Consider the following 45,335-nt stretch of genomic DNA (forward strand, 5'->3'; position numbering starts at 1 on the left):
AAGTGATGGGAGAGCATGTTCAAGAGTGGATTCTAAATGTTCAGATAAAGACATAAAAAAATGAGCGTATTTACATACACTCATTTTTACTACATTTTTCTAATATTTGCTTAACTGACTGGCATTACTCAACTGAGGGCTTTTTGTTGTGCGTTTATAAGACTTCATCAATCAGGTTTTCAATCGCATCAGGGCGAGAATTCTGCTGCTGATTTTGCGCTGGTTGTTGCGGCTGTGCCGGTTGCTGTGGCTGAGGCTGCATTGGTGGTGGAGTCGCCTCATCCGGAATCAGGATTTCCTCACCCGGCAAATCATCAAAATCATGCTGCGGTGCAGGCACGACCGGTGCCGGCGCAGGACGATACAGCGGACGGGCCAATGGCGGTGATGAACGATAGCGCTGCTGCAACTCCTGGTCCATGCTGTCATTGCTGGCACTATCGCGGCTTAGCTGGTTGCCTTTACGGTCCAGACTGACCCAGGCTTCCGGTGTACCTTGCAGGGCTTTACCCATAAACTCGGTCCAGATCGGCAGGGCTGCGACACCGCCATATTCACGACGACCCAAAGTCGTTGGCTGGTCAAAACCGACCCAGGAAATGGTCACCAGTTTACCATTAAAGCCAGCGAACCAGGCATCTTTGGCATCGTTGGTGGTTCCGGTTTTTCCACCAATATCATTACGGCCAATACGCAGGGCAGCGCGTCCGGTACCATACTGAATCACATCACGTAGAATATTGGCCATATCATAGGCCGAGCTGGATTTTAAAATACGCTGTGCCTGACGATACTGGCTGCGTTCAATCTTGTTGGCTGGCGCTGCATCTGCGGTCTGAATCGACTGATTGGTGACTTTAATCACTTCATCATCTGGCGTTTTTACTTCAGCTGTTTCAGGATTTTTTTCATCTTCACTGATACAGGCAATGCAGGCATATTCAGGATTGGCCTGATAGATGGTTTTGCCATACGCATCTTCAATACGCTGAATAAAATGCGGTTGTACCCGATAACCGCCATTGGCAAAGGTGGCATAGCCGGTGGCCATTTGCACCGGCAGCACCTGTGGCGTACCTAAGGCGATGGTGTAGTTACGCGGAATCTGGTCTTCCTGCAAGCCAAAATCCATAAATAGTTGGCGGGTACGGTCCAGACCGACGGTTTGAAGTAAGCGGACTGAAACGGTATTTCGAGATAAATACAGCGCACGGCGTAAAGGAATCATGCCCAGATAGCGGCCATCCGAGTTACGCGGCGACCATTTGCCAATGGTAATTGGGCTGTCATTGAGCATGGTATGCGGAGTCATGCCGCGTTCCAGTGCCAGCGCATAGACAAAGGGTTTAATGGTTGAACCCGGTTGACGCCAGCCTTGCAAGGCACGGTTAAAGGTCGATTGATAAAAGTTATAACCGCCGACAATGGCTTCAATCGCGCCATTGTTTGGGTTAATTGCAATCAGCTGCCCCTGAACTTTGGGAACTTGCACCAGTGACCAGGAACTTTTGTTCTGGTTGGGGCGTAAACGGACAATATCGTTAACTTTGACAATTTGAGCTGCCCGGTTTGGTGCTGCGCCAACACTATTGGCATTGCGATAGGGACGCGCCCAGGACATGCCAGACCACGGGACAGTGACGGTAGAACCATCCTGCATCAGGGCTTCAAAAGAATTGTTCAGGACTTTGGTGACTTGTGCGGGATAGGTGTTGGCAAAGGCACGAAAGTCACTCAGTGGCTGGTCATGCGCTTCGGCACCGCGCCAGCCATGACGGCGGTCATATGCTTCTAGACCATTTTGCACCGCCTGCTCGGCATAAGCCTGACGTTTACTGTCAATGGTGGTGTAAACCTTATAACCAGAATCAACCGCCTGCTTGCCGAATTTTTTGACCAGTTCAGCTCGGACCATTTCCCCAACATAGGGGTGAATATTACTGATACTGCGATCCGGCATATCCAGGTTAATTGGCTCGGCAATCCCACCCTGATATTCATTCTGGTTGATATAACCGAGTTGCAGCATCCGGCCCAGAATCCAGTTGCGACGTTCTAAGGCACGTTCCGGATTGACCACTGGATTGTAACGTGATGGCGCTTTTGGCAGACCAGCAATCATCGCCATTTGCGCAATACTCAGTTCTTCCAAGCTTTTGTTATAGTAAATTTTGGCTGCTGCCGCGATCCCGTAAGCATTTTTACCGAGAAAGATTTTATTGACATACAGGGTCAGAATTTCTTCTTTGGACAGGTTCTGTTCAATTTTTCGGGCTAGAAAAATTTCAGTCAGTTTGCGTCTTAAAGTGCGTTCCGGGCTTAAATAATAGTTCTTGGCCACCTGCATGGTAATGGTCGAGCCACCGGTTTGCACATTAGAACCGGTCACCGCTTCACTCACCGCACGGCCTAGGCCTTTAAAGCTGATGCCGCTATGTTCGAAAAAGGCCGAATCTTCAGCCGCTAAAAAGGCATAAATAAACTTTTCGGGAATCTGGTTGTACTCGACAGGTACAGAAAGTTTGCCACCATACTCTGCAATTAACTGATTATCCGTGCTATAAACTTGTAAAGGCTTCAAAAGAGGCGCTTTTTTTAGAGTGGTCATTTCCGGCAAAGATGGGGCAATATAGAGATACATGCCATAAAAACCCATCGGAATGGAAACTAACACAATAATTATGAGCAAAAAAAATGGATGAACACGGCCCGAACAAGATAGCTTTTTCATAACAAGTAAGTTTTAATAAGAGCTAATGGCAAACTAATTGCTGGTCAGTATAGCCTTTACCCATACGGATTGTTAGATGAGTTATTGTATCCGTACAAAAATATAGACCACAAAGCAACTTAGTGAATGGCATTTTTTTTGGGGATAAAAAAATAATAGGAAAAACTTATTGTGCGCAGGTTATATCGTAAACCGAGTAAGGGGTTAATAGGTGTAGATATTAGTTCTACTTCTGTTAAGTTATTGGAGCTCTCTGTAAAGAATGATCGTTACTGGGTGGAAAGTTACGCCTTGGTACCGCTCCCAGAGGGCAGTGTGGTTGAGAAAAATATTCTGAATCCTGAAGCTGTAGGGGATGCGCTCGAGCGTGCCTTTAATTTGGCCAATACACCGACAACAGCTGCCGCTTTAGCGATTCCAACCTCAATGGTAATTAGCAAGACCATTGAGATGGATGCCGATATGACGGATGACGAACGTGAAGTTCAAATCCGGATGGATGCAGAGCAATATATTCCTTTCCCATTAGATGAAGTCAGCCTGGACTTTGAGGTGCTGCCTGATCGTCTGGCCAATCCAAACCGGGTCAATGTTTTGCTGGTGGCGACACGACTGGAAAATATCGAGAGTCGCTGTGAAGCGATTGAACTGGCCGGTTTAACCCCAAAAGTGGCAGATGTCGAAAGCTTTGCCATTGAAAATGCCTTTAAAGTCTTCGCCGATACCTTGCCGATGGGGGTAAATACCATTGGTGTGTTAGACATTGGTCATACTATGACCACGCTGTCGGTACTCAAAGACAATAAAATTATCTATACCCGCGAGCAGGTCTTTGGTGGCAAGCAGCTGACCCAGGAAATCCAGAACCGTTATGGTCTGTCCTTTGAAGAAGCCGGCCGCGCCAAGAAAAGCCGTACCTTGCCAGATGATTATGATGTTGAAGTGTTGGAGCCATTCCTTGAGGCGGTGGTGCAGCAGGCGGCACGTTCGCTGCAGTTCTTCTTCTCCTCATCGCAGTTTAATGAAATTGACCATATTCTGCTGGCCGGTGGGAATGCCAATATTCCAGGCCTGGCCAAGCTACTACAGCAAAAACTGGGTTACCGCGTCACCATTGCCAATCCGTTTTTACAGATGGGTTTCTCCTCCAAAATTGATATTAAAAGAATTGAAAGCGATGCCTCTTCATTGATGGTGGCATGTGGCTTGGCATTGAGGAGTTTTGATTAATGGCAAAAATTAACTTACTCCCTTGGCGTGATGAGCTAAGAGAAAAACGAAAAAAAGAATTTATTGCGGTTTGTATTGGGGCTGCATTAATTGGGGTGCTGGCCGTGACGCTGGCATGGTTCTATTACAATCATAAACTGCAGGATCAGGAACAGGCCAATCAGCTGGTGATCAGTACCAACCAAAATCTGGATGTACAGTTAAAGTCGCTGGAAGGTCTGCAAGAGCAGCGTAATGCCATTGTCGAGCGCATGAAGCTGATTCAGGGGCTGCAAAGTCAGCGTCCGGTCGCGGTACGTTTGGTCGATGAGCTGGTCCGCGTTACCCCAAGTAGCATGTATTTGACCAAAGTGGCCCGTATTGGCAATAAATTTACCTTTGAAGGCAAGGCCGAAAGTCCAAACACGGTAGCAGAGTTCCTGCGTAATCTGGAAGCATCGCCATGGTATCGTAACGCCTTCATGAATTCTTTCTTGGCCGTTGAAGAAAATAAAAACAAGGCACCAAGTTCGGTTGTTCCACGGGTAGAAGAAAGCTATGGCAGCTTCGTGGTAACGGCAGATTTGGATGAAATTGCACTTCCAGGCACAGCACCTGCGTCTGGTACTCAAGCAACAGCGGGGGCAGTACAATGAGTCTCGATCAATATGAAGAAATGAATCAGGATCCTGTTGCTGCGCCAAAGAAAAAAATGACGCTGGATAAATTCCTGCAGCAATGGAATACCTTAGATCCGAATAACTATGGCAGCTGGCCGTTTTCCGTCAAGCTGACCATCTGGATCTTTATCATTATTTTAATTGCCTTCCTGGGCTATTTCCTGGCCATCAAGCCGAAGCTGGATGCAATTTCCAATGCGCGTGCACAAGAGCAGAACCTGCTGAATGAGTTTCGTGAAAAAGATTCCAAACTGCGTAACTTGCAGCAATATCAGGCGCAGTTACAGGAAATGGAAGCCAACTTTAACCAGCAGCTACAACAGTTGCCAAAAGAAACCGAAATTCCAGGTCTGGTTGAAGATGTCAACGTTACGGGTGTGAATTCAGGCTTAAGATTTAAAAATATCCGTCTGGAAAATGAAATCAAGCAAGAGTTCTTTATCGAGCAGCCAATTTCGATTGAAGCCACCGGTGATTATCATGCTTTTGGTTCTTTTGTGAGCGGTACAGCCGCTTTACCGCGAATTGTGACCATGCATGATTTCACTATTACTGCCGGTGAAAACAAGGAAAAGAAAACCGATATTCCACAAATTACCTATGTCGCGAAAGCCAAGACCTATCGCTATGTCGGGAATACCGATGCACAGGCAGGGAATAGCACGACTCCAGCCACAGGAGCAGCACAATGATGAAATTTGAAAAACTTTCGTTGGTTCTGGTGTTGGGCCTACTGGCTGCAGGCTGTGATTCACGTATTGATGCCGTGAATGCACAAATGGCAGAAATCCGTAATCAGCCGCCGTTACCGATTGAACCGGCACCGACTTTTGAGCCGGCACCTGTATTTAACTATGCAGCACATCAGCTGAAAAGCCCGTTTATGCCAAGTTCTCTGGCGGCCGAGCTGAAAATTATGGCGGGTAAACGGGTTTATCCAAACCTGTCGCGCCAGTTGCAGCCTTTAGAAAGCTATGCACTGGAAACCTTAAGTATGAAAGGCAGTATGCGCGGGCAACGCGGCGAGATTCTGGCCCTGATTCAAACTCCAGATGGTGAAATTGAACGGATTCAGCGCGGCAGCTATATGGGCTTGAATCATGGTCGGGTCATCAATATTACGCCGACACAAATTGACTTAATTGAGATTATTCCAGATGGTCGCGAAGGGTATGTTGAACGTCCAAGAAGTCTAGTACTGATTGGGCCGGCGCCATAAATTAAAGGAATAAAAATGAATAATACTGTGAAAGATTTTATTTTTGGGGATGGCATTACAATGAACAATTTGTTCCGTCAGTTTTCAATAGGCGCTGTTGCGATGGCCGTCATGCAAGTGGCCAATGCGCAGGTCAGCATTACCAATATTGTACCAATGCAAATTCCAGGACAAGGTACTGAAATTCGTGTCATGTTCAATGGCTTGCCACCTCAGCCTGCAGCCTATCAGCTTGAGCAGCCATCACGTTTGGTGCTGGATTTTGATAAAGCCCAGCAGAGCTTAAAACAGGCCAGCATTCCGGTTGCGACCCGGGAAGCCAGCTCGGTTGATGTCAGTTCCGATGCCCAGCGTGCACGTTTAACGGTTAATCTGGCTGAAGCGGGTGCTTTTACTACCCGTGTCGAAGGCAATACTTTTATTCTTAAAATTAACAGCACTCAGGCAGCCGCAACACCAGTAGCTGTACAGCAGACGGCTCAAGGCGTATCAAATATTGGCTTTCAGCGTGGTGCAGAAGGGGAAGGTCAGGTGGTAATTGACCTGGCAGGCAGCAATACCCCGGTCGATGTACAACAGCAAGGCAGTAAAATTATTGTCCGTACCTTGGGTAATAAAATTCCTGCACATCTGGCACGCCGTTTAAACGTCAATGATTTTGCTACGCCGGTATCTACCATTGATGCACAAAATGATGGCGGTAATGGGGTAATTACCATTCAGTCTGCGGGAAGCTATGAATACATGGCGTACCAGGCAGAAAATAAACTGACCATCAGTCTGAAACGTCCGGTAGATAAGAACCCGTTCAAACCGCGTGCAGCACAAAGCTATACCGGCAAAAAGATTTCTTTAGATTTCCAGGATATTGAAGTGCGTCGTGTGCTGCAGTTACTGGCTGATTTTACCGGAATTAACATGGTTGCCGCCGATACGGTACAAGGCAATATCACCTTACGTCTCAAAGATGTGCCGTGGGATCAGGCACTAGATATTATTTTAAAAACCAAAAATCTGGATAAACGCCGTAATGGCAATGTGATCTGGATTGCACCCGTCGCAGAACTGATCAAGGCCGAAGAAGAAGAAGCCAAAGCGATTGCACAAAGCGTCAAGCTGGCGCCGTTGCAAACCGAATATATTCAGTTAAATTATGCCAAGGCTGCTGATATTGAGAAACTGATTACTGATGGTAAAAACGCATCCAATTCTCGTGGCGGCACAAATTCGGGTTCAGGGACAGATCCACTTGGTGATAGCGTCGGTAGTCTGCTCAGCCCTCGCGGTACCGTGTCAGTTGATCCACGAACCAACACCCTGATTATTAATGATACTGCACAAAAGATTGACCAGATTCGCGGCATGATTGACTTGCTGGATGTGTCAGTGAAACAGGTGATGATTGAAGCGCGTATTGTGCGTGCCACCACCGACTTTACTAAAGAGATGGGGGTGAAGTGGGGCATCCTGTCACAGGGGATCACGAATAATAACCATCTTTTGGTTGGTGGTAGTGATACCACACTGTGGAATTTACGTGAGCCGGAATTTGACGATGAGCGTGGTGGTTATACCTATGAAATTGAACGTCCACAAAACTTGAATGTCGATTTGGGGGTCACCAGCCCAGGTGCGAGCCGGATTGCTTTTGGTCTCATCAGCCTGTCTGACTTTATGCTGGATTTAGAACTGTCTGCATTACAAGCTGATGGTTATGGTGAAGTGATTTCGACCCCGAAAGTACTGACTGCTGATAAGCAGCAGGCCAAAGTGGCTTCAGGTACGCAGATTCCGTATCAGTCTGCTGAAGGAGGTGGTGTCAATGCGGTGTCCACCACCGAGTTTATTGATGCTACGCTCAGTCTGGACGTAACGCCAAGCATTACCCCGGATGGTAAAGTGCAGATGAACCTGAATATCACCAGTGATAGTCCGGGAGCACCAACGCCGACCGGTCAGCTCACCATTAACAAAAACTCGATCAATACCAATGTACTGGTCGATAATGGTGAAACCGTCGTGCTCGGTGGTATTTTTGAGCAGCAGACAGCCAATCAGCAAACCAAAGTGCCATTCCTGGGGGATATTCCGTATTTAGGCCGTTTATTCCGTAAAGATATTAAATCGGACAATAAACGTGAGTTGCTGATTTTTGTGACACCACGAATTGTTAATGACAGTGTTTCAAGAAATCATTAATATATTTTCAATTTAACAAAATAAATAGGTGACTCCTTGCCAAGCAAAGAGTTTAACGCCCTGCCAAATATCTATTTGGTGGGGCCGATGGGGGCCGGAAAAACCACGGTAGGGCGACATTTGGCAGAGCTGCTCGGACGCGAGTTCCTGGACAGCGATCATGAAATCGAGCGTCGTACCGGGGCCACCATTCCCTGGATTTTTGAAAAAGAAGGGGAAAGCGGTTTCCGTAACCGTGAAACCACTGTCATTGACGAGCTGACCTCTCGCACTCAACTGGTTCTTGCCACCGGCGGCGGTGCAGTCACCCAAGCCCCGAACCGTGAATTCCTCAAACAGCGTGGTATTGTGGTATATCTGTATACCCCGGTGGAAATCCAGCTGCAACGTACCTACCGCGATAAAAACCGTCCTCTCCTTCAAGTTGAAAATCCTGAACAGAAACTGAAAGATTTGCTTGCAGTACGCGATCCATTATATCGTGAGGTGGCGCATCATATTATTGAAACCAATCAGGGTGCAGCCCGTGATCTGGCGCAAAAAATCCTGAATGTGATCGTGGCGAAGAAATCAATTTAATTGAGTACAGTGTTTTAAAACCATGCAAACCTTATATGTTGAACTCGGCGATCGCCGTTACCCGATTTTTATTGGCAGTGATTTAAATCCGCAGACCTTACTGGAACCTTATATTCAAGGCAAGCAGGTCATGATTGTGAGCAACAGTACCGTGGCGCCTTTGTATTTAAAGCACTATCAAACTGCCATAGAAGCACTGGGTAAACAGGTGGCAACATGTATTTTGCCCGATGGTGAAAAATACAAGGATATTCAGCATCTCAATCTGATTTTTGATGCCCTGCTAGAAGCTGGTTTTAACCGCGACTGTACTGTGCTGGCCCTCGGTGGCGGTGTGATTGGCGATATGGCCGGATTTGCCTCAGCCTGTTTCCAGCGTGGTGTGTATTTTATTCAGGTGCCGACCACCTTGCTGTCTCAGGTCGATTCCAGTGTGGGGGGGAAAACCGGGATTAACCATCCGCTAGGTAAAAACATGATCGGCGCCTTCCAGCAACCGCAAGTGGTGCTGGCTGATATGTCGCAGCTCAAAACCTTGCCCGATCGTGAACTGTCTGCCGGTCTGGCTGAAGTGATTAAATATGCCCTGCTGGGTGATATTGAGTTTCTGGACTGGTTAGAACAGCATATGGAGGGGCTGGTAGCACGTGATCCGGTTTTACTGGCAGAAGCGGTGTATCGTTCTTGCGCGCACAAAGCCCGGATTGTCGCCAATGATGAAAAAGAGCAGGGCGAGCGCGCATTGCTGAATTTGGGTCATACCTTTGGTCATGCCATCGAGTCTTATCTGGGTTATGGCGAATGGCTGCATGGTGAAGCGGTTGCGACCGGCATGGTGATGGCGGCCGATTTATCGCATCGGATGGGCTGGATTTCTGCAGACGATGTTGAGCGTACAAAAAGAATCATTTCTCGTGCCCAATTGCCGATAGTATGTCCTAAAATTCCGTTGGATGATTTTCTCAGTTTTATGGCCCATGACAAAAAAGTGCTGAATGGCCAGTTGCGACTGGTGTTAATGCAGCGTCTGGGACAGGCCATCATTACCCGGGAATTTGATCCGGAATTGATGAAACAGTCTATTCTTGCGCATCAGGCAGCATAATTAAGGGATCCCATGGCAGCAGCATCACAAAGCGTCAAACAACGTGTTCAGAACTCCATCTGGTTGGTGTGTGGTGCGCTGTGTCTGCTGCTGGCGATTATCTTCTGGGCCATTACCGATCGTGATGAGCTGGTTGAAGTCGAAAAAGCCCCGGAATCAGAAGTTGAATTACAGATTCAGCCGGCAAAAGTGGCGGCAACCGCACATTTGGGTGTCCTGATCGACGAAGTCAAGCCATTAGAACAAACCAAGCGTTTAACTGCTTCGGGGCTGCATGAGCCTGAATTTCGCGGCACCAAATTTATCTCCGAGCAGCGAAAGCATCAGACCATTGAGCTGTTTCGCGTGAGCGAAGAAGACATTATCAAGGGCTTTCTGAAAAAACAGGCTGATCGCCAGAATTTTCTTTATATTCGCTTGAGTGGTGAAAACCGCGCCGAGCAATATGTGTTGCTGTATGGCAATTATAAAAATACCAGTCAGGCGCAAAGCGCTTTAGAACAGCTAGCGCTGCAATTGCCCGCATCGGTCAAACCGGTGGTGACCAGCTTTAAGGACTATCTGCCGTTTGTGAATGACCTGGGTGCAGAGGAAGTGAGCCTGAACAATAAACTTTATGAAGTGGCTTTAAAGCCGGCCGCGCTGCCGAAAATTGATGAAAGTCTGCTGGCTGCACCAAAACAGAGCGCAACCAGTCCGCAACGCTCCACTACAACCACCACCGTAACCCGCCGTGATCAGGACGGAAACGTGGTGGATGTGCAAAAATCACAAAGTGGTGTTGCTCCACCTGCACCAGCATCGAATAACACCACCACAGAACAAGAAATTAGTGATCCTTTCAATTAAACTGCCGTTCTAAAATAGCGCAGGCTGGTGTATAAAAATGAAGATATGCCCAAAAATAGTGCGTATAAAATAAGCGAAACTTCCTTGAAAGCGCACCGCTCTCACTGAAACTTGCCCAAATTAAGTCATTTAAAAATAGCACAATAAAGTTGGCATCATTTTTGCATTATTAGTGCATCAATTGAGTTAATGTCCCTATTTTGGAGCAAGAAAGATTCAATGATTGTGCGAAATCGTCAAATGTTTATGCTTGATTTAAGTGCGTAAAGGCAGTCACGGTTTTCCTCAGCTTGTCATCTTGATCACTCAAGATCAAATCCAGGAGAAATGAACTTGCTCAACATGGATCTTAAGCTAAGTCAGTCGGACCAGGTCGCAAAAGAAAGTAGATTGTTAATGCCCAGCAAGGGCGCGTTGAAAGAAGGGTACGCTATGCACATGCCATCGCCTAATACTGTAGCTCCCGCTCAAGGTTTATACCAACCGGATGAGTTTAAAGATAACTGTGGTTTCGGTTTAATCGCCCATATGCAGGGTGATGCAAGCCATGATCTCGTCAAGACCGCCATTCATAGTTTGAGTTGTATGACCCACCGTGGTGGTATTGCCGCAGATGGCAAGACGGGCGATGGTTGCGGTCTATTGCTTGCCATGCCAAAGCAGTTCTTCCGTGAAGAAGCCAAACGCTTAAGTGACATTACCTTAAGTGAAGTGTTTGCTGTGGGCACCATTTTCCTGAGCCTCGATCCGGCCTTAGCTGCGCATGCCAAACAGACGTTAACCAAAGAAATTGAAGCAGAAGGCTGTAAAGTCATTGCCTGGCGTGTAGTGCCAACCAATAACGATGCTTTAGGTTCAATTGCCATGCAGTCTTTGCCTGCATTTGAACAGGTCATCGTGAACTGCCCGATTGGCGTGACTGAAGTTGAATTTAACCGTAAATTATTTTTGGCACGTCGCCGTGCCGAGCAGCAACTCAGCAATGATCCGTATTTCTATGTGACCACGTTATGCTCAACTGTGATCAGCTATAAAGGTCTGATGATGCCAGCTGCGATTGCTGACTTCTATACCGACCTGGCTGATGAGCGTTTAGCGTCCCATATTGTGGTGTTCCACCAGCGTTTCTCGACCAATACCTTGCCACGCTGGCCGCTGGCGCAGCCGTTCCGTTATCTGGCGCACAATGGTGAAATCAACACCATTACGGCAAACCGTAACTGGGCGCTGGCGCGTACCCCTAAATTTGAAAACCCGTTGTTGCCGGGCTTAACCGAGCTGAATCCAATTGTGAACCGTACCGGTTCGGATTCATCCAGCTTGGACAATATGCTGGAAATTCTGGTGGGTGGCGGTATGGATTTGTTCCGTGCGCTACGTATGCTGGTACCACCAGCCTGGCAAAACGTGGAAACCCTGGATGCTGACCTGCGTGCCTTCTATGAATTTAACTCGAAACATATGGAAGCCTGGGATGGTCCGGCAGGTCTGGTGATTCAGGATGGCCGTCATGCCATCTGTATGTTAGACCGTAACGGTTTACGTCCGGCACGCTGGGTCATCACCAAAAATGGTTATATCACCCTGGCTTCTGAAATTGGGGTTTGGGGTTATGAGCCGGAAGATGTGGTGTCAAAAGGCCGTGTCGGTCCGGGCCAGATTCTGGTGGTGGATACCATGACTGGCAAAGTGCTGGACACCAGTGATGTAAACCAGCACCTGAAAAAAATGCGTCCTTACCGTGAATGGTTACGTGAAAATTCAATTCGCGTTCAAGGCAGCCCGGAATTAGAAGAATATTTATGTGATCAGGGCTTAAAAGGCGATGGCCTGAAAGCGGCACAGAAAATGTTTATGGTCACTTTTGAAGAGCGTGACCAGTTGCTGCGTCCAATTGCAGAAAGCGGTCAGGAAGCGGTTGGCTCGATGGGCGATGATACCCCAATGGCCGTCTTGTCACGTCAGGTGCGCCATGTATCGGATTATTTCCGTCAGCAGTTTGCGCAGGTCACCAACCCGCCAATCGACCCGTTACGTGAATCAATTGTGATGTCACTGGAAACCTGTCTGGGCCGTGAGCAAAACGTATTTGAACAGGGGCCGGAACATGCTGATCGTCTGATCATTTCCAGCCCGGTGCTGTCAAACTCGAAAATGCACCAGATTCGTACTTTAGGACGTAAAGGCTATGAAATTGCCGATATCAACCTGAACTATGCTGAAACAGAAGGTCTGGAGGCAGCAATCACGCGTATTTGCGAGCAGTCTGCGCAAGCGATTCGTGATGGCAAAACCTTATTGGTACTTTCCGACAAGAAAATCCGTGAAGGCTATCTGCCGGCCAATGCGGTGATGGTGACGGGTGCGGTGCATCACCACCTGATCAATACCGGTTTACGTACCGATGCCAACCTGATTGTGGAAACCGGTTTTGCCCGCGATCCGCATCAATTTGCAGTGTTACTCGGTTTTGGTGCCACCGCCATCTATCCATATCTGGCCTATGATGTGATCAATGATCTGGTGGCTAAAGGTGAACTACTCGGTGATCCGGTCTATGCACAATCGAACTTCCGTAAAGGGATTGAAAAAGGCCTGCTGAAAGTCCTGTCAAAAATGGGTATTTCAACCGTTGCTTCGTATCGTGGCGGTCAGCTGTTTGAAGCAGTTGGTTTATCTGCCGAAGTAGTGAATACCTGCTTTAGCGGTGTGCCAAGCCGTATTCAGGGTGCGACTTTTGTCGATCTGGAAAATGACCAGAAAAAACTGGCCGATACCGCGTGGAAAGCGCGTAAGCCAATTGATCAGGGTGGGTTGCTGAAATTCGTTTTCGGCAAGGAATATCATGCTTTTAACCCGGATGTGATCAATTCCTTACACAAGGCGGTGCGTTCAGGCAATTATGCCGATTTCAAAGAATACGCCGAGATTGTGAATAACCGTCCAATCGCGACCATTCGTGATTTATTCAAACTGAAAACAGACAATTCGATTCCGCTGGAACAGGTGGAATCGGTTGAAGAGATTTTACCGCGCTTCGACTCAGCCGGGATGTCTTTAGGTGCCTTATCACCTGAAGCACACGAAGCAATTGCGATTGCCATGAACACGATTGGTGGTCGTTCGAACTCGGGTGAGGGCGGTGAAGATCCAGCGCGTTACGGCACCATCCGTAACTCGAAAATCAAACAAATTGCATCGGGCCGTTTTGGTGTGACGCCTGCGTATTTAACCTCTGCAGAAGTCCTCCAGATTAAAGTCGCGCAAGGTGCAAAACCAGGTGAAGGTGGCCAGTTGCCGGGCGGTAAAGTAAACGGACTCATTGCGCGTTTACGTTACTCTGTACCGGGCGTAACCTTAATTTCGCCACCACCGCATCACGACATTTACTCGATTGAAGATTTATCACAGTTGATCTTCGATTTAAAACAGGTGAACCCACAGGCGATGGTGTCGGTGAAACTTGTTTCTGAGCCAGGTGTCGGCACGATTGCAGCCGGTGTTGCGAAAGCGTATGCCGATTTCATTACCATTTCTGGTTATGATGGCGGTACAGCGGCTTCGCCACTTTCTTCTATTCATCATGCAGGTTCTCCGTGGGAGCTCGGTCTGTCTGAAGCACATCAGGCACTGCGTGTGAATGACCTGCGTGGTAAAGTTCGCGTACAAACCGATGGTGGTTTAAAAACCGGTCTGGACGTGGTGAAAGCGGCTATCCTCGGTGCTGAAAGCTTCGGTTTTGGTTCTACCCCAATGATTGCTTTAGGTTGTAAATACCTGCGCATCTGTCACCTGAACAACTGTGCGACCGGTGTAGCGACGCAGCAGGATCACTTGCGTCAGGAACACTATATTGGTGAGCCGCAAATGCTGATCAACTTCTTCACCTTTATTGCTGAAGAAACCCGTGAATGGCTGGCGGCGCTGGGTGTATCCAGTCTGAAAGATCTGATTGGTCGTACCGACTTGCTGGAAATCCTGCCGGGTGAAACCGACAAGCATGCACATCTGGATTTAAGTGCCTTGCTGGAATCACATCCTGCGGCGGAAGGGAAGGCGCAGTACTGTGAAGTGCAAGGCAATGAGCCGTTCGATAAAGGCGTATTGGCTGAGCAGATGGTTAGCGAGATGCTGCCAGCCATTGAAGCCGGTACCGGTGGTGAATTTAATTACACCATTGGCAACTGTGACCGTTCAATCGGTGCGCGTATTTCCGGTGAAATTGCCCGCCGTTATGGCAACCTCGGTATGGAAGCCCATCCGGTGAAAATGAACCTGACTGGTACTGCAGGTCAATCGCTGGGTGTCTGGAATGCTGGTGGTTTACACATCAAGCTGGAAGGTGATGCCAACGATTACGTCGGTAAAGGTATGGCCGGTGGTCGTCTGTCGATCTTCCCGCCAAAAGGTTCACCGTTCCAGACCCAGAATACCGCGATTATTGGGAACACCTGTCTGTACGGTGCCACTGGCGGTAAACTGTTTGCAGCCGGAACTGCAGGTGAGCGTTTCGCGGTGCGTAACTCGGGTGCCTTTGCTGTGATTGAAGGCGCAGGCGATCACTGCTGTGAATATATGACCGGTGGTATCGTAACGGTACTGGGTAAAGTCGGACACAACTTTGGTGCCGGGATGACAGGTGGTTTTGCTTATGTACTTGATTTGGACAATGACTTCGTTGACCATTACAACCATGAGCTGATCGAGTTAAACCGTATTTCTACAGAGTCGATGGAAGAACACAAAGAGTTCTTGTCACGTATCTTAGATGAGCATATTCAAGAAACGGGTAGTGCCTGGGCGTACAAGATCCGCCATGAGTTTGATTACTACAGCCGCAAGTTCTGGCTGGTAAAACCAAAAGCAGCCAACTTGCTGACTTTGTTAAAGACAACTCAAGCTGATCCTCAATAATTCCACGACTGCAGAAATGAAGCCAGATGCAAGGCAACTGTGAATCCCTTGCATCTAGCCACGGAGTAAAGACATGGCAGAACGCCTAAGTAATGACTTTCAATTCCTGGATGTTGCACGCCAAGACCCAGAGAAAAAAGAGATTGACGTCCGCAAATCTGAGTTTGTGGAAATTTATAAGCCATTTACCGCAGAAGTGGCGACCAACCAGACCCATCGCTGTTTAGGCTGTGGTAACCCGTACTGTGAATGGAAGTGTCCGGTACATAACTACATTCCAAACTGGTTAAAACTGGTTTCAGAAGGCCGTATTTTCCAGGCGGCAGAACTGTGCCATCAGACCAATACTTTGCCAGAAGTTTGTGGCCGGGTTTGTCCACAAGACCGTCTCTGTGAAGGCGCCTGTACCTTAAATGATGGCTTTGGTGCCGTGACCATCGGTAATGCAGAAAAATACATCAATGATACTGCATTTGCGCTGGGCTGGCGTCCAGACATGTCACATGTCAAATGGACCGATAAAAAAGTCGCGATTATTGGTGCAGGCCCGGCAGGTCTGGGTTGTGCCGATATTCTGGTGCGTAATGGTGTAAAACCGGTGGTGTTTGACAAGCGTCCGGAAATTGGTGGTCTGCTGACTTTTGGTATTCCAGAATTCAAGATGGAAAAAGATGTAATGAAACGCCGCCGTGAAATTTTCACCGGTATGGGCGTAGAATTCCGTTTAAATACCGAAATTGGTACAGATGTCACCATTGACCAGTTACTGGCTGATTACGATGCGGTATTCATGGGCATGGGTACTTATACCTACATGAAAGGTGGTTTTGCCGGTGAAGACTTAGATGGTGTGTATGATGCACTGGATTTCCTGATTGCCAACGTCAACCGTTGTCAGGGTTGGGAAAAAGATCCATCGGAATACATCTCAGTCGAAGGCAAAAAAGTGATTGTCCTGGGTGGTGGTGATACCGCGATGGACTGTAACCGTACCTCGATCCGTCAGGGTGCCGAGTCGGTGACCTGTGCCTATCGTCGTGATGAAGCCAACATGCCGGGTTCACGTCGTGAAGTGACCAATGCGCGTGAAGAAGGGGTTGAATTCCAGTTTAACCGTCAGCCAATTGAAATTGTGGGTGAAAATGGCAAAGTTACTGGAGTAAAAGTGGTGACCACGCAACTGGGTGAACCAGACAGCCGTGGCCGTCGTAGTCCAGAGCCAATTCCGGGTTCAGAAGAAATTCTGCCGGCAGATGCGGTGCTGTTGGCCTTTGGTTTCCGTACCAGCCCAGCCAACTGGTTTGCCGATGTGAACATTAATCTTGATGGTTCAGGTCGTGTCGTGGCTGCAGAACAGCAGGAATTTAAATTCCAGACTTCAAACCCGAAAATTTTTGCCGGTGGTGATATGGTGCGTGGCTCTGATTTAGTCGTGACTGCAATCTGGGAAGGTCGTCAGGCAGCAGAAGGCATTCTGGATTATCTTGATGTCTGATTCACGCTGAATTCATTCAATAAGCCCGCTTTTAGAGCGGGTTTTTTTAATCACTTTGGTTTTAGAATCGGTAGGTGAAGATGAAAAAGAGACAAGGGCTGCTAGCAAATTCGCTGTAAACACACTTTATGCAACAGGTCATTTTGAGGTTTTTTGCAAATTGAATCGGTCTTTTTGCCATAGGGGAAAAGTGATTTTGTTCACATACTGAGCGTCTCCAAAACAAGAAAGGTCAGTAACCATGACGCAAGTGATGGCAGAAAAATCCTATCTTCATCGTCCGAAAGCCATTGGGATCACGGTTCGCCGGCTCAAATTTAATCCTCATGCTATCCGCCGGCATTATTTTGCCAATTCGCCGGTGATGTCGCATCTGCTTACCGCCTTATCTTCCACTTTTCCCATCGGTGAGCAGTTTTTTGTGCATAGCGTGCGTAATGTGCGCGATCAGGTTCAGGATCCGCAGTTACAGGCACAAATTGCTGCGTTTATTGGGCAAGAGGCAATGCATTCCAAGGCGCATCGTGAATTTAACAACGCCTGGCGCCGTGATGATTATCAGCTGGATCGTTTTCAGGCTTGGCTGGCGCGTAAAGATCATCATGTCAAAAGTCTGCCACCCAAAGTACAGTTGGCAATTACCTGTGCCTTTGAACATTTTACTGCGCTACTGGGCGGTTATATCCTGCGTCATCCGGAAGTGTTGAGTACGCTGGATGAGGATGCGGCCAAGCTGTGGATCTGGCATGCGATTGAAGAAATTGAGCATCGGGCGGTGGCGTTTGAGGTATATCAGCATGTGTATGCCGATCATCGTCTGCGCCGTATGATCATGCGCAGTGTGACTGCCGGTTTTGCCAGTCTGACTTTTTATAGCGCCTCACAGCTATTTTTACAGGACAAGAAAAACAGTATGCCGAAAATCGGCGGTAATCTGTTTGGTTTGTATTTGCTGGTGAAAATGCTGCTGCAGTTATTGCCGGAATATCTGTCCTATTACCGGAAAGATTTTCATCCGGCCAAAATCAATTACAGTCGCAGTCTTAGATACTGGAAGCAGCGCATGGCAACGCAGTATCAGGTTGAAGGTTTCCAGCAGGAACAGCCACCACAATTACTCAGTTAATTCAAACAGATGTTGGATAACTAATCGAAACCAGGCCGACTATGTGTCTGGTTTTTTCGTGCGCGTATGTTTTCCAAGTGATAAATAAAATTAACAAAACTGGGCTAAAATACCGTTAGAATCAAATTATTGAACAAATACAAATAAATAATTAGAGGATAAGGCATGAACTTGATGAAAAAAACACTGCTGATGCTGGCGCTCAGCAGCAGCTTGACCCTGAGTGGCTGTGGCTATAACACCTTGCAGGTCAAAGATGAAGCAGTAACGGCGGCCTGGTCGGAAGTCCAAAACCAGTATCAGCGCCGTGCCGATCTGGTGCCGAACCTGGTCAATGTGGTGAAAGGCTACGCTACACATGAAGAGCAGGTACTGACTGAAGTGACTCAGGCACGTGCCAATGTGGCCGGCTTAAAAGTCGATCAGGCGGTGCTTGAAGATCCGGCTCTGTTCCAGCGTTATCAGGAAGCGCAAGCGCAAATGACTGGCGCGTTGTCGCGTTTAATTGCGGTATCAGAAAATTATCCGGATTTAAAAGCCAATCAGCAGTTCCGGGATTTGCAGGTGCAGCTTGAAGGCACCGAAAACCGTATTGCGGTAGCACGTAATCGTTATATCACCACGGTGCAGGACTTTAATGCCTATTCACGCCAGTTCCCGCAGGTTATGACTGCAAAAGTGATTGGTATGGACACCAAGCCAAACTTTAGTGCCGATCAAAACGCGCAAACTGCACCGACCGTGTCGTTTGAATAATCCCACGCCCCAAGGAGCCGCGGATCATGCCTGATTCAATTACTGCTCTCATCCGGTGGATACTGCACGGCCTGCTGTTGTGCTGTGCACTATTGCTCAGTTCACTCAGCTTGGCAGACACGACTGCCACTGGTTCGGCAGATGATCTGGCGGCAGCGCGCATCATTCAGGAACAGCAGCGTGCGGCCAATGCTCGTCATCAGAGTCAGGCAACCGCTGCATCCGAGGCAAGTGTTGAACAACCGGTGATTGCCAATGATATGGCAGAAGGGGAGTCCATCCGTGGCTTACCGACTTTAAATGAACCAGTAATTGATCAGGCCAATTTACTGAGTGCAGCGCAGAAACAGGCGATTAGCCAGCGGATTTTAGCGCTGCATCAGCAGGGTAAAGCACAAATTGGGGTGGTGATTGTCCCGACCACCGGTCAGGAGGATATTTTTGATTTTGCCATGCGCGTTGCAGAACGCTGGCAGTTGGGCTCGGCCAAATATGACAATGGCTTGTTAATGGCAATTGCAGTGAATGATCGCCGTATTCAAATTCTGACCGGTTATGGTCTGGAAGGGGTACTACCGGATATTGTGCTGGGCCGGATTATCAACAACCAGATCACCCCGTATTTTAAACAGGCACAATATGCCAGCGGCATTGAAGCCGGTCTGGCTGAAATTGAACGTATTTTGAATATGGACCCGGAAGTGGCGGCCAATGCGGCTAAAGAGCTGCAGGAACGCCAGCAACAGGCATTACGTGAGCAGCAGGCACGGGAAAAAACTTTTAATACGGTGATTTTTATTTTAATTGCCGGGGTGATTGGCTCTTATATTGTTGGTAAACGTCTCAGCGCTTCAACCGCCGCGGTGGCAGCTACGGTAGCGGGGCTGGTCAATGGCGTGGGCATATTCACCAGCCTGTTGATGGGCCTTGGGATTTTCTTTTTACTCATTACCGCACTGGCCCAAGCGATTTTTCATATTTTCCTGGCCTCGGCCGGTCGTGGCGGTGGAGGCGGCGGCTTTGGTGGTGGCGGTGGATATAGCGGCGGAGGCGGCGGCTTCGGCGGGGGAGGAGCATCAGGATCATGGTAACCACAACAGATACAACCGAAATTATTACCCAGCCGAAAACTCAGGAGCTGAGTCAACCCAGTTTAAAGCGCTGGTTTAAGCACTTTTTCTACATGCCAGCCACCAAGCGCTTTTTTAACCAGCAGGACCAGTATGCAATTGCGCAAGCGGTCACAGAAGCCGAGCATGGCCATATTGGCGAAATTCAGGTCGTCATTGAAGGTTGCCTGCCTTCGCGTTTGGCTTATTATCAGGATACGTGTACCCGCGCACGGCAGCTGTTTGCTGAACTGGGTGTCTGGGATACGGAATATAATAGCGGTGTCCTGCTTTATTTAAACCTGTGTGAGCGGAAAGTCGAGATTGTGATTGACCGTGGTATTAAGCATGCCACTGAGCAGCAGGTCTGGGATGAGATTTGCCAAAAAATGGTCTATGGCTTGGCTCAAAGAGAGTATCAGCAGGCAGTGATTTTGGGTGTGAAAGAAATTGGCATGATTCTGGATGCTTTCTATGACCGGAAAATTCAGGATGAAGCCAATGAGCTGGGGAACAAGCCAATTATTCTAGGTTAATGTTGTAAATATGTGACACTAAGTGTCACTTTTTTACATAAAAATACATTAAAAAAATAAAGTGAAAATTTTTTATCCATAAATGGCTGTTTTTTCTTTAAATATATTTATAATAAAAGTTGGCACATATAGTGCTATATACAAAATAGCTTACAAAGCTTATAAAAAATTAACAAAACATTTGTGGAGAATGTTATGAAAACTGTTCAAAAGGGTTTCACCCTAATCGAATTAATGATCGTTGTAGCGATCATTGGTATTTTGGCTGCTGTTGCATTACCTGCTTATCAAAATTATACAGTAAAAGCAAAAGTATCAGAGGTAGTGTTAGCTGCTTCTTCATGTCGTAGTATAATTACAGATCTAGTACAAAACTCTCCTGTAGTTAATATGGGTACAGTGCTGACTGATGCATGTAGAATAGAAGCTACAAAATATGTAAATGCTACTCCTGCAAATGGATTTTCTGCTGGTGAAAGTGGCGTATCTGCAGATGGTGTAATTACAATTCAAGGTAATGAAACTACCCTTGGTGGTGAAACAGATACCGATGCTAGAACAATTGATTTAACTCCAATGATGTCTGCTGCTGGTACAACTGATGTTTTAGATCCAGCAACTGATGGTGGATCAACAATTGTTGGGTGGATGTGTGGTCCTGGTGCAACAGACCCTATGCCAGCTAAATATTTACCAGGTTCATGTCAAGGTACTTACTAATCTATTGTTAGGTTGGTATGAGAAAAGACTGGGAAACCAGTCTTTTTTTTTAAAATTAGAACTAAAGTGAATGAGATGTGAAAATGAGTATAGAAAAGATTACTTTTACAGGTAAGCATGCAAAAAATGAAAAATTTGGGATTAATGTTGAAGTGGAAGTAACTCAAAGAATAATAGTTCAAATTTCTCAAGAAGCTTTGCAAGATATTCAGCCTGAGAATAGGACTGCGTCAGTTGAGGAGCAATTTAGTTCACATCAAGCAGAATTTGAGCGAATTGCAGAAGAAAAAATTCGTAATCTAACTGATAGTATCATTATTGGTAGTGCGGATGTTTTGAAATAGAGATCTGTATATGAGTCAGAGTTTTTACTATGTCTAAACGCCTTAAATTTTTCCTCAGCCATTTATCTATTTCATTTCTAATTGCTTTACTCGTGATTGGATTAGTCTTTTTTATTTGGTATCCATCGCCTCTCGCCATAGCAGTAGGTGTGACGCATATCTTTTTAATGCTATTGGCAATCGATGTAATTGTCGGACCTGTCTTAGGTTTATTGGTCTATAAAGAAGGTAAGAAATCACTTAAATTTGATATTGCAGTGATTATTGCCTTGCAGGTTTCTGCTTTATGTTATGGTGTTTATAGTATTGAGCAGGGACGTCCTGCATGGTTAGTATTCCATGCAGACCGTTTTGAATTGGTTAGAAAAAATGACATAATTCTCGAAAATATTGACCAAGCACAATCTCAATTTCAACAGGTATCATGGACTGGTCCACAATTTGCTGCAGTAAAATTAGCAGTAAGTCCACAACAACGCCAAAATGATATGTTTATCGAGGTGTTAGGTGGTATTTCACTTGCTCGACAGCCTGCTCGTTATGTAGAATTCTCTCAAGCTAAAAACCAAATTCAACAACGTGCATTACCGCTTATAGAATTGGAACAATACAATTCAAAAACTGAAGTGAAAAAAACTTTAGCCAAATATCCAAAAGCAAATGCGTGGTTACCTTTGAAAGCCAATGCAGTAGATATGGTGGTATTGCTCAACAAAGAAACCGCAGAAGTCATCAAAATCGTCGACCTCAGACCGTGGAAATAATTTCCTGAGTTAAAAATGGGGAATTTAAGTATTCCCCATACAATTATCCCACTTAAAAACGAGCAGAATTCCAATCAAACTTGCTACACAAAGCACTAACATCTTGCCTAAAAAAATATAAGATAGAGCCAGTTTTTTAGTCTGTTTTTCTTATGAAATCTGCATTGCTATTTTTGGCTGCCATCCTCATCTCCCTCGCCTGGCTGCTTCCCATTCATTACCGCCCTTGGGTTACTTATACCGGTGAGCTATATGCCTTTTTTGCACTGTTCGCTTTGGCTGCTATTTTCCTAAAAGAAAAACTGCTTATCCCAAAAATCAGCCTACCTTTACTGGCCTTAGCCGCTGTCCCATTCATCCAATGGGCCTGTGGTTTGCTATTCTTTTTTGATAAAGCCCTATTTAGCACCCTATATATCTTTGGTTTTTGGCTGGCGATTGTACTGGGCTATAACCTGACCCTAGATGCCGCGCAGCGAGAAAAAATATTAACAGGTTTCAGTTTTGTCCTTTTAGGTGTCGGCACCCTAACCGGGTTCATGGCCATTTGCCAATGGCTCACCATCGACCAGTATTTCCCGTTTATGGTGAATATCCGTACCGGCCAGCGCCCTTATGCCAACTTTGCCCAGCCGAACAATATGGCGACCTTTCTGGTCATATCCTTAATGGCCTGTTTATATCTGTATGAAAAACAGAAACTGAAAACAGCGCTCTTGGTTACAGCTGGTTTGGTGATCTTAAGCGGGGTGGTGCTGAGTCAATCGCGTACCTCTTGGGTCGCCTCGCTGTGTATCTTGGCCTATCTCGGCTATCAGCAATACCAAGGCTATATCCGCCTGAAATGGTTCTATAGTGCGCTCTGGTTTGCGACTTTTGTTGGTTTGATCTTTATTGCACCTTCTTTAAGTCAGCTACTCTCTCAAAGCGCAGATATAGCGGTACAGTCTCGTGATGTGGTACAGCGTGCTACGGGTGATATGTCACGTTTGGTGATTTGGGAGCAAATGCTGCATGCAATTGGCCATCAGCCCTGGTTTGGTTATGGCTGGCATCAGACCAGTGTCGCTTACACGACGATTAGTGAATTTTTCCAGGGACCAGTATGGATTCGTAGCGCCCACAATGTGGTGCTCGATCTTCTGCTCTGGAATGGTCTGCTGATTGGCCTGCCATTGTTGGCTTATCTGGCCTATTGGGGCTATCAGCTGCATCGGCAGGTGAATTCGACCATTTCGGTGATTGGTCTGTTGATGCTTGGTGCCTTCCTGATTCATGCCATGCTGGAATTCCCGCAGAACTATGCCTATTTCCTGTTGCCCGCCGGCTTTATCTTGGGGATTGTGCAGTCGCAACGTCCAAATGCTGGCGTGCAGTTATCGCCAATATTCATGCGGGTTAGTTTCGGTTTAGGCTTCATCCTGTTACTGCTGATTTATCGTGATTATGAAGTAATGGTGCCAAAGCTAAATCAATCGGTGCGTTATGAAAAAACACCGGAAAAAATCACCAACCAGGATCAGATTTATCTGCTCGAGGAATTTAACCGTCGTATTGCCTGGATTCGTCTGAATCCATATAGCCAGCAAAGCCCGGAGCAGTTGCAGCAGATTCATGAAATTGTGCTGAATTATCCAACCCAGTATGACCTGCTTAAATATGCCCGTGTGCTGGCATTTAATGGCTATGAAGCCGAAGCCAAACAGCAGCTGGAGCTGTTAAAGACCTTGCGCAAGGTCGAGGTGGATTATGACAGCTTGCTGGATGGGGCAGAAATCAGACCAGAACCATAAATCATCTGCTGATTTTTAAGGCTGCTGTTTGGGATTTGAAACACATTGCTCAATCCATAAAAAAGACCGGAACTCCGGTCTTTTTTATGCAGTTAATCTTTTTAATTGAACTTAGAGCTGGCTCTGAATATAGTTTTCAATACCGACAGATTCAGTTAAATCCAGTTGCGTGGTCGCCCAGTCCAGATATTCTTCTTCTTTTTCCAGAATTTCCTGAACCAGATCACGGGTCACATAATCCATTTCCTGTTCAGCCAAAACGACGGCTTTCTGAATGGCTTCAATATTTTCTTTGACTTTACGGACATCACAGTTCAGCACTTCAACGGTGTGCTGACCAATATACAGTTTGCCCAGATGTTGCAGATTCGGCAGACCTTCTAGAAATAAAATCCGCTCGATAATTTTATCGGCATGTTTCATCTGACGAATTGATTCTTTATATTCCGCCGAACCGAGTTGCTCAATGCCCCAGTCATTAAACATGCGCGAATGTAAAAAATACTGGTTAATAGCGGTTAAATGATGATACAGCACCTGATTCAGCTGATTAATCACCTCACGATTGCCTTTCATTGCACTACTCCATCTCACAATTTCTGCCCTAAACAGTTTTAAGGCAATCTAGAGCTTTATCTTAAACAAGATGATGCAGGATGGCGAGTAATTTATTGAACAGCAAATGAAAATCGTCATCAATGTGATTCGGCAGCAATGCCCGGTCAGGCAATAAAAACCCGCCTGAGTCAGAAGCGGGGGAGGAGAGTCGGCCCACGGACCGAAGGATTTATTCTTATTGGAATTAGGCAGCAACTGCGAGACGGCCGGCAAGTTCGGCCACTTCATCGCTAATAATGGCACGTGCTTCAGGGGCACAGCGGCCACAGCAGGTTCCCAGATCCAGCAGGTCACGAATTTCGCGATAGCTTTCAGCACCGTTCGCTACGGCGTCTTTAATGTCTTGATCTGTAATACCACGGCACAAGCAAACGTACATTGATACAACCATAAAGAATTAAATAAGATAAGTGTTATTATTGATAATTATTATCGTTTGTCAATAAAAATCATTTGAAAATTCATTTGTTGTGATTGGGTTTTTGAATAAAAAAATACCATCTTATCGATGGTATCTTTTTTGTACAGCTAAGTTATTGATTAATAATTACTACGCCATCCATTTCAACCAGTGCACCTTTTGGCAGGCTGGCCACACCTAAAGCGGCACGCGCTGGATACGGCTGGGCAAAATATTCACCCATAATCTGGTTCACCAACTGGAAATTGGATAAATCGGTCAGGTAGATGTTCAGTTTGGCAATATCAGCCAGCGTGCCACCTGCGGCTTCACAGACGGCTTTCAGGTTATCAAAAACACGGCGGATTTGCGCTTCAATGCCTTCAACCAGTTCCATGCTGTAAGGATCAAGGCCAATCTGTCCTGACAGGTACACGGTATTGCCAACTAAAATGGCTTGAGAATATGTACCAATGGCAGCAGGCGCATTTTCAGTATGGATCACTTGGCGGGACATCGATTTCTCCTTTTATAAGTATGGACAGCATAAACGATTAGCCGGGCAGGCTCAGGCCTATCGTATCATGATTAACAGGCTTTGGATGTTTCGGCAATATTGGGCGGCAGTTCCAGACGGATAATCCGCGGGAAGCCAAAATGCATGCGCAGGTCGCGAATAATCTGGGCAATCTGCTTACGGTTGTTCACCACAATATTGACATAGGTTTTGGCATCGTGGCTACGGACCATTTCCACCCCGGTCTTGGCTTTACGGCATTGATAGATCAGGTCAGAAATCTGTTCATCATTCATTTCAATATCAATGCATAAATAGGCGGTGAAGCTGACGTCATCGACGTCATCCGAGTTCCACTGTAGCGGCATGATATTTTCCGGATGCAGATGCTGTTCATGCAGCAGGTTATGGCAACGCGCGCGATGCACAATTAAACCACGGCGGGATAAATGGCCCTGAATCGGATCACCAAGTACCGGATTACAGCAATGCGCATATTTAACATCAATGCCTTCGGTGCCCTGAATCAGACGATCCGAAACTTCCGAGCTGCTGTCCTGTGAATAAAGATGGTTGGCCACCAGTTGTGGTAACAGGTCACCGACTGCAATCTGTTCGAACAGGCGTTCTTTGCTGTCGATATGACGCCATTGCAGCAGGTTAATCCAGTCGTCTTCGCTTAAATCTTTAATCGAACAGTTAAACAGTTTTAAGGCACGGTTAAGGGCCTGCTCACCCACCAGACGCTGCTCATCAATATCTTGGTCTCGCAGAATGTTTTGCAGGGCACGGCGCGCTTTTTGGGTATTAATAAAGCTGAGCCAGTCGGGGTTTGGTGTCGCTAAAACATCGGTAATCACCTCCACCACCTGGCCGCTGGTCAGCGGGGTAGAGAGCGGTTTGATTTCTCCATTAATTTTCGCACCGACCGCATGGTTGCCGAGGAACAGGCTGGCTGAATAGGCAAAATCAACTGCGGTAGCACCTTGCGGTAATTCATGCAGATGACCATGCGGGGTATAAACCCAGATTTTTTCCTGATGCAGATAATCCAGCAGCTCGCTAAAGGTGGTTTTGGCACAGGCGCCATCAATCAGCACGTTCAGGTTTTGCATCGAGGCCTGAATCGCCGAGCGGCAGGCTTGCGGTGCATTCTCACCGAGAACCACGCCAAAACGGGCTGCTTTACGCATCAGCTCGGTTTGAATGGTTAAGGATAAGGTGGTTTCTTCACCTTTCAGGCGCAGCATCAGCGACTGGTTGCCACCCGGTAACGGACGGCGAATATGATCGGCAAAATGCAGCACCTGAAAATGTTCACGTAAAATATCGGCTAAGCGGTCACAGTCGGCGATGCTTTGCAGAATAATTTCAAAGGCGTGGCTGTGAGTCAGCTCTTGCAGGTCGATGTCATTTTTGACGAAATAACGGAGCAGTTCGATATTGTTATTTTTCTTTTTAATCCGGCCGCTAATTTGATGATATTGCAGTAGCTCTGCCAGGTTCTTTTCCCATTTGGCCTGATATTCACAGCGTTTCGGCTTGGTTTCTAGCAGGGCGGCCTGAACATTATTGAACATATCCAGATCAAGATTCTGGTAGCACAGATGTTCCAGGTTGTCGGCCATTTCATTCATACCGACAATACGCGCCATCGGCACAAAAATATCAAAGGTTTCCTGGGCAATGCGGGCGCGTTTATCTGGGCGCAAGGCATCTAGCGTGGTCATATTGTGATAGCGGTCAGCCAGTTTAATAATGATCACACGCGGGTCTTGCAGGGTCGCTTGCAGAATTTTACGGAAGGACGCGGCTTTATTGTATTCTTTATCGCTGGAATGGCTGAGTTTAGTCACGCCATCGACCAGTTCGGCCACGGTCCGGCCAAATTTTTCGGTAATATCTTCTTTGCTAAATTCGGTATCTTCAATCACATCATGCAGCAGCGCCGCCATCAGGGTTTCGGCATCCAGACGCATATGCGCCAGAATGCAGCTGACCGCAATCGGATGCAGAATATAAGGCTCGCCGCTTTTACGGGTTACGCCATCATGCGCCAGATCGGCATAGTCACAGGCCGCAAGCACGCGCTCGCTATCGCTTTCACTCAAGTAAGCGTCGATAATCATATTTAGTTGCTGTTTGGCTTGGCTGACCTCTGCGCCTGGCATATACCACCTTTAACTACAATGCTCGTAACAATCACAAAAACTGATCTTCTAATGAAAAACATATTGCATGACTTGTCAATTTTTTTCACCGAAAATATCGAAATAAAAGCTCGTTGTAATTACGAGTTCCGATGCTTATGTTATAACGGTTATTGCGCAAATATTAAAGTTCAAATAATAAAAAAGCCTAGTAAAAAACTAGGCTTTTTCAGGATGTATTTTCTTATTGGAAAGAAAAACCATCTAAATTCAAGTTATTTGCTGAAAGTGCAAGGTCAAGGCTAGAGGCTTGGTAGTCCTGATCGCGTTGTTTCAAAATGTCTTTAGAAACGTGGCCTTCTGCAATTTCACGTAAAGCAACAACGGTAGGTTTGTCGTTGTCCCACTCAACGGTAGGTTCAATTCCTTGACGTGCCAATTGACGCGCGCGTTTGCTTGCCACTAGTACAAGCTCAAAGCGGTTGTCTACATGGTCTAAACAATCTTCAACGGTGACGCGTGCCATAAGAGTTCTCGTTTGAATGGTAAATTTAAACAGACTGTGCAGTATAAGGTGCTTTGTCTGAAGACTCAAGTTTTAATCAGGGTGCTGTAGGGGTAATCAGCTTCTGGATCAGCTCCTGGTGACGGTTGGCCTGCTGGCTTAACACCAGACGGTTGGCAATAATCACGGCTTCTAGGTCATGCAGCGCTTTATTAAAGTCATCATTGATAATCACATAGTCAAAGTTGACATATTGCTGCATATCTTCCACCGCACAGCTTAAGCGATGTTCAATCACATCGACAGCATCGGTGCCGCGATTGGACAGGCGCTGGCGCAAGTCAAACTGGCTTGGCGGTAAAATAAAAATCTGTTTCGATTCAGGAAAAAGTTTGCGCACCTGCTGCGCACCTTGCCAGTCAATTTCCAGCAGGACATCGTGACCTTTGGCCAGTTGCTCTTTGACCGTGGCTTGGGCTGTTCCATAATAATTGCCAAAGACTTCGGCATATTCAATAAAACCGCCTTGTTGTACCAGGTCGATAAAGTCCTGTTTCTGGGTGAAATGGTAATGAACGCCGTCCAGTTCGCCAGGACGTTGACCACGGGTCGTGTGGGAAACAGAAACGTGCAGATTGTTAACACGTTCAAGCAGGGCTTTAACAAGGGATGTTTTGCCTGTTCCTGAAGCTGCAGAAACGACAAACAAGAGACCCGACATGATATTTTTCCTGATATGATAAAATATCTTCTCTATTTTAGAGCAGAGCTGGCTTAAACAAAATAGTTAAGCATCTATTTGTTTGCATTAATTTCGCATCTGTCTGCAAAAGTTGAAATGAATATCGAGGGTTCTATGGAAATTGTATTGGCTAATCCACGTGGTTTTTGTGCGGGTGTGGACCGTGCAATTGCGATTGTGAACCGTGCCCTTGAATGCTTTAATCCACCAATTTATGTGCGTCATGAAGTGGTGCATAACAAGTTTGTGGTCGATGATTTACGTCAGCGCGGTGCGATTTTTGTAGATGAGCTGGATGAAGTGCCAGACGACAATATTGTGATTTTTAGTGCACATGGCGTGTCGAAAGCAGTCCAGCAGGAAGCTGAGCGCCGTGGCCTGAAAGTGTTTGATGCCACCTGTCCGCTGGTGACCAAGGTGCATATTGAAGTGACCAAATATGCCCGTGAAGGGGTTGAGGCGATTTTAATTGGACATGAAGGCCATCCTGAAGTGGAAGGCACTATGGGGCAATATGACAAGAAAAATGGTGGTGAAATTTATCTGGTGGAAGATGAAGAAGATGTTGCGGCTTTAAGCGTGCGTCATCCTGAAAAAGTCGCCTTTGTCACCCAGACCACGCTATCGATTGATGATACTGCCAAAGTGATTGATGCCTTGCGCCAGAAATTCCCGCAGATTCAGGGGCCGCGTAAAGATGATATCTGTTATGCCACCCAAAACCGTCAAGATGCGGTGCGTGATTTAGCCAGTCAGTGTGATGTAGTGCTGGTGGTTGGCTCGCCAAATTCGTCGAATTCGAACCGTTTACGTGAACTGGCCGAGCGCATGGGCAAACAGGCGTATCTGGTCGATAATGCCGATCAGTTGGATCAGGCCTGGTTTAATCCTGCAACGAAAATTGGTGTGACTGCCGGCGCGTCTGCACCGGAAATTTTAATTAAACAGGTGATTCAGCGCTTGCAGGACTGGGGGGCAACCGCCCCTGCCGAGCTTGCCGGTCGTGAAGAGAACATTACCTTTAGTTTACCGAAAGAGTTACGTATTCCTGTAACTCAGGCTTAAACTGAGAAATAGATAACAATCTAATTTTTCTTTTAAAAATAAGCAGATGATTGTGATATGACAGTCATCTGCTTTTTTGTGCCTTTTATCTGTTCTGTGTAGTTTTTGTAACTTTAATAAGTATGATTTTAACTGGGCCAACATTTTTGCCTAGGGGGAGAGCATGCGAAAAAGTCAGGGATTTACCTTAATTGAATTGATGGTCACGATTGCGGTGCTGGCGATTGTGGCGATGATGGCGGCTCCTTCGTTTGGGGATTTGATTGCAAAACGACATTTAGATACCTCAATTCGTGAGCTGTCTTTGGTGCTAAGTGATGCCCGAGCACAAGCTACGACTTTAAGAAAGAATGTGACAGTAAAATTTGAAAGTGGAACAAACACAGCAGAAGTTCGTTACTGGATACCCAAATATGAAGATGTGGATATGAATTCAAATGCCAGGGATGTTGATTTTTCTGATGTTGTTTATAGTCCAGTCGGGATTCCACAGCAGAGAACTAAAACGATTAATAATCCAGATCATAACCCTGAGGAGGAATCTAAGCCCGATGCTGTTCCTCCAATCAATCCAGAAACATTACAAGTGTTGTTACCGCTCAAATTTGAGTTATGTAATTCAAAAATAAATCAAAGTCGAACGATTACACTTTCAATGAATGGCACTGTAGAAAAAATCGAATCAGGGGTGTGCTCATGAATAACATGAATACGCAAAAAGGGGTTGGTTTAATAGAGGTCTTGGTTGCCTTGCTTTTGTTAGCTATTGGTATTTTAGGCTTTGTTGGTTTGCAGTTGAGAGCTATGGATGCAGCAAATGAGGCAACAGATCGGACCATTGCAATTAATATAGCGCGTGATTTAGCTGAACGTATGAGGGTAAATAGGTTGGCCTTACCTGAGTATAAAGTAGCAATCAATGCCAAAACTGAAAAAAGTGGCTGTGTAGGAAGTGAGCAAGGTTATTTGCCGAATTGTTCTAGTGAAGAAATGGCAGAGGTTGATTCTAGTCAGATTACTGAGAAAGCAGCTGAAGTTGGCCATACTGTAAAAATCAATAATTGTGTTGGTAGTAGTTTGAACTGTATTTATGTCGCTTGGGGCGATACCAATATAGACAGTAACTTAGATGCTTGTATTGATGCTTCGACTGGAGCATATGTAGCGAATTCTAAATGCTTGGTTATGGAGGCTTTTTAAAATGAGTTTGAATAAAAAGCTTTTTTCATTTTCCAAACAAAGCGGCTTCACTCTTTTAGAACTTATGATTGCGCTTAGCCTAGGGCTGATTGTTAGTGCAATTGCGATTCAGTTGGCTTTAACAGGACAAAGAGGTGTATCGACTCAGCAGGCACTCTCCGACCTACAAAATGATGCTCTTTTTGGATTGGAAGCCTTTGTTCGTGAAATACGTTTGGCAAACTTAAATGCAGCTGAACCAATGATCAACGACAAAGTTTTACATGGAGGGATTGTACTAGATGCTAGAAATTACACCCAAAAGTTCAAAAATGATGATAGTGGTAATCCCACTTCAAACTTGGATATTACGTTAAAGAACGCTTTATCTGAAGGCAAGGTAGAAAATAGCTCTAATTTAGTGGGGCAAGCAAGTGACCAATTGGTGATCCAATATAAAAACTCTATGAGCAATCAATTTGATTGTGAGGGTCGCCAAATTGTAAAAGATGCGTATGTGGTACAACGCTATTTTTTAAGAAATGACACGAATAGGGGAGACCCAAATAAACCATTGGCTTTAGCGTGTAAAGCTTTTAGCTATATGGGGGATGAGCCTGCAGAAATTGATTTATCTGGTGATGGCCAAATTATGATTCCTAGAGTCGATCACTTAAGTATTCAATTGGTGGTCGCAAGAGATGGGATGAATAATGAATGCTCAGCAATAGCCACTGCAGATGGACAATTAGATTGTTTTGGTCAAATTTCAATTGAGGACTATCAAAGTCTGACTGCTGCGGAAAAACCGCAAATTGTGGCGGTAAAGGTGGGGTTATTGGTTCGTTCAAATAATACAGTGGGAAATAATGACTTATTCAATGCAGATAAACAGTATCAGGTTTTAGATACCACAGCCAAGCTTAATCCTGATGATAAAAATAAGTTGTATATGCGAAATGTAGTCACACAGACCATTGCAATACGTAATGGTTTCGGTATCGCGAAGTAAGGAGTTGAGAATGAATCTACCAAAAGTAAATCATAGACACTCCCAAAATGGTTCAGTACTCATTGTCGTACTGGTCATGTTGATTGTGATTGCAATTGCGGGTACATGGGCAATTCGCTCCAGTATTACCTCTTTGAATATTTCAACAAATGCGCAGGCTCATTCACTTCTTGTACAAAATAGTGACTCAGTATTTTTTACTCTAGAAAACAAAACCAGTAATGCTTTGCAATTTGCTCAAATGCGTATTGGTGATGGCATGTTGGCTTATGCGTTACGTCCTGAAAATAAAGGTAAAGAATTAGTATTTTGTGTGCGAGGTAATGTGACAGATAACTTTTCTGGGAGTCGTATTGCCAGTTCTGTGTATTGGCAGAATAAGAAAATTGTAAATACAGAATTGGGACAAAATGGTTTTTGTCAAACGACTCGTGGTGATTTTATTAGTGGTCGTCAAGCTGTAATGACTCAGGTCACTGTGCGTGCGGCAGATACGGATCGAGATTGGGAACACATGATGGAAGGCGATGACAAAGAAAGCTCAAAGAGTACGGGAATTCAGCGTGTGGTGATTACTGCAACCTCTTTACTTCCAAATTTAAGTTCAGCCAGTGTTCAACAAGTCAATAATTGTTTGAAAAATCACACCAGTTTTGTTGATCCTTTGGTTGAAAACGATACCGTGACCGATTGTTTGGCAAGAAATAATGTTCCATATAGTACTCAAGATATGGAGTACAGTTTGCGTTCACTGAAAGCCTCTTAGGAGATGAATATGAAAACTTTAAAAAATCATCATGCTAATGTGCTGGATGTGAAAGCACATGCTAAAGAATTTGGGCATAAGTTCAAGTTAAGTACTTTGGCAGGTGCAATGACCTTGCTTATTGCACAAAGCAGTACCAGCTATGCCAGTGATATTGAAATTTATACTAAACCGAACTCGAATGCAGGTTCTGGTGTTGTAGTGATGATGCTGGATACGTCGGGGAGTATGTCTGTAACAGCAGCAGGTGCCTCAGCTTGTGATTTGCCTAAAGGGTTAACAGATTATAGAACTATGTATAGAAATACAGAAAATACATCTGGAGGATATACTCGTGAATACTGTTACTTCAATTCGAATAGCTCTATAGAAGCTTATTATTATAAAAAAACTGGTTCACAATGGTATAAATGTCCTATTGGTACAGTTTCAGTGTCAGATAGTTGTTTTGTTAAAATTGATGGTTTACCAGATATAACTGGTTTTACGAATCGATGGCAAGGAGGGTCTCAGTACTTTTATAAAACCTTAACTCGTAATGATAAGTTTTATGATCGAATGAGCCGCTTAAAAGATGCTTTATATACCTTGGCAACTATGCCTGTTTATGATGAAGACACTGGAAAAGGAATTAAGTCTGATGTAAAAATCGGAATTGGAACTTTCCCTTATGTATCATCAAGTGGTGAAAATAACTTAAGGGGATATATGCGTATTCCCGCAGCAGAATGGGGCGATATCGGTTCAGCACAACGAACTAAAGTTCTTAATCTTATTAAAAAATCTGATTTTAAAGGGACCGGTGGGACACCGACCTCTGCTGCTTATGCCGAAGCAGCAGCCTATTTATTGGGTACTACAACGGGTGGTGGTACTTATAGTGGTATAGGCAAGAGCCATCCAGATACAGTAGTTGGTTCAAAATATAAAACGCCCTTGAGTTCTGCCACGGCTGAGTGTAGTGGTCAAGGGATTTATTTTTTAACGGATGGACAACCTCAAGTACCTTACGATACGAATACTTTAGGACTTATGAGAAACGCATTAAACTCTTCAAGTTTTAGCTTTTCTAATGGATTAACAGGAGGGGAATATGGCGATGCTTATAATATTGGTAGTTCACGGAATCCTTATTGGGTTAAATCAGATTGGCAAGCGATTGGGTCTTTTGCAAAATCTTTAAATAATTTAAGTGTTGTGCGTTCGGGGTCAGGTATTTCTAACTTATCTCAGCCTGTGCTCACCGCTGTTGTAGGGTTCGGTTCAGGTATTACTGGTGATGATGCGAGGAACGCTCAAGCTTGGGGTGGAAGCAGCTATGGTAAAGGGGGGTATATTGCGGCATCTGAATCTCAACAAGTAGTCGATAGCCTAAATGAATTTATTGGTCATGTGGGCGGGAGTATTTCAAGTATCAGCACAGGTTCTTCTACTATTCCTGTTGATGCATTGAATCCAGAATCACTTCAGGCATTTTCATATTTTCCTCAATTTGAACCTAAAGTTGCTGATGAGGATGATCAACAACTTTGGTTTGGAAATTTAAAAAAATATTATGTGGTCAATAATAGTGTTTATGCTTCAGAAAGTGGTGGTCCAGCTTCACTAGTGGTGAAAAAAAGTGTTTTACAGGATTTAAAAGATATTTGGGGGGATAGCACCAGTTACCCTTCAGGAACAGCGACCTTTGCGAAATGGGGAGCATTATCTAAACTTCCGCTGGGTACACAGCAAAATGATGATACATTTACAGGACGTAAACTGTTAACCGATTATGATTTTAATGAGGCTGCTTCTGGTACAGAAAAAGTTTCTCAAAATTTACAGCTAGTAAGAATTACCCATCAATACACCACAGATGAAAAAACCAAAACAGACAACCCAGAACGCATTAAAGGTTTAATGAGCTTGTTAGGTTATAACATCGCTTCAGCAAGTGAAAACTTGGAAGGAGCAACAGCAAACTTAAGACAAATGGGCAGTATTTTACACTCATTGCCTGTGTTACTTACCCAAAGTGGTAAAGCCGTTGCTGTGAAAGATGCAACATCAGGTAATGTCTATGTCGATACTACAGACCGTAAAGACTATGTGCTATTTGGGACAACACAAGGTTTACTGCACGTTGTAGACGCCAAAACCGGGGTAGAAAAATTTAGCTTTTTACCTAAAGAAATGGCTGAAAAACAATATGAATTGTTTAAGTCAGGGGCTGGTGCTTGGGATAATGGTAAAAATGCTCTTTATTATGGGGTAGATGGTGAATGGGCAGCCCATACCGTTTATGTGAGTAAAGATGATGGAACTCTAACCGTTGATGGGGTTGTGCGCGATGTTGCAGGCGGTTTAGAAGGGGAAAAAGAAAATTTACAGGGTAAACAGTGGGTTTATGGTGGTCTGCGGATGGGAGGACGTAGTTATTACGCTTTAGATTTAACCGGTTTAGATGATTCATCCAGCAGCAGTCCTAAAATTAAATTCCATATTGATCCTACATCAAGTTCAGTCAAACGTTTGGGGTATGATGAAGATGGCAACCCGGTTGTGATCACAAAAGAATATGCTGCTTTGGCTAAAATGGGCCAAAGTTGGTCTAAGCCAAAACTTGATTACGTGAACTGGAACGGAGAGCGTAAATTAGTGATGTTTGTGGGTGGTGGCTATGATGCTGGCGGTGATGATGGTGATGGCCTGTATGATGCGAATGGTGTAAGAACAGGTTATGCGGGTTATGAAAAATATAATTATGAGCAAGACAATGAAATCGGTGCGGGTGTGTATATGTTCGATGCCGATAATGGCGAGTTATTGTGGTATGCCAGTAAAACGGAAGCGAGTGGTAGTGTAGAACATACCGAGCACGACGACTTACAATATAGTGTCGTCAGTGAAATTAAAACCGTTGACCGTAACAATGACGGTGTTGTCGATCACCTGTACTTTGGCGATTTGGCTGGACAGGCGTTTCGAGTTGACTTACATCAACCTCAAAGCGATGGTTCTTTTGAGTTTGTACCGCAAATTACCCGTATTTTAAATTTACATAAAACCAATGGTACAAGTCCTCGCTTTTACTACCCGCCGGTCTTTACAGCTCACCATAGTGCAGGGGGAACCGAAGGGGGGAATATTGTCGTAGCATCCTTCCTGTCTGGAAATAAAAGCTCTCCTTTATTAGCCACTAACGATTCACCGACGACTACAGGAACGACTAGTTCTTCAGGATTGGAGTTCGATGGTGTTTATGCTTTGTATGAATATGATATCCATCCGACGGGTACATATTATCCAGCTTCATCACGAGCGGATAAAACTATAGCAGCAGCGGGTGAAGGTATAAGTCTAGATAAGTTAATGCCTTTATCTGTCTTGGTAAATAGTAAAACTGCAACGACGAATCGTGGTGCAGCCATTAGCCCGACCAGTGGTTGGGGAGGGTGGTATTATAAATTTGAGCATAAATTTGAAAGTACTACTGGTGCAGCTAAAACAGAAGGTGCGGGTGTGATAAAAGGTCTTACCCCACTAGTTGCAATGGAAGGAAACCTCTACGTTACTATGTTTGATGCAGCAGAAGCTGGTACGACTTCAGCTTGTGGGGCGGGTGTCAAAGGACAAAGTTTTACCCAGCGTCTCTGTTTACCTACAGGTGTTTGTCCCGAGCTGGCAAATTATAAATACAATTTGGGTTCAGGAATTGTGAGCTTAAACGTCGGTCCAATGTCAGAGCCTACAGGAGGTAGAGGGATTGTAATTCCTGATAATGATCCAGAAAATGTAAAATGTGAGGGAGAAGATTGTGCTGAACCAGGTAAACGTTTTATTCCGGCTGGCGGACCATTAAAATTTATTCCGCATCGTTGGTATGAACGATATTCGGTAAAGGAGTGAAAAAATGAAATTTATTTTTTCACAGTCTAAGCCCCAAACAGGTTTTACTCTGATTGAACTGATGGTGGTCGTAGTGATTGTGGCATTACTTGCTGCAATTGCGATGCCAAGTTATCAGGTTTATATTCAACGTTCGCATCTTGCTCAAGCACAACAGGAAATGCAAAAACTTGCTGAGCAATTGGAACGACATAAAGCTAAGAACTTTAGTTATAAAGGGTTTGAGGCGAGTTATTTATATAAAGATAAAACAGGCACGTTAAGTTCAAACTTTGATACCGCCAAACAGCAAGTTTTACTTCCTATTCATTCGGATAACCCTAAATATAGATTGAGTATTATTGGGTTTTATTCTGTACGTGAGTTTGCAAAGGATGAAGATGGAAATATTACCGATACGGCAAAAGATTTAGAGGTCAAAGCAGATTTATTGAATAAAAAGATTGATTTTGATCGGTCAGCGCAGGCTGATATGTTTGCTATTGGAAGTAATTGGGCTATTAAAGCAGAAAGTCTAGATCAAAAAAATTATAGTCTTTTGTTAAACAGTTTAGGCACCAAGTGTATGAACAAAGAAGACTATACCAAAGTGACTTATACTTCTTGTGGTGAGGCAAATGAGGGAAGCGAATCATGGTAAGACAAGGGTTTACACTTATAGAACTTATGATTGTCATTGCGATTATTGCAATTTTAGCTGCTATTGCTTATCCCTCTTATCAGCAATATAAAATTAAAGTAAATCGGGCAGAAGCACAATCAGAGATGATGTTCATTGCTGAAAGAATGAATGCCTATAAAGGAATGAATGGTTCTTTTTCGGGGGCAACGATTGCACAAATATATGGATCAACAGTAACTCCCAAACAAGGCACTGCATTATATGATTTAAGCTTTGATGCTGCACTAACCAATGCAACCCGTTGGACTCTAATTGCTCAACCTAAGGCAGGTACGTTACAAGCGGGCAATGGTTGGATTTGTTTAAATAATCAATCAGAGAAATATTGGGCAAAAGGCGAAGCGCGTTGTGACTTGTCGCCAAACTCTACCTGGTCCGATAAATAAATTCAAAACTGCGGATAAACACTTTTTGATCTTTCATTCAGGGCAAACTTCGCGTAAAATACTGCCCTCTATGAAAGGGGTTTGAAATGTATCGATGGTCGGTACAGGGATAATCCGTAAAAACTATAAGGTTGTATCATGGTAGTTATTCGTCTTACTCGCGGTGGTGCTAAAAAGCGTCCATTCTATCAAATCGTTGTAACTGATAGCCGCAATCCACGTGACGGTCGTTTCATCGAACGTATCGGTTTCTTCAACCCTACAGCGCAAGGTAAAGCAGAAAAACTTCGTTTAGATGCTGACCGTTTTGCTCACTGGGTAGCACAAGGTGCTCAACCTTCTGAACGTGTTGCTTCTTTAGCTGCTCAAGCGAAGAAAGCTGCAGCTGCTGCATAATTTTAAAGAATTAAGTAGTAGGTAGCCCATGACACCAACACAGAATGTACCCGAAGATCGTATTCAGATTGGACAGCTACGTTCAGCATATGGATTAAATGGGTGGCTCTGGGTCTATTCCAATACAGAACCTATGAGCAACATGTTTGACTACCTGCCTTGGTACATTGAGACCAAAGCAGGTTGGCAAACTGTCGATGTAAAACGTTGGAAACCACATGGCAAAGGCCTGGTTGTCAGCTTAAAAGGTGTGAGCGATCGCACTGCAGCAGACGGTCTGGTTGGTGCAAATATCTGGATTTCAAAATCGCAACTGCCTCAAGCGGGTGTGGATGAGTATTACTGGTCTGATTTAAAAGGTCTAACCGTGTTAGGTCTGGATGATGACGAACAGGAAGTGAATCTCGGTCAAATCCACGAACTGTTTGAAACAGGCGCTAACGATGTGATGGTGGTTCGCGCAACTGCCGACAGTATCGATGGCGAAGAGCGTATGATTCCATGGCATAAAGATGTGGTACAACGCGTTGATCTCGAAACAGGTCGTATTTATGTCAATTGGGGCGTAGATTACTAATATTTTTGGAAATACGGGAGTCTGCGATGTTTTTTGCAGTCATTACGCTTTTTCCTGAAATGTTTGAAGCGATTACACGTTTCGGTATTAGCGGGCGCGCAGCACAACGTGATTTGATGCAAATTCATTGTATCAATCCTCGCGATTATGCTGAGGGTAACTACAAACGAGTGGATGAACGTCCATTTGGTGGTGGTCCTGGTATGGTAATGATGGCTGAGCCACTGGCAAAAGCAATCCGCCGTGCCAAAGAACTTGCTCATGAAGCAGGTGCGGTCAACGTACCCGTGGTGTATATGTCACCACAAGGTCAAACCTTAAATGAACCCGCTGTACAAGAATTTGTCCAATATGACGGATTAATTGTGCTGTGTGGTCGTTATGAAGGTGTCGATGAACGTTTAATCCAGAAATATGTCGATCAGGAATGGTCGATTGGGGATTACGTGTTATCGGGCGGTGAACTGCCTGCGATGGTGTTGTTGGACAGTATTATCCGGAGACTTCCGGGTGCAATGTCTGATGAACAATCCCATGTGCAAGATTCATTTGTGGATGGTCTGTTAGACTGCCCACAATATACTAAGCCTGACCATTTTGAAGGTTTAGATGTGCCTGAGGTACTGAAATCAGGTCATCATGCCAATATTGAAAAATGGCGTTTTTTGCAGCGTTATCAGCGTACACTTGAGCGTCGGCCTGAACTGGTTGAACAAGTGGAACTGACCAAGCAGCAAAAGAAATGGCTAAAAGATTTGCCAGAACATAAATCTTAATTTATGCTTCGGGCGCAATAAAAAGCTTGGTCTTTAGACTGAGTATTTAAATAGGCTCTTTATGTCTTGAAGCGGTCAAGCATAAAGGGAAAGTTAATCGGGTCTATGCGCTTTAGCCTCTAGCCCCAGTGGATCTCAGACCTCTTCTGACCCACACATATTGGAGATACCCCATGAGTGGTAAGCATCCTTTAGTTCAAGCTGTTGAAAATGCTCAGCTTAAACAAGACATCCCAGCTTTTGCACCAGGTGACACAGTAGTTGTTCAAGTAAAAGTTAAAGAAGGTGACCGTGAGCGTCTACAAGCGTTCGAAGGCGTTGTCATTGCGAAGAAAAACCGTGGTCTGAACTCTGCGTTCACCGTACGTAAAATTTCTAGCGGTGTTGGCGTTGAGCGTGTATTCCAAACTCACTCTCCAATCGTTGCTAAAATCGAAGTGAAACGTCGTGGTGACGTTCGTCGTGCTAAACTTTACTACCTACGTGAATTGTCTGGTAAAGCTGCACGTATTCGTGAAAAGTTACCAGCGCGTAAAACTGAAGCTTAATCAGTTTTATCTCGTTGAAAAAAATGCGCCCTGTGGCGCATTTTTTTTATGGCCGAATATTGGTTTATAAACCTTGCAGTTTGAGCCGGTTGGCATGCTGGCGATAGACCGCAACAGGGTCTGGAGCAAAAGTACCTTTTAAACCAAACAGTAAATTCACTTCATCGAGATGATTCCATGGAAAATCATCCCGAATAGTTTTACCAAATTTGGCACTACAGACCGAGACAATGCCATCATTGACACCGCCTTTATGGGCCGAGATTAAATCAAGGGCTTTCATAGCAGCATCACCAACATCCAGTGGATTGGTGACTTGTGTATTTCTATTTCCGGTCATTGAATATAAGGCAATACTCTGGTCCTGATATTTGCCTTCACCACAGGGTGTTAAGGATAAGCCCAGCTGAAAACGCTGATTAAATTCCGCGGTTCCTTCAATCAGGTGCTATGACCTGCAGCAAAGGCATTATGCGGAAATGCATTGCCGTCCAGGCTTTGTGCCCACATGATCACTTTGCCAAAACTGCTGATTAGTACATTTAACAGGTCAGAGCTTCCTGTTTGATCCGCAAATTTCATTACATCGGAGGCCACCACGGTACACCCTGATTGGCACCACCGAAGGTCAGTACCGAAGCCACTTGGTCAGGAATTACACTTGCGGCATAACGCACCGCATGGGCTCCATGCGAATGGTCAATCAAGTTGACTTTTTTCGCTCCGCTGATGGCCATCACCTCCTGGAGCTGGGCCAGATATTGTTCACCACGGACTTCATCACTGGAGTTAAACGGCGACATCCGTGCTGCCTAGGCATTGCCGCCGTTACGGGCTTAAAATTTTTATTTTCATAAAGTTCCATTTTTCTTCATCATCAAAAATAAAAACCCTGCTCAAAAGAGCAGGGCAGATCATCCTTACGTTTACAAGCCTTGCTGTTTTAAACGGTTGGCATGTTGACGGTAGACACTGACCGGATCGGGGGCGAATACGGCTTTCAGACCCAGAAACTGATTGACTTCATCTAAATGGTTCCAGTTATAGTCATCGCGGATGGTTTTCCCAAACTTGGCACTACAGCGAGAGACCAGACCGTCATTTTCTTTGCCGCCATCAATCAGCAAGCTGGTGATTTTCAGGGCAGAGTCGGGGTCCAGAATATTGGTGACCGTACCAATACCGGTAAAGGAATAATTCACAACTCCATTCTGTTTATAGGCACCTTCACCGCAGGCCGTGGTTGGCATCCCTAGCGGGAATTTCTGGTTAAACTTGGCCGAGCCGGCCAGGGTCAGGCTGCCGCCGCCAGCCAGAGAATCATGCGGGAAGCTGTTCGGGTCCAGACCTTGTGCCCAGGTAATGGCTTTGGACACCAGATTGATTGCACCGACTAATGGTCCTTCAACCGGTGTGCCTTCTGCTTTTAAAATCAGGTCGGCCACTGGCGAGCCTTTATTTGGTGCACCCACCGCAGTTAAAGATGCCACCTGGTCTGGCATTACCCCGGCCACATAACGAATGGTAGGCCCGCCATGCGAATGACCAATCAGGTTGACTTTGCCCGCACCGGTCACAGCGAGAATTTCCTCGACTTGCTGTGCCAGCTGCTCGCCACGGACCTCACTGGAGTTAAATGGTGATACCCGGGTGGCCCAGACATTACTGCCGTGGCGCGCCAGATCTGGCAGAATCTGATACCAGTAATCTAGGCCAAAATTGTCAGTCCCCAAGGTAATAAAGCCACTCATGCCATGACTAAATACAATCGGATATTTGGTTTTGGCATACTGCGAGCTAACAAAAGGTGCTTTGACCTGGGTGCTGTTTGAGGCGTGCAGCTGTGTGGTGCCGCTCAATACGGTAGCGGCCAGACCGGCGATGAGATATCCATATTTCATTGTTAAATCCTCAGTCTTGTTCTTGTGAGTACAGACCGCTCACGATCTGTACGGTGTTCAGCCTTGTCACCAAGGCAATTTAAAAGTCTAGAGCTGCTGCTGTTTCAGGCGATTGGCATGCTGACGGAACAGTGCCACCGGATCCGGGGCAAAGCGGCCGCTCAGTCCGAACATCATATTGGCCAGATCGGTATGGTTCAGGTTGTAGTTGTCCCGAATCACCTTGCCAATATGCGAGCTGCAACGTGCCACCATGCCGTCATTGTCCTTATTGCCATACGACAGCGGCCCGAGTTGCATCAGAATGGTGTCGATATCCAGCAGATTGGTGGCTTGTGCAGTGCCGGTCCAGGAGTAGTAGCGGATCCCGCGATCAACTTCAGCGCCGGCCTGATCACAGTTTGCTGCCAGTGCCGTGGTCGGGAAACGGCGGTTAAAGTCCGCAGAACCGGTTTCGGTCAGGGATTTCATCGAGGCATCAAAGTTGATGGGCATATCTGGCTGTAACTGGGCATAACTGATGAGCGGGGCAATCATATAATCACCGACCAGATTGAAGACGGTACGCAGCGCAGTACTGTTCTGAATATCATCGGCCACTTTAGAGCCGCGGAACGTGCCACCAATACCGGTGACTGAGGCCACATATTCAGGTTTGACCGCCGCCACATAACGTACAGTCGGGCCACCATGTGAGTGGCCAATCAGATTGACCTTATTTTTGCCCGTAATGGCCAGCACATCTTCCACCTGGTGAATCAGCTGTTCACCACGAAATTCGGTCTGATGTGCCGGAGATAGCTGTGCGGCAAACACAGTGGCGCCGTGACGCGCCAGATCGGGCAAAATCTGGTACCAGTAATCCATATTGAAAGTTTCATTGCCAATTCGCGACCAGCCAAGCCAGCCGTGGGTCATGACAATTGGATATCGGGTTTGGGCATAATGGCTGATGGCGCGTTCCTGAACCTGCAAGACGCCCGGTTCGGCCTGTACGGGTGTGCTTAAGCCAAACAGGGCTGTCGCAAGTAACACGGCTGAACCCCATGTGGTTTTTTGTTTTAAATGATGCATGACTGATCCTTCATTTCATTTTTTGTTTTATTGATGCAGTACCACCTGTCAAAAATTCCTCCTTTGTCGTGCTTTGCATAAAAATGTGATGATGTTTTCGATTTATATGGAATGATGACTACTCATCCCGGCAGCCTGCCTGCAAATATGTCATTTCAGGCCAAAATTTATCAAAAATTACTGTTTTTATAAGGGCTTAGTAATTTTAAAATCCATTGTTTAGCATAAATAAACAGTTTTCTTGAAATCGTCATTAGCCATTCGGTTATTTTTTGTAGTTGCCGATAACTGGTCGATGAAGTGCACGTGAAATGGCAGAGATATTGATAAAAAATGAGGGGGGTGCTTAACAGAACATTAAACCTAGACCCATCCACCGCAATGATGGATGAGTCATCTTTAGAGGATGTTATTCGGCAAAAGGCAGTTTACCGCCCTGATCGTGCACCGATTCAAAGGTATCCAGCCGCAGCTGTTCTTGCGGATTGTTAAAATACTGCTGACGTAATTCTGCGACCGCCTGCTGTTTGGCGGCATCATTCAGGCCAGCACTGAGAATCTGATCGCGTTGATTTAAATATTGGGTAACACGGGTTTTCCAGTGGCTGCGCTCGACATCCAGCTGTTCCAGACGCTGCGTGGCTTCAGGCCCGACCAGATTCAGGCGCATCTGGCGCAGTTCTGCACTGGAGCCACCACGGGCTTTAATTTCTGCGGTCAGTGTTCTTAAATCTTCCAGCTTGTTGAGCTGTTCCAGATTGGCCTGCCAGTCTTCCGGCAGCTGCTCAAACAGGGCTTTTAATTTCTGGGCTTTTTCTGCTTCGGACAGCTGTTTATTGTCCATCACACTCAGGCGCTCCAGGGTATAGTCATGATAAACATCTTCCACCCCAAACAGACCCTCAATTTCATAGGCCGAGAAAAACTGCTGACGCAGGTTTTTCATGCTAGTAAAAATGCTGCGATAATATTGCGGGCTGTCCGGATCCAGTTGTGGCGGCTGCAATTCCCCTAGGCGCTCACGATAATCCAGATAGCGCTGCCATAAATCCAGAATTTGTCCCAAGGCCGGCTCCTGATGGGTCTGGGCGATATAACGCTGAAAATCCTGACGGATCTGCTCCAGGGTTTTCTCGCCATATTGGGTAATAAAATATTCAAAACAGTTGCGGGTCTGTTCATTGACCATCAACCGGTTGCCCGAGTCGAGCTGTAACTGGCAGTTAATTTCAGTGTCCTGCTGACTGGGACTTAAAAAGGACAGGGTCGCAGAGCTGTTTGGACTGCTCACGGGTAGAGACGAGGTTGCAGATGTACGCGCTGTGGCGGCCTGTGCATGACCGGGGGATGGTGGTGAATGGGGAATTAACCAGTAAATAATGCCCATCACTGCCACGGTAATCAGGCCCAACCAGAGCCATAATTTATGTTTTTGCATTCCTATGCACCTGTTTTTCCATTGTATTTATTTTAGGTTTTCAGTTCGGCCTCAATATGCCTTGACATCCTCACCCACCTGAAAGGAGGGTGATTCCTACTGCTAGACGCTTATGCCCAAGCGCAAGTATGTTCTTGGCGGAGTTTAAATCGCGTTGATTTACACTTCCGCATTCACATTCCCATACTCTTATTCGCAAATCTGCTCTACCTCTCGGACTGCTTGCGGTGATTGTACCGCAGCTCGAACAGGTTTGGGTTGTGAATCTCTCGTTGACTTCCTCAAACATGACCCCTGCGTTCTCGCATTTATACTTGAGCATGGTTTTGAGCGCTGAAAATCCTGTATCTAAAACAGATTTCGCCATTTTAGTTTTTACAAGTTTGTTCGCACTTAGATCACCAACGACAATCAGTGCATTGTCTTTCACCAGCTGGGTGCTAGCCTTGTGCAAATGGTCTTTACGACAGTTTGCAATCTTGGCGTGTAATGCACGGACACGCTTTTTATTTCTCGCTCTCTGAGCAATACCGAGCTTTTGCTCGTATTTTCGATAGAACTTGGGATTACTGATGACTGTGCCA

Annotated in this window: 44 protein-coding genes; 30 read left to right on the top strand and 14 right to left on the bottom strand. The window is 45.6% G+C overall.

Annotated elements, in window-relative coordinates:
- Positions 1-154: 154 nt before the first annotated feature.
- A complete protein-coding gene (gene ponA / locus FTU55_RS09925) occupies positions 155-2,731 on the bottom strand; it encodes a penicillin-binding protein PBP1a (protein WP_180046957.1) in 2,577 nt (858 codons plus the stop codon).
- Between the two features lie 171 nt (positions 2,732-2,902).
- Between ponA and FTU55_RS09930 the strand changes: the two genes are divergently transcribed.
- The 18 genes from FTU55_RS09930 (at position 2,903) to FTU55_RS10015 (ending at position 24,128) form a co-directional block, all read left to right on the top strand.
- The gene (locus FTU55_RS09930) at positions 2,903-3,961 is read left to right on the top strand and encodes a pilus assembly protein PilM (RefSeq protein ID WP_180046959.1); all 1,059 of its coding nucleotides are present in this window, start codon (positions 2,903-2,905) and stop codon (positions 3,959-3,961) included.
- On the top strand, positions 3,961-4,596 hold the full coding sequence (locus tag FTU55_RS09935; protein WP_005180516.1) for a PilN domain-containing protein: 636 nt from the start codon (positions 3,961-3,963) through the stop codon (positions 4,594-4,596). Before FTU55_RS09930 ends, FTU55_RS09935 begins: the two co-directional genes overlap by 1 nt.
- Positions 4,593-5,312, top strand: a complete 720-nt coding sequence (locus FTU55_RS09940) for a type 4a pilus biogenesis protein PilO (protein ID WP_005180513.1) — start codon at positions 4,593-4,595, stop codon at positions 5,310-5,312. The genes FTU55_RS09935 and FTU55_RS09940 overlap by 4 nt, the downstream gene beginning before the upstream one ends.
- Complete coding sequence (locus tag FTU55_RS09945) at positions 5,312-5,839, top strand: pilus assembly protein PilP (RefSeq protein WP_045795346.1); 528 nt, start codon at positions 5,312-5,314, stop codon at positions 5,837-5,839. The genes FTU55_RS09940 and FTU55_RS09945 overlap by 1 nt, the downstream gene beginning before the upstream one ends.
- Before the next feature lie 60 nt (positions 5,840-5,899).
- Entirely contained in the window at positions 5,900-8,038 is a 2,139-nt protein-coding gene (locus FTU55_RS09950; protein WP_180046993.1) for a type IV pilus secretin PilQ, read from the top strand.
- Positions 8,039-8,074: 36 nt separating this feature from the next.
- Positions 8,075-8,617: a shikimate kinase AroK gene (aroK, locus tag FTU55_RS09955; protein WP_016658449.1), complete on the top strand. Its 543-nt coding sequence runs from the start codon at positions 8,075-8,077 to the stop codon at positions 8,615-8,617.
- Between the two features lie 22 nt (positions 8,618-8,639).
- Positions 8,640-9,722, top strand: coding sequence for a 3-dehydroquinate synthase (aroB, locus tag FTU55_RS09960; RefSeq protein WP_168383683.1), 1,083 nt, complete (start codon positions 8,640-8,642; stop codon positions 9,720-9,722).
- Positions 9,723-9,734: 12 nt separating this feature from the next.
- Positions 9,735-10,571: a hypothetical protein gene (locus FTU55_RS09965; RefSeq protein ID WP_160232279.1), complete on the top strand. Its 837-nt coding sequence runs from the start codon at positions 9,735-9,737 to the stop codon at positions 10,569-10,571.
- 438 nt (positions 10,572-11,009) lie between these two features.
- Entirely contained in the window at positions 11,010-15,485 is a 4,476-nt protein-coding gene (gltB, locus tag FTU55_RS09970) for a glutamate synthase large subunit (protein ID WP_180046961.1), read from the top strand.
- Positions 15,486-15,558: 73 nt separating this feature from the next.
- The gene (locus FTU55_RS09975) at positions 15,559-16,980 is read left to right on the top strand and encodes an FAD-dependent oxidoreductase (protein ID WP_180046963.1); all 1,422 of its coding nucleotides are present in this window, start codon (positions 15,559-15,561) and stop codon (positions 16,978-16,980) included.
- Between the two features lie 241 nt (positions 16,981-17,221).
- Positions 17,222-18,106 (top strand): metal-dependent hydrolase, encoded by an 885-nt coding sequence (locus FTU55_RS09980; protein ID WP_180046965.1) that lies wholly within the window; start codon positions 17,222-17,224, stop codon positions 18,104-18,106.
- Between the two features lie 165 nt (positions 18,107-18,271).
- Positions 18,272-18,862, top strand: a complete 591-nt coding sequence (locus FTU55_RS09985) for a LemA family protein (RefSeq protein WP_180046967.1) — start codon at positions 18,272-18,274, stop codon at positions 18,860-18,862.
- 26 nt (positions 18,863-18,888) lie between these two features.
- Positions 18,889-19,953: a YgcG family protein gene (locus tag FTU55_RS09990; protein WP_180046969.1), complete on the top strand. Its 1,065-nt coding sequence runs from the start codon at positions 18,889-18,891 to the stop codon at positions 19,951-19,953.
- A complete protein-coding gene (locus tag FTU55_RS09995) occupies positions 19,947-20,507 on the top strand; it encodes a TPM domain-containing protein (RefSeq protein ID WP_180046971.1) in 561 nt (186 codons plus the stop codon). The genes FTU55_RS09990 and FTU55_RS09995 overlap by 7 nt, the downstream gene beginning before the upstream one ends.
- A 195-nt stretch (positions 20,508-20,702) precedes the next feature.
- A complete protein-coding gene (locus FTU55_RS10000; RefSeq protein ID WP_168408680.1) occupies positions 20,703-21,227 on the top strand; it encodes a prepilin-type N-terminal cleavage/methylation domain-containing protein in 525 nt (174 codons plus the stop codon).
- An 83-nt stretch (positions 21,228-21,310) separates the two neighbouring features.
- Complete coding sequence (locus FTU55_RS10005) at positions 21,311-21,571, top strand: DUF1488 family protein (protein WP_180046973.1); 261 nt, start codon at positions 21,311-21,313, stop codon at positions 21,569-21,571.
- A 29-nt stretch (positions 21,572-21,600) separates the two neighbouring features.
- Positions 21,601-22,335: a TfpX/TfpZ family type IV pilin accessory protein gene (gene tfpZ, locus FTU55_RS10010; RefSeq protein WP_168408682.1), complete on the top strand. Its 735-nt coding sequence runs from the start codon at positions 21,601-21,603 to the stop codon at positions 22,333-22,335.
- 152 nt (positions 22,336-22,487) lie between these two features.
- Positions 22,488-24,128, top strand: coding sequence for a PglL family O-oligosaccharyltransferase (locus FTU55_RS10015; RefSeq protein ID WP_180046975.1), 1,641 nt, complete (start codon positions 22,488-22,490; stop codon positions 24,126-24,128).
- Between the two features lie 111 nt (positions 24,129-24,239).
- Here FTU55_RS10015 and bfr read toward each other — a convergent pair whose 3' ends face one another.
- The 6 genes from bfr to gmk all read right to left on the bottom strand — a co-directional run bounded on the left by bfr (position 24,240) and on the right by gmk (position 29,039).
- Positions 24,240-24,704, bottom strand: a complete 465-nt coding sequence (gene bfr / locus FTU55_RS10020) for a bacterioferritin (protein ID WP_005180468.1) — start codon at positions 24,702-24,704, stop codon at positions 24,240-24,242.
- 226 nt (positions 24,705-24,930) lie between these two features.
- Positions 24,931-25,125, bottom strand: a complete 195-nt coding sequence (locus tag FTU55_RS10025) for a bacterioferritin-associated ferredoxin (protein WP_034597991.1) — start codon at positions 25,123-25,125, stop codon at positions 24,931-24,933.
- A 154-nt stretch (positions 25,126-25,279) separates the two neighbouring features.
- Positions 25,280-25,663, bottom strand: a complete 384-nt coding sequence (locus FTU55_RS10030; protein ID WP_005180461.1) for a RidA family protein — start codon at positions 25,661-25,663, stop codon at positions 25,280-25,282.
- Between the two features lie 71 nt (positions 25,664-25,734).
- On the bottom strand, positions 25,735-27,834 hold the full coding sequence (locus FTU55_RS10035) for a bifunctional (p)ppGpp synthetase/guanosine-3',5'-bis(diphosphate) 3'-pyrophosphohydrolase (protein ID WP_104498093.1): 2,100 nt from the start codon (positions 27,832-27,834) through the stop codon (positions 25,735-25,737).
- A gap of 223 nt (positions 27,835-28,057) precedes the next feature.
- Positions 28,058-28,339, bottom strand: a complete 282-nt coding sequence (gene rpoZ, locus FTU55_RS10040) for a DNA-directed RNA polymerase subunit omega (RefSeq protein WP_005013174.1) — start codon at positions 28,337-28,339, stop codon at positions 28,058-28,060.
- Positions 28,340-28,415: 76 nt separating this feature from the next.
- Positions 28,416-29,039, bottom strand: a complete 624-nt coding sequence (gmk, locus tag FTU55_RS10045) for a guanylate kinase (RefSeq protein WP_045795273.1) — start codon at positions 29,037-29,039, stop codon at positions 28,416-28,418.
- 135 nt (positions 29,040-29,174) lie between these two features.
- Between gmk and ispH the strand changes: the two genes are divergently transcribed.
- The 12 genes from ispH to rplS all read left to right on the top strand — a co-directional run bounded on the left by ispH (position 29,175) and on the right by rplS (position 40,338).
- Positions 29,175-30,125: a 4-hydroxy-3-methylbut-2-enyl diphosphate reductase gene (ispH, locus tag FTU55_RS10050; protein ID WP_104500732.1), complete on the top strand. Its 951-nt coding sequence runs from the start codon at positions 29,175-29,177 to the stop codon at positions 30,123-30,125.
- A gap of 163 nt (positions 30,126-30,288) precedes the next feature.
- On the top strand, positions 30,289-30,825 hold the full coding sequence (locus tag FTU55_RS10055; RefSeq protein WP_180046977.1) for a Tfp pilus assembly protein FimT/FimU: 537 nt from the start codon (positions 30,289-30,291) through the stop codon (positions 30,823-30,825).
- Positions 30,822-31,325, top strand: a complete 504-nt coding sequence (pilV, locus tag FTU55_RS10060) for a type IV pilus modification protein PilV (RefSeq protein WP_104473457.1) — start codon at positions 30,822-30,824, stop codon at positions 31,323-31,325. The genes FTU55_RS10055 and pilV overlap by 4 nt, the downstream gene beginning before the upstream one ends.
- Before the next feature lies 1 nt (position 31,326).
- Entirely contained in the window at positions 31,327-32,316 is a 990-nt protein-coding gene (locus FTU55_RS10065; RefSeq protein ID WP_180046979.1) for a PilW family protein, read from the top strand.
- Positions 32,317-32,326: 10 nt separating this feature from the next.
- Positions 32,327-33,082, top strand: coding sequence for a hypothetical protein (locus FTU55_RS10070; RefSeq protein ID WP_180046981.1), 756 nt, complete (start codon positions 32,327-32,329; stop codon positions 33,080-33,082).
- A gap of 9 nt (positions 33,083-33,091) precedes the next feature.
- Entirely contained in the window at positions 33,092-36,973 is a 3,882-nt protein-coding gene (locus FTU55_RS10075) for a hypothetical protein (RefSeq protein ID WP_180046983.1), read from the top strand.
- Positions 36,974-36,977: 4 nt separating this feature from the next.
- Positions 36,978-37,613: a type IV pilin protein gene (locus tag FTU55_RS15255; RefSeq protein ID WP_104473453.1), complete on the top strand. Its 636-nt coding sequence runs from the start codon at positions 36,978-36,980 to the stop codon at positions 37,611-37,613.
- Positions 37,607-38,041, top strand: a complete 435-nt coding sequence (locus tag FTU55_RS10085; RefSeq protein ID WP_104473452.1) for a type IV pilin protein — start codon at positions 37,607-37,609, stop codon at positions 38,039-38,041. The genes FTU55_RS15255 and FTU55_RS10085 overlap by 7 nt, the downstream gene beginning before the upstream one ends.
- Positions 38,042-38,179: 138 nt before the next feature.
- Positions 38,180-38,437, top strand: a complete 258-nt coding sequence (gene rpsP, locus FTU55_RS10090) for a 30S ribosomal protein S16 (protein ID WP_004809941.1) — start codon at positions 38,180-38,182, stop codon at positions 38,435-38,437.
- Between the two features lie 28 nt (positions 38,438-38,465).
- Positions 38,466-39,014 carry a ribosome maturation factor RimM gene (gene rimM, locus FTU55_RS10095; RefSeq protein ID WP_168399745.1) on the top strand — a complete coding sequence of 183 codons (549 nt, stop codon included), beginning with the start codon at positions 38,466-38,468 and terminating at the stop codon, positions 39,012-39,014.
- Positions 39,015-39,040: 26 nt separating this feature from the next.
- Positions 39,041-39,790: a tRNA (guanosine(37)-N1)-methyltransferase TrmD gene (gene trmD, locus FTU55_RS10100; RefSeq protein WP_104470238.1), complete on the top strand. Its 750-nt coding sequence runs from the start codon at positions 39,041-39,043 to the stop codon at positions 39,788-39,790.
- A 173-nt stretch (positions 39,791-39,963) separates the two neighbouring features.
- On the top strand, positions 39,964-40,338 hold the full coding sequence (rplS, locus tag FTU55_RS10105; protein WP_003792460.1) for a 50S ribosomal protein L19: 375 nt from the start codon (positions 39,964-39,966) through the stop codon (positions 40,336-40,338).
- Between the two features lie 64 nt (positions 40,339-40,402).
- Here rplS and FTU55_RS15165 read toward each other — a convergent pair whose 3' ends face one another.
- The 7 genes from FTU55_RS15165 to FTU55_RS10135 form a co-directional block, all read right to left on the bottom strand.
- Positions 40,403-40,678 (bottom strand): hypothetical protein, encoded by a 276-nt coding sequence (locus tag FTU55_RS15165; RefSeq protein WP_225876382.1) that lies wholly within the window; start codon positions 40,676-40,678, stop codon positions 40,403-40,405.
- 101 nt (positions 40,679-40,779) lie between these two features.
- Complete coding sequence (locus tag FTU55_RS15170) at positions 40,780-40,920, bottom strand: hypothetical protein (protein ID WP_228721960.1); 141 nt, start codon at positions 40,918-40,920, stop codon at positions 40,780-40,782.
- Positions 40,920-41,141, bottom strand: coding sequence for a triacylglycerol lipase (locus FTU55_RS10115; protein WP_180046985.1), 222 nt, complete (start codon positions 41,139-41,141; stop codon positions 40,920-40,922). Before FTU55_RS10115 ends, FTU55_RS15170 begins: the two co-directional genes overlap by 1 nt.
- Before the next feature lie 123 nt (positions 41,142-41,264).
- Positions 41,265-42,239: a triacylglycerol lipase gene (locus tag FTU55_RS15310; protein ID WP_127800495.1), complete on the bottom strand. Its 975-nt coding sequence runs from the start codon at positions 42,237-42,239 to the stop codon at positions 41,265-41,267.
- 87 nt (positions 42,240-42,326) lie between these two features.
- On the bottom strand, positions 42,327-43,313 hold the full coding sequence (locus FTU55_RS10125; RefSeq protein ID WP_180046987.1) for a triacylglycerol lipase: 987 nt from the start codon (positions 43,311-43,313) through the stop codon (positions 42,327-42,329).
- A 409-nt stretch (positions 43,314-43,722) separates the two neighbouring features.
- Entirely contained in the window at positions 43,723-44,751 is a 1,029-nt protein-coding gene (locus FTU55_RS10130; RefSeq protein ID WP_180046989.1) for a lipase secretion chaperone, read from the bottom strand.
- A 70-nt stretch (positions 44,752-44,821) separates the two neighbouring features.
- On the bottom strand, positions 44,822-45,335 hold a 514-nt coding region (locus FTU55_RS10135), incomplete at its 5' end, for an RNA-guided endonuclease TnpB family protein (protein ID WP_180046991.1).

Source organism: Acinetobacter sp. YH12117 (genome assembly GCF_013418865.1).
GTDB lineage: Bacteria > Pseudomonadota > Gammaproteobacteria > Pseudomonadales > Moraxellaceae > Acinetobacter > Acinetobacter indicus.

Coding starts and splice junctions, on each gene's coding strand:
- rpsP (WP_004809941.1), top strand. CDS start 38,180: ATGGTAGTTATTCGTCTTACTCGCGGTGGTGCTAAAAAGCGTCCATTC.
- FTU55_RS09980 (WP_180046965.1), top strand. CDS start 17,222: ATGACGCAAGTGATGGCAGAAAAATCCTATCTTCATCGTCCGAAAGCC.
- trmD (WP_104470238.1), top strand. CDS start 39,041: ATGTTTTTTGCAGTCATTACGCTTTTTCCTGAAATGTTTGAAGCGATT.
- pilV (WP_104473457.1), top strand. CDS start 30,822: ATGAATAACATGAATACGCAAAAAGGGGTTGGTTTAATAGAGGTCTTG.
- FTU55_RS10025 (WP_034597991.1), bottom strand. CDS start 25,125: ATGTACGTTTGCTTGTGCCGTGGTATTACAGATCAAGACATTAAAGAC.
- FTU55_RS10125 (WP_180046987.1), bottom strand. CDS start 43,313: ATGCATCATTTAAAACAAAAAACCACATGGGGTTCAGCCGTGTTACTT.
- FTU55_RS10085 (WP_104473452.1), top strand. CDS start 37,607: ATGGTAAGACAAGGGTTTACACTTATAGAACTTATGATTGTCATTGCG.
- rplS (WP_003792460.1), top strand. CDS start 39,964: ATGAGTGGTAAGCATCCTTTAGTTCAAGCTGTTGAAAATGCTCAGCTT.
- FTU55_RS10055 (WP_180046977.1), top strand. CDS start 30,289: ATGCGAAAAAGTCAGGGATTTACCTTAATTGAATTGATGGTCACGATT.
- rimM (WP_168399745.1), top strand. CDS start 38,466: ATGACACCAACACAGAATGTACCCGAAGATCGTATTCAGATTGGACAG.
- FTU55_RS10005 (WP_180046973.1), top strand. CDS start 21,311: ATGAGTATAGAAAAGATTACTTTTACAGGTAAGCATGCAAAAAATGAA.
- FTU55_RS10130 (WP_180046989.1), bottom strand. CDS start 44,751: ATGCAAAAACATAAATTATGGCTCTGGTTGGGCCTGATTACCGTGGCA.
- FTU55_RS10000 (WP_168408680.1), top strand. CDS start 20,703: ATGAAAACTGTTCAAAAGGGTTTCACCCTAATCGAATTAATGATCGTT.
- FTU55_RS10015 (WP_180046975.1), top strand. CDS start 22,488: ATGAAATCTGCATTGCTATTTTTGGCTGCCATCCTCATCTCCCTCGCC.
- ispH (WP_104500732.1), top strand. CDS start 29,175: ATGGAAATTGTATTGGCTAATCCACGTGGTTTTTGTGCGGGTGTGGAC.
- ponA (WP_180046957.1), bottom strand. CDS start 2,731: ATGAAAAAGCTATCTTGTTCGGGCCGTGTTCATCCATTTTTTTTGCTC.
- FTU55_RS09935 (WP_005180516.1), top strand. CDS start 3,961: ATGGCAAAAATTAACTTACTCCCTTGGCGTGATGAGCTAAGAGAAAAA.
- FTU55_RS09940 (WP_005180513.1), top strand. CDS start 4,593: ATGAGTCTCGATCAATATGAAGAAATGAATCAGGATCCTGTTGCTGCG.
- FTU55_RS09975 (WP_180046963.1), top strand. CDS start 15,559: ATGGCAGAACGCCTAAGTAATGACTTTCAATTCCTGGATGTTGCACGC.
- FTU55_RS10070 (WP_180046981.1), top strand. CDS start 32,327: ATGAATCTACCAAAAGTAAATCATAGACACTCCCAAAATGGTTCAGTA.
- bfr (WP_005180468.1), bottom strand. CDS start 24,704: ATGAAAGGCAATCGTGAGGTGATTAATCAGCTGAATCAGGTGCTGTAT.
- tfpZ (WP_168408682.1), top strand. CDS start 21,601: ATGTCTAAACGCCTTAAATTTTTCCTCAGCCATTTATCTATTTCATTT.
- FTU55_RS09990 (WP_180046969.1), top strand. CDS start 18,889: ATGCCTGATTCAATTACTGCTCTCATCCGGTGGATACTGCACGGCCTG.
- FTU55_RS09995 (WP_180046971.1), top strand. CDS start 19,947: ATGGTAACCACAACAGATACAACCGAAATTATTACCCAGCCGAAAACT.
- FTU55_RS09950 (WP_180046993.1), top strand. CDS start 5,900: ATGAACAATTTGTTCCGTCAGTTTTCAATAGGCGCTGTTGCGATGGCC.
- FTU55_RS10065 (WP_180046979.1), top strand. CDS start 31,327: ATGAGTTTGAATAAAAAGCTTTTTTCATTTTCCAAACAAAGCGGCTTC.
- gmk (WP_045795273.1), bottom strand. CDS start 29,039: ATGTCGGGTCTCTTGTTTGTCGTTTCTGCAGCTTCAGGAACAGGCAAA.
- FTU55_RS09945 (WP_045795346.1), top strand. CDS start 5,312: ATGAAATTTGAAAAACTTTCGTTGGTTCTGGTGTTGGGCCTACTGGCT.
- aroB (WP_168383683.1), top strand. CDS start 8,640: ATGCAAACCTTATATGTTGAACTCGGCGATCGCCGTTACCCGATTTTT.
- rpoZ (WP_005013174.1), bottom strand. CDS start 28,339: ATGGCACGCGTCACCGTTGAAGATTGTTTAGACCATGTAGACAACCGC.
- FTU55_RS10115 (WP_180046985.1), bottom strand. CDS start 41,141: ATGTCGCCGTTTAACTCCAGTGATGAAGTCCGTGGTGAACAATATCTG.
- FTU55_RS15255 (WP_104473453.1), top strand. CDS start 36,978: ATGAAATTTATTTTTTCACAGTCTAAGCCCCAAACAGGTTTTACTCTG.
- FTU55_RS10030 (WP_005180461.1), bottom strand. CDS start 25,663: ATGTCCCGCCAAGTGATCCATACTGAAAATGCGCCTGCTGCCATTGGT.
- FTU55_RS09985 (WP_180046967.1), top strand. CDS start 18,272: ATGAACTTGATGAAAAAAACACTGCTGATGCTGGCGCTCAGCAGCAGC.
- FTU55_RS10075 (WP_180046983.1), top strand. CDS start 33,092: ATGAAAACTTTAAAAAATCATCATGCTAATGTGCTGGATGTGAAAGCA.
- FTU55_RS09965 (WP_160232279.1), top strand. CDS start 9,735: ATGGCAGCAGCATCACAAAGCGTCAAACAACGTGTTCAGAACTCCATC.
- FTU55_RS10035 (WP_104498093.1), bottom strand. CDS start 27,834: ATGCCAGGCGCAGAGGTCAGCCAAGCCAAACAGCAACTAAATATGATT.
- FTU55_RS15310 (WP_127800495.1), bottom strand. CDS start 42,239: ATGAAATATGGATATCTCATCGCCGGTCTGGCCGCTACCGTATTGAGC.
- gltB (WP_180046961.1), top strand. CDS start 11,010: ATGCCATCGCCTAATACTGTAGCTCCCGCTCAAGGTTTATACCAACCG.
- FTU55_RS15170 (WP_228721960.1), bottom strand. CDS start 40,920: ATGAAATTTGCGGATCAAACAGGAAGCTCTGACCTGTTAAATGTACTA.
- FTU55_RS15165 (WP_225876382.1), bottom strand. CDS start 40,678: ATGACCGGAAATAGAAATACACAAGTCACCAATCCACTGGATGTTGGT.